At 72.7% G+C, this 46,928-nt stretch carries 31 protein-coding genes; 18 read left to right on the top strand and 13 right to left on the bottom strand.

All coding sequences use genetic code 11. The features are described from left to right. The 8 genes from ABTY20_RS21350 to ABTY20_RS21315 form a co-directional block, all read right to left on the bottom strand. The coding region (locus tag ABTY20_RS21350; protein ID WP_502991854.1) for an alpha-amylase family glycosyl hydrolase at nucleotides 1-3,916 on the bottom strand (3,916 nt) is incomplete at its 3' end. Between the two features lie 71 nt (nucleotides 3,917-3,987). Continuing rightward, on the bottom strand, nucleotides 3,988-7,128 hold the full coding sequence (locus ABTY20_RS21345) for an alpha-amylase family glycosyl hydrolase (RefSeq protein WP_502991853.1): 3,141 nt from the start codon (nucleotides 7,126-7,128) through the stop codon (nucleotides 3,988-3,990). Nucleotides 7,129-7,275: 147 nt separating this feature from the next. After that, a complete protein-coding gene (locus ABTY20_RS21340) occupies nucleotides 7,276-8,979 on the bottom strand; it encodes a carbohydrate-binding module family 20 domain-containing protein (protein WP_351998591.1) in 1,704 nt (567 codons plus the stop codon). Between the two features lie 411 nt (nucleotides 8,980-9,390). Further along, nucleotides 9,391-10,449, bottom strand: coding sequence for a LacI family DNA-binding transcriptional regulator (locus ABTY20_RS21335; RefSeq protein WP_351998590.1), 1,059 nt, complete (start codon nucleotides 10,447-10,449; stop codon nucleotides 9,391-9,393). Continuing rightward, the gene (locus tag ABTY20_RS21330; protein WP_351998589.1) at nucleotides 10,437-12,122 is read right to left on the bottom strand and encodes a glycoside hydrolase family 13 protein; all 1,686 of its coding nucleotides are present in this window, start codon (nucleotides 12,120-12,122) and stop codon (nucleotides 10,437-10,439) included. The genes ABTY20_RS21335 and ABTY20_RS21330 overlap by 13 nt, the downstream gene beginning before the upstream one ends. Before the next feature lie 27 nt (nucleotides 12,123-12,149). Continuing rightward, nucleotides 12,150-13,022, bottom strand: a complete 873-nt coding sequence (locus ABTY20_RS21325; protein WP_351998592.1) for a sugar ABC transporter permease — start codon at nucleotides 13,020-13,022, stop codon at nucleotides 12,150-12,152. An 8-nt stretch (nucleotides 13,023-13,030) separates the two neighbouring features. Continuing rightward, complete coding sequence (locus ABTY20_RS21320) at nucleotides 13,031-14,053, bottom strand: carbohydrate ABC transporter permease (RefSeq protein ID WP_351998588.1); 1,023 nt, start codon at nucleotides 14,051-14,053, stop codon at nucleotides 13,031-13,033. A 26-nt stretch (nucleotides 14,054-14,079) separates the two neighbouring features. Further along, entirely contained in the window at nucleotides 14,080-15,354 is a 1,275-nt protein-coding gene (locus tag ABTY20_RS21315) for an extracellular solute-binding protein (protein ID WP_351998587.1), read from the bottom strand. Nucleotides 15,355-15,597: 243 nt separating this feature from the next. On the opposite strand from ABTY20_RS21315, the gene ABTY20_RS21310 reads away from it, so the two are divergent. Then, nucleotides 15,598-16,635: a LacI family DNA-binding transcriptional regulator gene (locus tag ABTY20_RS21310; RefSeq protein ID WP_351998586.1), complete on the top strand. Its 1,038-nt coding sequence runs from the start codon at nucleotides 15,598-15,600 to the stop codon at nucleotides 16,633-16,635. Nucleotides 16,636-16,702: 67 nt separating this feature from the next. On the opposite strand, the gene rfbB is transcribed toward ABTY20_RS21310, so the two are convergent. Both rfbB and ABTY20_RS21300 read right to left on the bottom strand, forming a co-directional pair. Further along, on the bottom strand, nucleotides 16,703-17,680 hold the full coding sequence (rfbB, locus tag ABTY20_RS21305; protein ID WP_351998585.1) for a dTDP-glucose 4,6-dehydratase: 978 nt from the start codon (nucleotides 17,678-17,680) through the stop codon (nucleotides 16,703-16,705). Continuing rightward, a complete protein-coding gene (locus ABTY20_RS21300; protein WP_351998584.1) occupies nucleotides 17,677-18,744 on the bottom strand; it encodes a glucose-1-phosphate thymidylyltransferase in 1,068 nt (355 codons plus the stop codon). Before ABTY20_RS21300 ends, rfbB begins: the two co-directional genes overlap by 4 nt. Before the next feature lie 259 nt (nucleotides 18,745-19,003). Here ABTY20_RS21300 and ABTY20_RS21295 point away from each other — a divergent pair, with 259 nt between their 5' ends. The 15 genes from ABTY20_RS21295 (at nucleotide 19,004) to ABTY20_RS21225 (ending at nucleotide 38,005) form a co-directional block, all read left to right on the top strand. After that, nucleotides 19,004-20,296 carry an aspartate aminotransferase family protein gene (locus ABTY20_RS21295; RefSeq protein ID WP_351998583.1) on the top strand — a complete coding sequence of 431 codons (1,293 nt, stop codon included), beginning with the start codon at nucleotides 19,004-19,006 and terminating at the stop codon, nucleotides 20,294-20,296. Then, nucleotides 20,293-21,339 carry an ABC transporter ATP-binding protein gene (locus ABTY20_RS21290; protein ID WP_351998582.1) on the top strand — a complete coding sequence of 349 codons (1,047 nt, stop codon included), beginning with the start codon at nucleotides 20,293-20,295 and terminating at the stop codon, nucleotides 21,337-21,339. Before ABTY20_RS21295 ends, ABTY20_RS21290 begins: the two co-directional genes overlap by 4 nt. Beyond that, the gene (locus ABTY20_RS21285; RefSeq protein ID WP_351998581.1) at nucleotides 21,336-22,145 is read left to right on the top strand and encodes an ABC transporter permease; all 810 of its coding nucleotides are present in this window, start codon (nucleotides 21,336-21,338) and stop codon (nucleotides 22,143-22,145) included. Before ABTY20_RS21290 ends, ABTY20_RS21285 begins: the two co-directional genes overlap by 4 nt. After that, nucleotides 22,142-22,942 carry an ABC transporter permease gene (locus ABTY20_RS21280; protein ID WP_351998580.1) on the top strand — a complete coding sequence of 267 codons (801 nt, stop codon included), beginning with the start codon at nucleotides 22,142-22,144 and terminating at the stop codon, nucleotides 22,940-22,942. The genes ABTY20_RS21285 and ABTY20_RS21280 overlap by 4 nt, the downstream gene beginning before the upstream one ends. 7 nt (nucleotides 22,943-22,949) lie before the next feature. Continuing rightward, the gene (locus ABTY20_RS21275; RefSeq protein WP_351998579.1) at nucleotides 22,950-24,419 is read left to right on the top strand and encodes a phosphotransferase; all 1,470 of its coding nucleotides are present in this window, start codon (nucleotides 22,950-22,952) and stop codon (nucleotides 24,417-24,419) included. Nucleotides 24,420-24,421: 2 nt separating this feature from the next. Further along, nucleotides 24,422-26,515, top strand: coding sequence for a glycogen/starch synthase (locus ABTY20_RS21270; RefSeq protein ID WP_351998578.1), 2,094 nt, complete (start codon nucleotides 24,422-24,424; stop codon nucleotides 26,513-26,515). Next, the gene (locus ABTY20_RS21265) at nucleotides 26,508-27,641 is read left to right on the top strand and encodes a sugar phosphate nucleotidyltransferase (RefSeq protein ID WP_351998577.1); all 1,134 of its coding nucleotides are present in this window, start codon (nucleotides 26,508-26,510) and stop codon (nucleotides 27,639-27,641) included. Before ABTY20_RS21270 ends, ABTY20_RS21265 begins: the two co-directional genes overlap by 8 nt. After that, complete coding sequence (locus ABTY20_RS21260) at nucleotides 27,638-28,561, top strand: carbohydrate kinase family protein (protein ID WP_351998576.1); 924 nt, start codon at nucleotides 27,638-27,640, stop codon at nucleotides 28,559-28,561. Before ABTY20_RS21265 ends, ABTY20_RS21260 begins: the two co-directional genes overlap by 4 nt. Before the next feature lie 13 nt (nucleotides 28,562-28,574). Beyond that, nucleotides 28,575-31,847, top strand: a complete 3,273-nt coding sequence (locus ABTY20_RS21255) for an HAD-IIB family hydrolase (protein WP_351998575.1) — start codon at nucleotides 28,575-28,577, stop codon at nucleotides 31,845-31,847. Next, nucleotides 31,844-33,946 (top strand): 4-alpha-glucanotransferase, encoded by a 2,103-nt coding sequence (malQ, locus tag ABTY20_RS21250; RefSeq protein WP_351998574.1) that lies wholly within the window; start codon nucleotides 31,844-31,846, stop codon nucleotides 33,944-33,946. The genes ABTY20_RS21255 and malQ overlap by 4 nt, the downstream gene beginning before the upstream one ends. Next, nucleotides 33,918-35,084, top strand: a complete 1,167-nt coding sequence (locus tag ABTY20_RS21245; RefSeq protein WP_351998573.1) for a sedoheptulose 7-phosphate cyclase — start codon at nucleotides 33,918-33,920, stop codon at nucleotides 35,082-35,084. The genes malQ and ABTY20_RS21245 overlap by 29 nt, the downstream gene beginning before the upstream one ends. Continuing rightward, nucleotides 35,081-35,455, top strand: a complete 375-nt coding sequence (locus ABTY20_RS21240) for a cupin domain-containing protein (protein ID WP_351998572.1) — start codon at nucleotides 35,081-35,083, stop codon at nucleotides 35,453-35,455. The genes ABTY20_RS21245 and ABTY20_RS21240 overlap by 4 nt, the downstream gene beginning before the upstream one ends. Continuing rightward, a complete protein-coding gene (locus ABTY20_RS21235) occupies nucleotides 35,436-36,524 on the top strand; it encodes an ROK family protein (RefSeq protein ID WP_351998571.1) in 1,089 nt (362 codons plus the stop codon). The genes ABTY20_RS21240 and ABTY20_RS21235 overlap by 20 nt, the downstream gene beginning before the upstream one ends. Continuing rightward, nucleotides 36,521-37,444: an SDR family oxidoreductase gene (locus ABTY20_RS21230; RefSeq protein WP_351998570.1), complete on the top strand. Its 924-nt coding sequence runs from the start codon at nucleotides 36,521-36,523 to the stop codon at nucleotides 37,442-37,444. The genes ABTY20_RS21235 and ABTY20_RS21230 overlap by 4 nt, the downstream gene beginning before the upstream one ends. Before the next feature lie 117 nt (nucleotides 37,445-37,561). After that, nucleotides 37,562-38,005 (top strand): hypothetical protein, encoded by a 444-nt coding sequence (locus tag ABTY20_RS21225; protein WP_351998594.1) that lies wholly within the window; start codon nucleotides 37,562-37,564, stop codon nucleotides 38,003-38,005. A 396-nt stretch (nucleotides 38,006-38,401) separates the two neighbouring features. Here ABTY20_RS21225 and ABTY20_RS21220 read toward each other — a convergent pair whose 3' ends face one another. Both ABTY20_RS21220 and ABTY20_RS21215 read right to left on the bottom strand, forming a co-directional pair. Further along, nucleotides 38,402-39,091, bottom strand: a complete 690-nt coding sequence (locus ABTY20_RS21220; RefSeq protein ID WP_351998569.1) for a response regulator — start codon at nucleotides 39,089-39,091, stop codon at nucleotides 38,402-38,404. Next, entirely contained in the window at nucleotides 39,088-40,383 is a 1,296-nt protein-coding gene (locus ABTY20_RS21215) for a sensor histidine kinase (RefSeq protein ID WP_351998568.1), read from the bottom strand. The genes ABTY20_RS21220 and ABTY20_RS21215 overlap by 4 nt, the downstream gene beginning before the upstream one ends. Before the next feature lie 221 nt (nucleotides 40,384-40,604). On the opposite strand from ABTY20_RS21215, the gene ABTY20_RS21210 reads away from it, so the two are divergent. Continuing rightward, the gene (locus tag ABTY20_RS21210; RefSeq protein WP_351998567.1) at nucleotides 40,605-41,297 is read left to right on the top strand and encodes an ABC transporter ATP-binding protein; all 693 of its coding nucleotides are present in this window, start codon (nucleotides 40,605-40,607) and stop codon (nucleotides 41,295-41,297) included. Next, nucleotides 41,294-43,717, top strand: a complete 2,424-nt coding sequence (locus ABTY20_RS21205; protein WP_351998566.1) for an ABC transporter permease — start codon at nucleotides 41,294-41,296, stop codon at nucleotides 43,715-43,717. Before ABTY20_RS21210 ends, ABTY20_RS21205 begins: the two co-directional genes overlap by 4 nt. 172 nt (nucleotides 43,718-43,889) lie before the next feature. On the opposite strand, the gene ABTY20_RS21200 is transcribed toward ABTY20_RS21205, so the two are convergent. Further along, nucleotides 43,890-46,928, bottom strand: a 3,039-nt coding sequence (locus ABTY20_RS21200; RefSeq protein WP_351998565.1) for a non-ribosomal peptide synthetase, incomplete at its 5' end; no start/stop codon positions are given.

Raw genomic sequence — 46,928 nt, 5'->3', positions numbered from 1 at the left:
GGCCGTCCTCGTTGAGCGCCTTGACCATCTTCCGGAACTCGACCGTGCGCTCGGTGCCGTCCGGGTCGGTGGCGTAGGAGCCCTCCGGGACCGTGAAGTGGTACGGGTCGTAGCCCCAGTTGTAGGCGTCCCGGGCGGCCGTCCTCGCCACGCACTCCTGCTGCCGGGCGGAGTCGGCCGGGTGGGAGGCCAGGTCGCATCCGGGGACGGCCCGGTAGGTGGCCTTCTCCGGAACGGTCGAGAAGTCGAAGACCGGGAGCAGGTGCACGTACGAGGTGCCGGCCTCGGCCAGCGCACGGAGGTGCTTGCTGCCCGCCGAGTTCTTCTCGGTGAAGGCGGTGTACGTGCCCCGCTCGGCCGCCGGGACGGTCGTGTCCTCGACGGAGTGGTCACGTACGTGCAGTTCCTGGATCTGCGCGTCCTTCAGCGGCACGGCCCTCGGCTTGTCGTACGTCGACCACGCACGCGGCTTCAGGGACCGGTCGGCCAGGTCGACGACGAGACTGCGTGCGGAGTCGGTCGTCAGAGCCACTGAGTAGGGGTCGGTGACCTTGTTGGTGACCATCCTGCGGGCCATCGGGGCCCACACCGTGACGGCGTACCGGTACGGCTTGCCCTTCCAGGAGCGGGATCCGGTCACCGACCAGACACCCGTGTCGCCGTCCCGGTGCATCGGTACGCGCCGGCCGTCCAGATCGAGGGACACGCTCTTCGCCGTGGGCGCCCAGACGGACAGAGTGGGCCTGCCCCGGTCGAAGACGGGCCCGAGACGGGCGTTGCGCGCCGCGCCGTAGAGGTCGTCCAGCGCGCCGGGGACCTGGACGCCCGTCGCCGCGAGCAACGCGCCGTTGGCGGCCCGCTGGGTGGCGATGAGCTGGCCGCGCAGGGCCTCGCGGACGCGGTCCCGGTCGCGCGGGTCGACGGACCAGGCGGTGCCGTCCTTCAGGTGCGGGAACTTCTCCTTCTGGGCGTCGCCGAGGGTCGTCGGCACCAGACGCAGCCAGTGCCCCTCGTGGGAGAGGGCGCCGTCCTCGACGGTGATGTCACCCTCGGGGGCGTACACGAGCTGCTGGCTGGTGGCTTCGGTGGCCTTGACGTTCCACACCACCGTGTCCGCGTCGATCCACTGGGCCTTCGAGGCGCCGAGGTCGAGGTCGGGGGCGGAGCCCACGGTCGGCAGCAGGTGGTCGGCGGTGCCGCCGAGGAGCCAGACGTCCTTCCCGTGGGTGGCGAAGTCCAGGGACCGGTCGCCGGCGATGTCCTTCTCGTCGCCCTTGTGGACGATGTAGCTCAGGGACGTGGCGCCGTCGGCGAGGGGCACTTCGAAGGTCACGCCGAAGCTGTCCCTGCCGACCGGTCGCAGCGGCTTGGACCAGTCCGTCGGGTTCGCCGCTCCGGTCCAGGTGTGCAGACCCCAGCCGTCGTAGTCGCCGTCGGTGCGGTGGTAGTGCAGGACGGCCTTCTTCTGGTCCTGCGGAGGGTAGGCGCCCTCGGGAGCGGTCACCGCCTGTCCGTCCTCGCCCTGCGCGATCCAGACCTCGCCGGTCTTCGCCGTCTCGAGGGTGCGCCGCGGACCGTCCGCGGTGCCGTCCTTCTCGACGGTGTAGGTCACGTCGCCGGCACCGTCGTCCAGCTTCACCCAGGCGAAGGCTCCGTAGGCGTCGCGGCCGGTGAAGTCCGCGGTTCCGGCGGACGACTCGAGCTGCCAGCCGTCGTAGTCGCCGTCCGTCCGCCGGTAGTGGACCACGGCGTAGGGGCGGTCCACCGCGGCCGGCTTCTCGGGGGTGGGGGGTTGTCCTGCGGTGGTGGCGGCGGTGTCGCTCGCGGTGCGTCCCGCGTGGTCGACGACGACGGCCTTGTAGCGCACTGGTGTCCCGGCGCGCACCGTGTCCGGCAGGTGCTGGGTCACCTTGTACGGTGCGTGGTCGGCCGAACCCAGCGTGCGCCAGGGCCCGTCACCGACCTGGGCGGCGAACACCACCCGGTTCAGCCCGCCACCGTCCACCTCCGCGGAGACTTCCACGTCACCGACCGCACCGGCCGCCGGAGCCTGCACCGACACCGACGGCCTGGCGGCCGGGGCGGCCAGCGGCCTGGCCGCCTTCAGCACCACCGCGGACAACGCCGGCACCTCCACCCGCACCTTCCGGTCCGCGCCACTGCGCACCCGCGCCGACGACCCGTACACCCCGCGGAAGTCCATCCCCGCCGAGTACGTCGGCACCCCGACCGTCCGGGCCCTGTCCGCGTTGTTCACCGCCACGACGTACTCGACCCTCTGCCTCAGGTCGGTGCGGGAGAACGCGTACACCCCCGGACCGTCGTCCGCGTACCGCTCCTCCTGCACACCGTCGCGCAACGCCGGATGACGCTTCGTCAGTTCCGACAGCTTCGCGATCGACCGGTACAGCGGATGCGCCGGGTCGTACGCGTCCGAGGCGTGCGTACGCTCCGTGCCGATCCGGTCGTCGTCCAGGTACTCCGGAACCTTCGACGCGAACAGCGTCTGCCGGGCTCCCTTGTCCCCGCCCGGCCCGGTGAAGCCCTGCTCGTCGCCCGCGTAGATCACCGGATTGCCCCGCGACAGGAACATCAGCTCGTGCGCGAACCGGTCACGGCGCAGCAGCTCGGCATCGCCCGCGCCCGGGTTGTCCTGGCTGACGAAACTCCCGATGCGGCCCATGTCGTGGTTGCCGAGGAAGGTGACCTGCTCGTAGGCGTTGGCCTTGTCGCTGGTGTAACGGTGGTCCTGGGCCAGGACGCCGGAGAGGGTGCTCGCCGGCTTGTCCTGGGAGGCGTAGCCGCGGATGGCGTTCTGCAGCGGGAAGTCGAGCGTGGCGTCGAGCCGCCCCTCGGTCACGTAGGGAGCCGTGACGGCCGGGTCGGAGGAGAGGGTCTCGCCGAAGACGAAGAAGTCCTCGCGTCCCTTCTTCGCGGCGTAGGCGTCGATCGCGGTCGCCCACTGCGTCCAGAACGGCATGTCGACGTTGCGGACCGTGTCGACGCGGAAGCCGTCCACGTCGAAGTCCTCGACCCACCTCTGGTAGATCTTCTCCAGGCCCTTGACGACCTCGGGCCGTTCGGTCCACAGGTCGTCGAGACCGGTGTGGTCGCCGTGGAGGCCGCTCTCGCCGACGAACGTCGAGTCGCCACGGTTGTGGTACATCGTGGGGTCGTTCAGCCACGCCGGGACCTTCGCGTCGGCCTCGTCCTCGTTCACCACGGGCGTGTAGGGGAAGCTGTCCCGGTCGACCTTGCCCATGCGGGAGCTGTCGTCGAAGGGACGGCCCCGGGTGTCGAGGTAGGGGTAGGCGCCCTTGGAACGGTAGCCGTACTTCTTCTCGGCGTTCGTGACGGTGTCGGCGGTGTGGTTGGTGATGACGTCGAAGAAGACCTTCATGCCCTTGGCGTGGGCCTTGTCGATGAGTTCCGCGAGCTCGGCGTTGGTGCCGAAGTGCGGGTCGACCCGGGTGAAGTCGGTGATCCAGTAGCCGTGGTAGCCGGCGGACTCGCCACCGCCCTGCACCGGCTTGTTCTTGAAGATCGGCGCCATCCAGATCGCGGTGGTGCCCAGGCCCTTGACGTAGTCGAGCTTCTCGATCAGGCCCCTCAGGTCACCGCCCTGGTAGAAGCCCTTGTCCGTCGGGTCGAAGCCCGTCGCGGTCCGGTCGCCGCCGAGCCCTCCGCGGTCGTTGGCCCGGGAGCCGTTGGCGAACCGGTCGGGCAGCAGGAAGTACGCCTGTTCCCGGGTCAGGTCGTGGCGGGCCGGCTCGGCGGCGAGCCGGGCGTCGGACGGCGGGCCGGGAGGCCGTGGCGCCGCGGCTGCCTGCTGGGGGGTGCCCAGCGCCGTGGCGAGCAGTGCGGCCACGACGACCGAGGCGGCCACGGTCGTGGAGCCGGCCGTGTGTCCCGGCACGGTTCGGTGGTTCGTGCCGCCGGGGCGGCCCCTTCGTCTTCTTCGGCCTCTTCGGTCTGGGAGCGAGCCGATCACTTGCCGGTTCCTTCCGGTCGGGTGTCTTCGATGCGCACGCCGGTGGCGCCCAGCAGGGCGCCGCTGTCGGCGCGTTGGGTGGCGATCAGCCGGGCGCGGAGCGCCTGGCCGACGCGGTCGCGGTCCCGCGGGTCCACGCGGAACGCCGAGGCGTGGGCGTACTGGGGGTGGCGGGACCTCTGGGCGCCGGTCAGTTCGGTCGGTACGAGCCGCAGCCACTGGCCCTCGTCGGACAGTGCGCCGTTCTCGATCGTGAGGTCGCCCTCGGTGGCGTACACCAGTTGCTGACTGGCCACGCCGCTGCCCTCACCCGCCCACACGACGGTGTCGTCACCGATCCAGGTGGCCTCCGCCGTGCGCAGGTCGAGGCCGAAGGCGCCGCCGGGGGAGGGCGTCAGATAGGTGGGGTCGCCCGCCACGCGCCAGACCTCGTGCCCGTGGAGGGAGAAGTCGAGGGCCTCGTCGTCGGGGACGTCCTTCTCCTGCCCCTTGTGCAGGATGTAGCTGAGGGAGGCGGCTCCGTCGTTCAGCGGCACTTCGAAGACGAGTCCGAAGGGGTCCTCGCGCACCGGCGGGATGGGGTCGTTCCACTCGGGCGGGTCGGCGGACCCCGTCCAGGTGTGCAGGCCCCATCCCTCGTAGTCGCCGTCGGGCCGGTGGTAGTGCAGCACGGCCTTGGTCCGGTCCTGGGGCGGATAGGCGGACGTGGGCCTGGCCTTCAGGACCGTCGTGCTGTTCTGCTCGGTCCACACCTCGCCGGACGCGGCGGTGTCGAGGACGCGCTCCGGTCCGTCGGGGACCCCGTCCTTCTCGATGGTGAACCGGACGGCGCCGGTACCGGAGCCTGGGGTGATCCATGCGAAGGCCCCGTAGGCGTCGCGGCCGGCGAACCGGTCCGTCGTACCGTCGGCGGTCCGCAGCAGCAGACCGTCGTAGTCACCGTCCGCGCGCCGGTGGTGGACGACCGCGTGGTGCCGCTTCGCGGTCGGCTTCTCGGGGGTGGGGGGCTGTCCTGCGGTGGTGGCGGCGGTGTCGCTCGCGGTGCGTCCCGCGTGGTCGACGACGACGGCCTTGTAGCGCACTGGTGTCCCGGCGCGCACCGTGGCCGGCAGGTGCTGGGTCACCTTGTACGGTGCGTGGTCGGCCGAACCCAGCGTGCGCCAGGGCCCGTCACCGACCTGGGCGGCGAACACCACCCGGTTCAGCCCGCCACCGTCCACCTCCGCGGAGACCTCCACGTCACCGACCGCACCGGCCGCCGGAGCCTGCACCGACACCGACGGCCTGGCGGCCGGGGCGGCCAGCGGCCTGGCCGCCTTCAGCACCACCGCGGACAACGCCGGCACCTCCACCCGCACCTTCCGGTCCGCACCACTGCGCACCCGCGCCGACGACCCGTACACCCCGCGGAAGTCCATCCCCGCCGAGTACGTCGGCACCCCGACCGTCCGGGCCCTGTCCGCGTTGTTCACCGCCACGACGTACTCGACCCTCTGCCTCAGGTCGGTGCGGGAGAACGCGTACACCCCCGGACCGTCGTCCGCGTACCGCTCCTCCTGCACACCGTCGCGCAACGCCGGATGACGCTTCGTCAGTTCCGACAGCCTCGCGACCGACCGGTACAGCGGATGCGCCGTGTCGTACGCGTCCGAGGCGTGCGTACGCTCCGTGCCGATCCGGTCGTCGTCCAGGTACTCCGGAACCTTCGACGCGAACAGCGTCTGCCGGGCGTACACGTCGTCCGCCGATCCGGTGAAGCCCTGCTCGTCGCCCGCGTAGATCACCGGATTGCCCCGCGACAGGAACATCAGCTCGTGCGCGAACCGGTCACGGCGCAGCAGCTCGGCATCGCCCGCGCCGGGGTTGTCCTGGCTGACGAAACTCCCGATGCGGCCCATGTCGTGACTGCCGAGGAAGGTCACCTCGCCATAGGCGTTGGCCTTGTCCGTGGTGTAACGGTGGTCCTGGGCCAGGACGTGCGCGAGGTCGCGCGTGGGGCCGCCGCGGGACGCGTAGTTGCGGAGCGCGGCCTGCAGCGGGAAGTCGAGGGTGGCGTCGAGCCGCCCCTCGGTCAGGTAGGGCGCCATGACGACGGGGTCGGCCGAGAAGGCCTCCGCGAAGATGAAGAAGTCCCGCTTCCCCTGCCGGGCCGCGTAGGCGTCCAGAACCGTGGCCCACTGCGTCCAGAAGGCCATGTTGACGTTCTTCGCCGTGTCGACGCGGAAGCCGTCGATGCCGAAGTCCCGCACCCACGTCTCGTAGATCCGCCGCATGCCCTCGACGACCTCGGGCCGCTCGGTCCACAGGTCGTCGTTGCCCTTGAAGTCGCCGTACAGGGCGCTCTCGCCGGCGAAGGTGGAGTCGCCCCGGTTGTGGTACATCGTGGGGTCGTTCAGCCACGCCGGCACCTTGGTGTCGTGCTCGCCGGCGCGGGGGCGCGGCGTGTACGGGAAGCCGTCCTCGTCGACCTCGCGCATGCCGGCGCCGTCGTCGAAGGGACGGCCCTCGGTGTCCAGGTAGGGGAACGCGCCCTTGGAGCGGTAGCCGTACGCCTTCTCCGCGTAGTCGACGGTGTCGGCGGTGTGGTTGGTGATGACGTCGAAGAAGACCTTCATGCCCTTGGCGTGGGCCTTGTCGACGAGTTCCGCCAGTTCGGCGTTGGTGCCGAAGTGCGGGTCGACCCGGGTGAAGTCGGTGATGGAGTAGCCGTGGTAGCTGGCCATCTCGGTGCCGCTCATCGTCTGCACGGGCCGGTTCCTGAAGACCGGGGCCATCCAGAGGGCGGTGGTGCCCAGGCCCTTGACGTAGTCGAGCTTCTCGATCAGGCCCCTCAGGTCACCGCCCTGGTAGAAGTGCTTGTCGGTCGGGTCGTGGCCGGTCTGCGAGCGGCCGCCGGTCAGGCCGCCCTCGTCGTTGGAGGTGGTTCCGTTGGCGAAGCGGTCGGGCAGCACCAGGTAGAACTGCTCGCGCGACGGGGCGGGGCGCGCCGGTGTGCGGGCGAGCGCGTGATCGGACGGCGGTCGCGGGGTCGCGGCGTCCGCGGGCGGTGTGGTGGACGGGAGGGCCGGCAGCACGGACAGGAACAGTGCGACGGCCGACAACCGGGCGGTTCTGCGCCGGGACGGTGAACCGGTCATGGGGCCTTTCTTCTCCTCACCGGTCGAACGGGACGGTCCGCCCGGTACACGGCGGCGGGAGCCCGCGCGGACACGGCGGGCCGCCCGGTGCGCCATCGGGGCGAACCGGGCGGTCCTTCGGTCGGCGGGGCGGGGCGTTTCCCTGGTTCAGCTGCGCCAGGTGTCGCTCAGCAGTGTCCTGCCGCTGGTCGGGACGGTGGCGGTGCGGTTGGCGCCGCTCTCCCAGGTGACCTTGCCGGTGGCGTCCTTGCGGAGGTACTTGTACGCGAAGGAGGTGCCGGCCGGGAGGGCGACGTCGAGCTTCCACACGGGGTAGCTCGCCGGGTCGAGCTTGAGTGCGGCGGCGGGGTTCCAGTTGCCGAGCGCGGCGTTGTCGCCGGTGACGTAGATGCTCTCGCCCCAGGCGGTGGTGGCGTCGACGCCGAACGAGGCGCCGGCTTCGACCTCGGGGTCCGGGTCCGGGCCGGGTCCGGGGTCGCAGCTGGTCGCCCCCGTGTGCAGGGCGAGCGCCGTGTTGCCGCCGAGGGTCGCGGTGAACTGCCCGGAGCCGTTCACGGTGACGGCCTTGCCGCTCTGGACGTCGCAGTAGGTGCCGGAGGGCAGCGACGTCCGGAAGGTGCGGGTCAGCGAGCCGGACTCGTGGTTGATCGCGACGTAGGCCTTGTTGCCGCGGCCGAAGGCGATGGCGTCGTTGCCGTTGTCCCACCAGTCCGTCACCGCGGCGCTGCCGGCGGTGTTGCGGAACCCGACCATGCCCGCGATCTCGCGCCAGGCGTGCTGGCACTTCCACCCGTCGGTGTAACAGGCGTTGACCTGGCCGTTGTTGGGGCCGCCCGCGTCGTCGCTGAACTCGTAGCCGGAGTGGACGTCCGGTGAGCCGTACGGCCAGGCCAGCATGAAGACGTGGGCGAGGGTGTAGTCGGCCCCGTCCTTGTAGGTCAGCGTCGTGTGGTGGCGCTCGGTGTCGTGGTTGGTCACGAAGGTGGCGGCCTTGCCGCTGGGGACGTGGCCCCAGGCCTCCCCGAAGTTCTTCAGGTACGCCAGCTTCTCGCCGGAGAAGACGCGCTTCAGGTCCTTGGCGAAGGAGAACTCCTGGACGTCACCGGTGCCGGTGTACTGGCCGGGCTGCACGGCCTCACCGGGCGCCCCGATGGTCTCCTGCTTCCAGTAGGCGCCCGGGTCGCTGAGCCGGCCCTTGATGTCGGCGAGGTCGCCCGGCGGGATGTGCTTGGCCGCGTCGACGCGGAAGCCGTCCACCCCGAGGGACAGCAGGTCGTTCAGGTACCCGGCGATCGTCTTGCGGACGTACTCCTCACCGGTGTCCAGGTCGGGCAGGCCGGACAGTTCACAGTGGTGGACGTTCCAGCTGTCCCCGTAGTTGTCGATGTCCCTCGTGCAGTCGTCCATGTCGGACTTGGAGTACAGGCCGGGGTAGTCGTACTTGCTGTAGGAGGAGCCCGCGGTCCCCGTGCCGGCACTGTTGGCCATGTGGTTGATCACCGTGTCCACGACGACCTCGACGCCTGCGGCGTGGCACGTGTCGATCATGTTCTTGAAGGCGGTGCGGTCGCCCAGCTTCGTGCCGATCCTGTAGCTGACGGGCTGGTACGCGGTCCACCACTGCGGGCCCCGGACCCGCTCGTTCGGCGGTGACACCTGCACGTACCCGTACCCGGCCGGCCCGAGGTCGTCGGTGCAGGCCTTGGCGACGGAGTCGAAGTTCCACTCGAACATCACAGCGGTGACGTCCTTGTCGCCGGGCGGGTCCGCCTGCGCGGTTCCGGGCGCCGTGACGACCACAGCGGCTCCCGCCACGAGGGCGAGTGCAGTGGCCACGGTCTTGTGGGCCATAGTTCCTCCTGATCCACCTGATGCGGACGAGAGGCCTTCACGCAGCAACGCGCCGTGCCCGACAGGCCTGGGGAATCTTGCTGAAACACGTCAGCAAGTTGTTGCGATCGAGACCGTACGAGTCCCTTCACCCTCGGTCAACCCTTCGCGACGGGACTCTTGGTTCCTTCTCCGGAAACCTCAACGTCACTGGCACGGAGGCACATTGCTGCTCTGCAAAGTCTTTCGCAAGCGTTTCAGAGGTGTTACGTTCAATCACCGTCCGGTCCGGCGGACCGGAGGCCCCGACGGTCGTCCGGGCCCACGCGCCCGGCCCGCCGGACCGGACTCCAGCCGGGGCTCCGCAGCCTTCATGCCGCCCCGCGGCCCCGACCGGGGTCGGCTGCGGAGCCTCTCCCCGGGCCGGTGCGCTCATCCGCTGCGCCGCGCCGTGGAACCACGCACGACCAGTTCCGGCTGGAAGACGAACTCGGTCCGCTGGACGGGGGTGCCGCCGACCTCCTCCAGCAGCGCCCCCACCGCCGCGGTCGCCATCGCCTGCACCGGCTGACGCACGGTGGTGAGCGGTGGGTCGGTGAACGGGATCAGCGGTGAGTCGTCGAACCCGATCACCGAGACGTCGTGCGGAACCGACAGGCCGCGTTCGCGCACCGCGCGGATCGCGCCCAGGGCCATCAGATCGCTGCCGCAGACCAGGCCGGTGCACCCCCTGTCCAGCAGCGCCGCCGCGGCCGCGTGGCCTCCCTCCACCGTGAACAGGGTGCGCTCGATGTGTGCCTCGGCCTCCTCCGCCCGCATCCCGCAGAAGGAACGCACGGCCGCGAGGAAGCCCTCGGCCTTGCGCCGCGACGGCACGAAACGGGTGGGGCCGACGGCCAGTCCGACCCTGGTGTGCCCCAGGTCGGCCAGGTGGCGCACCGCCATCCGTACCGCGGACCGGTCGTCGGACGACACGAAGGACGCCGTGATGCGCTCGTTGTAGCCGTTCACCAGGACGAACGGCAGGCGGCGGGAGGCGAGTTCGTGGTACCGGGCCGGGTCGGCCGTCGTGTCCGCGTGCAGTCCGGACAGGAAGACGATGCCCGTGACGCCCCGGTCCTCCATCTGCTCCACCAGTTCGTCCTCGGTGGATCCGCCGGGCATCTGGGTGCACAGCACGGGCGTGTACCCGTGCCCGGCCAGCACCTGCTCGATGACCTGGGCGAAAGCCGGGAAGATCGGGTTCGTGAGCTCCGGGATCACCAGACCGACCAGGCCGGCGCTGCGCTGGCGCAGCCGTACGGGCCGCTCGTAGCCGAGGACGTCGAGTGCGGCCACCACCCGCCGCCGGGTGGCGGGTGCGACGCCGGGTTTCCCGTTGAGCACGCGGCTCGCCGTGGCTTCGCTCACCCCGGCCTGCGCGGCGATGTCGGTGAGCCGCGGGGCACCGTGCTCGGCACCCCGCGTCAGGGAGAGGGTCACACCGCCCACCAGACGGTGCTGTCCGCGGGGAGCACGGCCGCGTCGCCCCCGGTCACCGGCTCGCAGCTGCTGAGCAGCGGCCGCCCCTGCGGGGTCCACCGCACCGGCGCACCGGTCAGGTTCACGGTGCAGACCAGGTCGCCGTCCCAGGCCCGGTCGCCGGGTCCCCTCGCGGTGCGGCGGAAGGCGAGGACGCCCTCGGGGGCCTCCAGCCACTCCACGCCGTCGCCGGCGCCGAGGGCGGGGTGCCTCCGGCGCAGTGCCAGGGCACTGCGGTAGAGCTCCAGCGTCGAGCCGGGGTCACCGGACTGCGCCTCGACCGACAGGTGCCTCCAGCTCGTCGGCTGCGGCAGCCAGCTCGGCCCGCCCGCGACGGGTCCGAAGCCGTACGGCGCCTCGGTCCCCGACCACGGGATCGGTACCCGGCAGCCGTCCCGCAGTCCGTCCTGCCCGTTGTCCCGGAAGAACGAGGGGTCCTGTCGCACCTCGTCCGGCAGGTCGGTCACCTCCGGCAGGCCGAGCTCCTCGCCCTGGTAGAGGTAGGCGGAGCCGGGCAGGGCCAGCATCAGCAGCGTCGCCGCGCGGGCCCGGCGCGTCCCCTGCTCGGGACCGTCCGCGGCGAGGCGGGTGGTGTGCCGGACGACGTCGTGGTTGGACAGCACCCAGGTGCTGGGCGCGCCCACCGGGCGCATGGCGTCGAGGCAGTCGTCGATGGCCCGGCGCAGGGCGCCTGCGTCCCAGCCGGCGCCCAGGTAGTGGAAGTTGAACGCCTGGTGCAGCTCGTCCGCCCGCAGGTAGTTGGCCGTGCGTTCGGCGCTCGGTGTCCACGCCTCGGCGACGCCGATGCGCTCCCCCGGGTACTCGTCCAGGATCCTGCGCCAGGACCGGTAGATCTCGTGCACGCCGTCCTGGTCGAAGAAGGGCAGTGGCTGGGTGCCCAGCAGCTTCAGCTGTCCGGTGCGCCCCGTGTCGGGCAGCCCCGCGGCCTTGACCAGGCCGTGGGCGACGTCGACGCGGAAGCCGTCGACGCCCATGTCGAGCCAGTAGCGCAGGACGGAGCGGAACTCGTCCCGCACGGCCGGGTTGTCCCAGTTGAAGTCGGGCTGTTCGGGAGCGAAGAGGTGCAGGTACCACTCCCCCGGTGTGCCGTCCGGGTTCTTCGTGCGCGTCCAGGCGGGGCCGCCGAAGACGGACTCCCAGTCGTTGGGGGGAGCCTCACCGGCGGGCCCGCGTCCCGGCCGGAAGTGGAAGCGGTCGCGCAACGGGGAGCCGGGGCCCTCGCGCAGGGCGCGCCGGAACCAGTCGTGCTGGTCCGAGCAGTGGTTGGGGACCACGTCGACGATCACGCGCAGTCCCAGGGCGTGCGCGTCGCGGATCAGTTCGTCCGCGTCGAGCAGCGTGCCGAACACGGGATCGACGGCCCGGTAGTCGGCGACGTCGTAGCCGCCGTCGGCCTGGGGCGAGACGTAGAAGGGGCTGAGCCAGACGGCGTCGACGCCGAGGTCCCTCAGGTACGGCAGCCGGGAGCGGATGCCCTGGAGGTCGCCCACCCCGTCGCCGTCGCTGTCGGCGAAGCTGCGGGGGTAGACCTGGTAGATCACGGCCTCCCGCCACCAGCCCGGGCGTTCGCCGGGGCCGGAGGGTCGGGTACGGGTGCCGGGTTCGGCAAGGTACTGGGTCATGGTTCTCCTGCCTGCGTCGGGGGGCGGTCAGGACTTGGTGGCGCCTGCGGTCAGACCGGAGACGAGGTGCCGCTGGACGAGTCCGAAGACGACCGCGGCGGGGACCGCGATGATCACGGCGGCCGCGGTCAGCGCGCCCCAGTCGCTCGTGTACTGGTTGACGAACGTCTGGAGGCCTCCGGCGAGCGTGAGGTTCTCCTCGCCGGTCATGAAGGCGGACGCGTAGGCCACTTCGCCCCAGCCGGTGATGAAGGTGTAGAAGGCGGTGACGGCGAGCCCCGGCTTTGCCAGGGGCAGCACCAGCCGCCAGAACGTACCGAACGGGGTGAGCCCGTCGACCCGGCCGGCTTCGTCGATCTCGACCGGGATGCCGTCGAAGTAGCCCTTCATCATCCAGGCGCAGAACGGCACGGCGACGGTGAGGTAGGTGACGACCAGCCCGACCGGCTGGTTGAGCAGCCCGAGGCCGGCGAGCAGGTTGTACAGCGGCACGATGAGCACCGCGACCGGGAACATCTGGGTGAGCAGGAGCATCCACATCAGGGGACGCATGCCGGGGAAGCGGAAACGGCTCACCGCGTAGCCGGTGGTGGCGGAGACGAAGACACCGATCAGCGTGGTCAGTCCGACGACGACCAGCGAGTTCTGCAGCCAGGACAGGAAGTCGGTGTCGCGTACGACATGGCGGTAGTTGCCGAGTGTGAAGTCCTTGACGAGCGAGGTGTCGAAGGCCTCGGTCTTCGGTTTGAAGGAGGTGGCCAGCAGCCACAGCGGGGGGAGGACCGCGACGACGGAGGCGGTCAGCAGGGTCAGGTGCAGTCCGAGCGAGGCCAGCGGGCCGCGCTCGCCGCGCCTGCGGGCGGAGGCCGGCGGCTCGGTGCGTACGGGGGTGCGCGTGATCGTGTCGGTCACCAGGTGTCTCCCTGCTTGCGCAGTGCGCGGCGGTAGGCCGCGGTGACGAGTGCCAGGAGGAGCAGGATCAGCACGCCCCAGGCGGCGGACGTGGAGTAGTCCCGCGGGCTGATGACGAAGGACAGGCGGTAGGCGTACGTCACCAGGATCTCGGTGGCGTCGCCCGGGCCGCCCCGGGTCAGCAGGAAGATCACCGGGAACATGTTGAAGGTCCAGATGGTGCTGAGCAGGACGACCGTGCTCGAGACGGACCGCAGTCCGGGCAGGGTGATGTGGCGGAAACGCTGCCAAGGGCTCGCCCCGTCCATCTCCGCGGCCTCGTAGAGGTCCGGGGGGATGGACTGCAGACCGCCGAGGAGGGCGATGAACATGAACGGCACGCCCACCCAGACGTTCACCGCGATGACGGAGATCTTCGCCCAGGTGGGGTCGTTCAGCCAGGAGATCCGGTCGAACCCGGCGCCGGCGAGCAGCTCGTTGAACAGGCCGCTGCGTTCGTTGAACAGCAGGCGCCAGGTGAACACGGAGACGAACGCCGGTACCGCCCAGGGCAGGACCAGGGCCGTGCGGTACAGGGTGCGGCCCTTGAAGGTGCGGTTGAGCATGACGGCCAGGGCCAGCCCGAGGGCGAAGGAGAGCGCCACGCAGCTGACCGTCCACACCACGGTCCAGCCGAGCCGGTCCCAGAAGACGCCGTCGCCGAGGATCGCCCGGTAGTTGGCGAGTCCGACGTGCTCGTACGTCGCGGGGATGTGGTTGACGCCGATGGTGCGCTCGACGTTGGCCTCGTTGGCGTCGGTGAAGGACAGCCAGACGCCGCGTGCGAGGGGGTATCCGATGATCACGCCGATCACGGCCACCACGGGGGCGACCATGCTCCAGGCGTACCAGTGGGTGGCCAGGGCCCTGCGCAGGCGCCCCGGGGTCCTGGGGTTCTTGTGGCCGGTGCGGTGGGCCCGGCCGCGGGCACCCTGGGTGCCCGCGGCCTTCGTCACCGGCCGGCCGGTCTCGACAGCCATGGGTCGTCGGTCCGCCTTCCCGTGGCCTACTTGTAGTCCTTGAGCAGCTTGCGGTAGGCGTCGCCGGTGCTCGACGCCGCCTCGTCCGGGCTGGTCTTGCCGGCCAGCACGTTGGCCATCTGCAGCCGGATGGGCTCGAAGAGGGCGTTGCCCTGGGCGATCCACGGCCGTTCCACGGCCTTGTCGACCGCCGGCTTGAAGAACTTCACCATCTCGTTGTCCGCGACGGCCGGCACCTCGTAGACGGAGGTGCGGGTGGGGAGCAGGCTCAGCTTCTCGGTGGTCTCCTGCTGCACCTCGGCGGAGCTCATGTACTTCACGAAGGCGTAGGAGGCGTCGAGGTTCTTCGAGCCGGCGTACACCGAGAGGTTCCACCCGCCCTGGGGTGATCCCTGGCCGGCGCTGCCGGCCGGGACGGGGGCCACTCCGAGGTTGGCGGGATCCTTGAACCGGGCTCCCGCCTTGACGTCCTCGATGGCCCACGGGCCGTTGATCATCATGGCGACCTTGCCCGACTTGAAGGCGTTCTGCATGTTGTTCCAGCCGTCGGACGCGTCCGTGATGGCCGCTTCGTCGTCCACCAGGTCCTTGAGGGTCCGGTACGCCTTCACACCGGGCTCGTCGTCGATGGTGACGGTCCTGTTCCTCTCGTCGACCAGGTCGCCGCCCTCACCGTAGAGGTAGGGCAGGAACCAGTACGGGTCGTCGCCTCTCAGGTAGAGGCCGGTCGCGCCGGTCCTCTCCTTGATCCTGGCGGCGGCCGTCTTCAGCTCGGCGACGGAGGCGGGCGCCCGGACGCCGGCCTTCTTCAGCAGGTCCTTGTTGTAGAAGAGCGCCAGGGTGTCTGTCACCTGCGGGACCGCGTAGGTCTTCCCCTCGTACTTCGTGCTGGCCGCGGCCTGCGGCAGGTGGTCCGACGCGTCGTCGAGGGCGGCCGTGCCGTCGAGCGGGGCGAGGTAGCCGATGCTGGCGAAGTCCGCGACCCAGGCCACCTCCGTGCGCATCACGTCCGGGGCACCGGAGTTGCCGCCCGCCGCGTTCTTGAACTTGGCGTTCGCCTCGCCGAACGGCACGTTGACGTACTTGACGTCGACCTTCGGGTGCTTCTTCTCGAAACGCTCCGCGAGGGCCTGGTACGTCGCCTTCTCCGCCTCGTTGGAGGTGTCCCAGAAGGTGACGGTTCCCGACAGCTCCCCGCTGCCTCCGTCGGCACCGTTCCGGCCGTCGTCGTCCCCGCCGCACGCCGAAGCCGTCATGGCCAGGGCCGCGACCAGCGCAGTGGCCGCAATGCCACGTCGCATTGTGAACTCCCCTGTTTCTTCCCGGAATCGGGCGGAGGCATCGAGGCCTCACGCCAACCGCTCCTACGCGGCGCCGGGGTTGCCAGGAACGTAACAGGGACGAAAGGGCGCCGAAAGACGTTGCGGCAATTTGCTGCAAGCAGTTTCAGCCATTGTGCGGGCGACGGACAGGCGTACCGCGCAGTCCCGTCGTTCTCCCCACGCAGTGGGCACGGCGACGGCCGACCGGTAAAGTGCCCTGCCATGACCATGCGGCTCGCCGACATCGCAGCCCAGGCGGGCGTCAGTAAGGCCACGGTCAGCCGCGTGCTCAACGGCGCGCGCGGTGTGGCCACGGACACCCGCGACTCCGTGCTCGCCGCACTCGACACGCTGGGGTACGAGTACCCGTCGCGGCAGCGCCGCGCGGAGCTGGTCGGCCTGATCACACCGGAGCTGGACAATCCCGTCTTCCCCGCGCTGGCCGAAGTGATGGGCCAGGCGCTCACGCGCCGGGGGTACACGCCCGTCCTGGCCACGCAGACGCCGGGGGGCTCGACCGAGGACGAACTCACCGAGATGCTCGTGAGCCGCGGGGTGGCCGGCATCGTCTTCGTCTCCGGGCTGCACGCCGACACCACCGCCGACACCGGACGCTACGACCGGCTGCGCCGGCAGCGTGTGCCCTTCGTGCTCGTCAACGGGTTCTCCCCCCGGATCGAGGCTCCCTTCGTCTCCCCGGACGACCGGGCCGCCATGCGCCTGGCCGTGGCGCATCTGGCCGAGCTGGGACACGAACGCATCGGGCTCGCGCTCGGACCGGAGCGCTTCGTGCCGGTCCAGCGCAAGATCGAGGGCTTCCGCATCGGTCTGCACGAGCACCTGGGGCTGTCGGCGCAGGAGGCCGGGGAGCTGATCCAGCACTCGCTGTTCTCCCTGGAAGGGGGCCAGGCGGCGGCGTCCGCACTGATCGACAGGGGGTGCACGGCCGTCGTGTGCGCCAGCGACATGATGGCCCTCGGCGCCGTCCGGGCCGCGCGTCAGAGGGGCCTCACGGTTCCCGGCGACCTCTCGGTCGTCGGCTTCGACGACTCGCCGCTCATCGCCTTCACCGACCCTCCGCTGACCACGATCAGACAGCCCGTCAAGGCGATGGGGCAGATCGCCGTGGACGCGCTGCTGGAGGAGATGTCCGGAACACCGCCGCCGCGCACCGAGTTCGTCCTCATGCCGGAACTGGTGGTCCGGGGGTCCACCGCCGCCGGTCCACGGAGCGGACAGCGCTCGCCGGACCAGGACTGACCCGCCGGCCGCCGCCCGGACGCGGCGCGCCGGGGCCGAGGTCCGGCGGTCCCGGTCCGGCCCGCCGTCACGCGGACGCGAGCAGCGGACGCCACCAGTCCGCGTGGCGTTCGTACCAGTGGGCGGTCTCGGCCAGTGCGGCCGCGAAGTCGGTGCGGGGCCGGTATCCGAGTTCGGCGGTGATCTTGCCGTGGTCGACCGCGTAGCGCCGGTCGTGCCCCTTGCGGTCCTCGACGTGTTCGATCCGGTCCGGGTCCGCGCCGCACAGGGCGAGCAGTCGGTGCGTGAGCTCCAGGTTGGGCAGCGAGGTGCCGCCCCCGATGTTGTAGACCTCCCCAGGCCGGCCCGACACGCGGACCAGTTCGACGGCCCGGACGTGGTCGTCGACGTGCAGCCAGTCGCGCTCGTACCGTCCGTCGCCGTAGAGCGGGACGGTGCCGCCCGACAGGATGCGGGTCAGGAAGCGCGGGATGAGCTTCTCCGGGTGCTGGTGGGGCCCGAAGTTGTTCGAGCAGCGGGTCACCCGGACGTCCAGCCCGTGCGTGCGGTGGTGGGCCAGGGCGATCAGGTCCGAGGCCGCCTTCGACGCCGCGTACGGCGAGGTGGGCCGCAGGGGGTCGCTCTCCTTGGCGGCCCCCTGGGGGAGGGAGCCGTACACCTCGTCGGTGGAGACGTGCACGAAGGTGCGCACGCCGTGGCGGAGCGCGGCGTCGAGCAGCACCTGGGTGCCCAGCACATTGGTGCGGGTGAAGGCGCCGCTGTCGGCGATGGAACGGTCGACGTGCGACTCGGCGGCGAAGTGCACGATCTGGTCGTGGCGTCCGGCCAGCACGTCCACCAGGGACGGGTCGCACACGTCGCCCTGGACGAAGGTGAGGTCGGGGTGGTCGCGCACCGCGTGGAGGCGTGCGAGGCTGCCGGCGTAGGTGAGTTTGTCGAGGACGGTCACCGCCGTGCCCCCGGGCCCCCGGGGCGACAGGAGGTGGCGGACGTAGGCGGAGCCGATGAAACCCGCCCCGCCGGTGACGAGGATCGCTGTGGTCATGGGGTGAGGTACACCTTGCTGTGGTCGCCGATCACCAGACGGTGAGCTTGCGGAAGACGGGGGGCCGGGCCCACGACGGCGCCTCGGCCGATGAGGGACGCCTCGATGCGGGACGCCCCCTCCACCTGCGCGCCGCGCAGCAGGACGGAGTACTCGACGGCACTGTCCTCGACCCGGCAGTCCTCCCCGATGGAGGTGTACGGGCCGACGCTGGAGTTGCTGACGACGGCGCCCGCGCCGATGACCACCGGGCCGACGACGCGTGACCCGCGCACGACCGCGCCCTCGGCCACCCGGACCCGGCCGATCAGCGTGCTGTGCGCGTCGACCTTGCCCTCGATCCGGCCCTCCAGCCCGTCGAGGACGTGGCGGTTGACCTCCAGCATGTCCTCCGCGCTGCCGGTGTCGCGCCAGGGCCGGGTGGTGGTCTCGGCGCGCACGCGCAGCCCCTGGTCGACCATCCACTGCACGGCGTGGGTGATCTCCAGCTCGCCGCGCGCGGAGGGGGCGATGGCGCGCACCGCCTCGTGCACGACCGGGCTGAAGGCGTACACGCCGATGAGGGCGAGCGCGCTGCGCGGGGTGTCGGGCTTCTCCTCCAGGCGCAGCACGTTCCCTTCGGTGTCGACCTCCGCGACTCCGAACGCGGAGGGGTCCGCGACGGGGGTCAGCAGCAGCCGGGCCGCCGCGGCGTCGGCGGCGGCGAGGCGCGCGAAGTCGGTGACGCCCTGCGGGAGGTAGTTGTCGCCCAGGTACAGCAGGAAGTCGTCGTCGCCGAGGAAGTCGCGGGCGATGCGCACCGCGTGCGCGAGGCCGAGCGGGCGGGACTGTTGCAGGTAGGTGATGCGTAACCCGAACTCCGCACCGTCGCCGGTCCGTTCGCGGATCTCGCGGCCGTGCGACCCCACGACGACGCCGACTTCCCCGATGCCCGCCGCGGCGAGGGAGTCCAGCGCGTAGAACAGCACGGGTCTGTTGGCGATGGGGAGCAGCTGCTTGGCGCCGGTGTGCGTGAACGGCCTCAGTCTGCTGCCGGTTCCACCTGCCAGGACCAGGGCCTTCACCTCGGCCTCCGCAGGGGCGGACCGGTCCGGGGGTGTTTTCTCACAGGTCTCTCCTCGCATCGGAGGCGTGGCGTCGCCGTGGGCACGTCGACTCAAGCAGACTGCCGCGATCGTTCGCAACAGGTTTCTGAAACGATCCGCAAAGTCTTGCAGTCGTCTGCGTTCAAGTGTTTGACTCAAGCCGAGCCGCCAACCGTGGTGTGTCACACCGCAGTTCGCCGGCGATTGCGTGCAGCCGGTCCGACGGGCAGGGACAGCGATGACAGGTTTACGGCAGACACAGCACCTGGCACGGGAGGCCCGGCGTCTGGCGCCGGGCGCTTCCGAGGAAGCCGTCCACGGACGCCGGGTGTTCGCCGAGGGGCGCGGTCCCGTGCTGACCGACCTCGACGGCAACCAGTACCTCGACTTCGCCGCCGGCACCCTCACCCAGTCCCTGGGCCACGGACACCCGGAGGTGGTCGAGGCGCTCACCGCCCAGGCCCGCCGTCTGTGGAACGTCCACGACAGCGCCACACCGGACCGCGCCGACCTGCTGGACCTGCTCGCCAGGCTGCTGCCCGAGCGGCTCGACACCTACGCGTTCTTCTCCACCGGCGCGGAGGTGGTCGAGGCGGCCCTGCGGGTCGTCCAGGCGACCGCGCCGCCGGGACGCAACCGGATCGGCGCCCTGCGGCACGGTTTCCACGGCAAGACCATGGGCGCCCGGATGCTCGTGCACTGGGACATCGGCCACCAGGCGTTCAGCGGCAACAGCGTTCTGGGCTACAGCCCTTACTGCTACCGCTGCCCCCTGGGGCTGGAGTACCCGTCGTGCGACGTGCGCTGCGCGACGCTGGTGCGCCGGCACATCGCCGAGAAGCCCAACGTCTCCGCGCTGGTCTTCGAGCCCGTCCTCGGCGCGGCGGGTGTCATCGTGCCGCCGCCGGGTTACTGGGAACGCGTCGCGGACGCCTGCCGGGAGAGCGGCGTCCTGCTCGTCGCGGACGAGGTGCTCACCGGCGGCGGACGCACGGGGGCCTTCCTCGCCGGTGACCTCTTCGGCATCGAACCGGACCTGGCGATGCTGTCCAAGGGCACCGCGAGCGGGTTCCCGTTCGCCGTCCTCGCCGGCCGCGCGGAGCTGCTGCGCAGGCCGGAGGCGGCCACCTCGGGGGCGTACGCCTCGACGTACGCGAGCAACCCGCTGGGCATCGCCGCCGCCCGCGCCACGCTCGAGGTCGTGGAGCGCGACCGGCTGATCGACCGCGTACGCGTCCTCGGCGAGATCGTGGAGGACCGGCTGCGTGTCCTGGAGTCCCGCTTCGACCGGCTGGGGCAGGTACGCGGCCTCGGACTGCTGTGGGGCCTGGAGTTCGTCACCGACCCCGCCACCCGCACGCCCGCGCCGGAGACGGCCCGGGCCGTCTACACCACGGCCCTCGACCTGGGACTGCGCACCGCCCTCGGAGGTCACATCCTGCGCCTGGCCCCGCCGTTCACCCTCGACGAGGCCCTGCTCGAGGAAGGTCTGCGGCTGCTGGAGAAGGCCCTCGAGCGGGTGATCGCGTGATCGTGGCGGAACGCCTCGTCAAGGAGTTCCGGCTGGCCGAACGCAAACCCGGCCTGCTCGGCAGCCTCTCCACCCTCCTCACCCGCCGCCACCGCGTGGTCCGCGCGGTCGACGACGTCTCCTTCGAGATACCGGCCGGCACCAAGACGGCCTACATCGGCGCCAACGGGGCCGGCAAGTCGACCACGATCAAGATGCTGACCGGCATCATGACCCCCACCTCCGGCCGCTGCACGGTCGCCGGGCTGGAGCCGTACCGGCACCGGCAGCGCAACGCCCGCACCATCGGCGTCGTCTTCGGCCAGCGCAGCCAGCTGTGGTGGGACCTGTCGGTGCCGGACTCCTTCCGCATCCTGCGCCGCATCTACGACGTCCCCGCACCGGTCTACCGGCGCAACCTGGACCTGTTCCGGGAGTTCCTCGACATCGACGCGCTGGGTTCCACCCCCGTACGGCAGCTGAGCCTCGGCCAGCGGATGCGCGCCGAGATCGCGGCGAGCCTGCTGCACGACCCCGCCGTCCTGTTCTGGGACGAGCCCACCATCGGCCTCGACATGGTGCTCAAGGACGCGGTGCGCCACCTGGTCAACCGCGCCCACCGGGAGCTGGGCACCACCGTGGTGCTCACCAGCCACGACATCGCCGACATCGCCGCGATCTGCGACAGCGTCCTGGTCGTCGACCACGGCCGGGTCGTGCACCAGGGGACCCTGCAGGACCTGCTGCGCACCGCCGACCACCGCTCGGTCGTCTTCGACCACCGGGACGGCACCGCGGCCGGTTCCGTCCGCGCCCGCATCGAGGCCGGTCTGCCGGGCGTGCGCACCGCACCGGACGACGGCGGCCGCGTCCGTGTCGACTACCCGACCGCCCGCTACACCTCCCGGCAGGTCCTCACCTTCCTCCTGGACCGCTTCGACCTCGCCGACTGGTACGCCCCCGAACCCGGCCTGGAGGACGTGCTCCGCGAGATCTACGGCCGCGCACGCGTTCCCGGCGGCGCGCCCGGCGGAACCGACCGCGTCCCCGACGGTGCCGCGTGACCGCCCGCCTGCGCCGCTACACGCCGTTCGCCACCAGCGGCCTGCAGTCCCTGCTGCAGTACCGCTCCATGTTCGCGATGACCGCGATGACCGCGGCCGCCGGCGCGGCGGTGACCGTCTTCCTGTGGCGCGCCGTGTACGCGGGCACACCCGGCCGCGGACCCGGCGGCTTCACCGTGGAGGACATCACCACCTACCTGCTGGTGGCCCAGATCCTGCAGGTGCTGCACACCAACCGGGTGGACGACGAGGTCGCGGCCGAGGTGTACCGGGGCGACGTCGCGGTCATGCTGGTGCGCCCCGTCAGCTACCCGGTGATGCGGTTCTTCGCCTGCCTGCCCGTGGTGGGGGCCAACGCCGTCCTGGTCGGCCTGCCGGTCCTCGGCCTGTTCGCGCTGCTCGTCCCGCTCACCGCGCCCCGGCCGGCGGACCTGCTGCTGTTCGCCGTCTCCACCGTCCTGTCGGTGCTGCTGGCGTTCTGCGTGAACCTGCTGACCGGCATGACCGGCTTCCTCACCACCAACACCTGGGGCGTGCGGATGGTCAAGCAGAGCGTCGTCGCCTTCTTCGCCGGACAGCTCGTGCCCCTCGCGCTGATGCCGGGCCCGCTGGCCGCCCTCGCGAAGGCCCTGCCCTTCCGCGGCATGGTCGACGGTCCGCTGACCCTGCTGCTCGGCCGCTACGACGGCTGGACGGACGCCGCCGGGGTGCTCGTCCAGCAGGCGGCCTGGGCGGCCGGGCTGTCGCTGCTGTGCGCCGCGCTGTGGCACGCCGCCCTGGGACGGCTGGAGGTGCTCGGCGGATGACGCGCACCATGACGCGGTACCTGCGGCTGGCCTGGTTCCTGGGCGGGGTGGGCCTGCACCGGCTGGCCGCGTACCGCACGGACTTCGTGCTCGGCGCGGGCGCCTTCCTGGTGCGGGTCGGCGTCCAGACGGCGGTCGTCGGGCTCGTCTTCCGGCAGGTCCCCGCCGTGGGCGGCTGGTCGTACCACGAGGTGCTGTTCCTTCTGGGGTTCTCCCTGCTGCCGCGCGGGCTCGACCACCTCTTCACCGACCAGCTGTGGGAACTGGGCCGCAAACTGGTCCAGCGCGGGGAGTTCTACCGCTACCTCGTCCGGCCGGTCGACCCGCTGTTCTCCCTGCTGTCGGAACGCTTCTTCCACCCCGACGGGCTCGGCGAACTCGTCGTCGGCGCCGTCCTGGTGGGATACGCGGGCGGCGAGCTCGGCCTGTCGCTCAGTCCCGTGCAGTGGGTGCTGGCGCCCGTGCTGGTGCTGTGCGGGGCGCTGCTGCACACCTCGGTGAAGCTGCTCTTCGCCTCCCTGTCCTTCTGGACGGTGACGAGCATGCCCGCGATGTACGCGGCCAACCAGGTGTCGGAGTTCTCCGCCTACCCCCTGGACGTCTACCACCCCTCGCTGAAGGCCCTGCTCACCTGGGTCCTGCCCTTCGCCTTCACCGCCTACGTGCCCTGCGTCTACCTGCTGAGCGGCGGGACCGGTCTGCTCGGCTGGCTGCCCGTGGTGACCGCCGGCGCCCTGGCCCTCGCGCTGACCGTCTGGCGCCGCGGCGTCAACCGCTACGAGATGACCGGGAGTTGAGCCTGGCATGATGAGAAACGACGATCTGGGTCCCTTACTGCGCACCGCTCCGTGGATGCCCGAGGACGACCGGCGGGCCGAGCGCTTCGAGTGCGTCGACCACGCGGACCTCGGCGCCACCGCCCGCCTGCTGGTCGTGGCCGCCGTCGGCGGTCCGGCGTCGGGACGGCGCTACTTCGTCCCGGTGCGGTCCGCACCCACGGGACACGGCGTCGAGGAGGCGCACGGCGGCGTCGGGTTCGACTCCGCCGTGCTGGCCGCGGTCCGCGCCGGACGCCGGCTGCCCACCGCCCGCGGCGGCCGGGTGCTCTTCCGCGGCGCGGGGCTCACCGCGCGCTCGGTGCGCCGGCTGCCCTTCGAGCGGGGCTGGTCCTCCAACGTGCTGTCCCTGGTGGAGGACGACGGGACGGCCTACGTCCACAAGACCTACCGGCGGCTGGACGAGACCGTCCGGGAGCCGGAGCTCCTGCGGCTCATGAACGGGACCGGCCGCACCCCCGACTGGGCGGGCGACTACACCTACGTCGACCCCGCCGACGGCGCCCACCGCCCGCTGGGCGTGTTCTACCGGTACGCCCCCGGAGACGGGATCGACCTGCCGCTGAGGCACAGCGTGCGGTCCCTGTGGCCGAAGGTGACCGACGGACAGGCCCCCGGCCCCCTCGACGACGCCGTGCGGGCCCACCTGCGTCCGCTCGCGGACAACCTGCGCGACGCCGGACGCTTCCTGGCCGGCTTCCACCGCGACCTGGCCGGCCGGCTCGGCCGGGGTCCCGTGCCGCCGTACCCGGCACGGGAGATCCTGGCCCGGGCCACCGCCCGCACGGACGCACTGGCCTCGGCGGACATCGACCTGCCCGAGGCCCCGCGCGCCGCGGCCTTCACGGCCCTGCGGCAGGAGACCGCCGCGCTGCGGAGCGCCTTCGACGCCGCCCCCGCGAGGTTCCCCTCGGGGCCGTGCCACGGCGACCTGCACCTGTCCCACCTGCTGTGCCGGCCGCGCGACGACGGGGGCTGGTCGATGAACGTCATCGACGTGTCCACCCCCGCCCTCGGCCCCGGCGAGGCGGGCTGGGCCGCGCAGTCGCCGGTCCAGGACCTGGTCGCCGTCCAGCGCGCCCTGGAGTACTTCACCGCCGACGAGGCGGCCTTCGAGAGCGCACGGCGCCTCGGCGTCGACCCCATGGAGACGATGCGGGACGCGCTGGACGGCGCCGGCGACCGGCCGCCCGGGCAGCGCCCCGTGCCGCGCCCGGTCTTCCACGCCGCCGACGTCTGGCGGGCGCACGTGCTGCGGCTGCTCCTGGGACGCACGGTGGACGACCCCCTGCGCCGGCTGCTGTACCTGGACCGGCTGCTGCACGAACTCGCCTACAACATCGACCACGCCCGTCCCTACCACGCCGCGATCGACCTGCGCCACGCCCTCGCGCTCGGCGCCCGCCCCCCGGCCCCGACCCTTCCAGCAAGGACGTGAACGTGACCGAGCCCCCGATGCACATCATCGAGACCTACTTCGAATGCTGCGGCTTCGACCACACCTTCCTGCAGGGCGGCACCTCGGTGTACCTGTGGAACCTCTCCCGGGAGTTCGCCGCCCGCGGGCACCGGGTCTCCCTGGTCACCCCCGCGCACGGCAGGCTCGACGACCTGCGCGGCCGGTACCAGGTGGAGGACCTCGGCTACACGGACGAGTACGTACTGCCGCTGGTCCTCGACCCGGAGGTGTGGCACGGCTTCCCCACCGAGACCGAACTGCCCGTGCGCACCACCGCGCACCGCATCCGCCTCGACGGCGTGGACCTGTACTTCCTGTCCAACGAGCACCTCGACCGGCTCCCGGACACCTTCTACCCGCCCTACGACGCCAAGGGCCGGGACCTGGTCTTCTTCAAGCCGCTGGTCTTCCAGGTGGACAGCGTGCGCTTCCTGCGCCACTGGTTCGGCGGGGAGCGGGCGATCGTCCACGCCCACGAGCCCTTCTACCACTACCTGCTGCCGGCCGCGCTGCGCGACGACCCGACGAAGCACGTCGTCAGCACGGTGCAGAGCAACATGCCGATCACCAAGCGGGTCTACGCGCCCGAGGTCCGCCGCCTGCTCGAACTCCTGGGCGCGCCGGCCGACTTCCCGCAGGAGCACCCGCCGGCCGGACCGGACCTCGAAGCGGTGCGCCAGTACCAGCAACTGACCCATCTGCACTACGAGTACCCGCCGGACCACGTGGCCGTCTACCGACTGGTCCTGGAGAACGCCGATCTGATCGACTTCCTCTCGCCCGGCCAGCTCGACTTCTACGCCTCCTTCCGGGACACGCCCTTCGAGGCGCTCTTCACGCACCTGCCCCTGTCACGGGCCGTGAAGGAGAACGCGCACAAGATGTTCGTCGGGGGCTGCGCCATATCCGACCGGTGGCTCGCCTGGGACCCGGACGAGGTGGACCGGCGGGCCGTGCTCGAAGGGCTGGGACTGGATCCCGCGCTGCCGACGTTCTTCCACAACGCGCGCTACGCCCTGCACCACAAGGGCCAGCTGGAGCTGATGCGCGCCGTCGACCGGGTGCTGGCCGACGGCCTGGCCGCGAACTTCGTCGTGCGCTGCATCTCCGGCGCCCCGCTCGACGACCCCTACTTCCGCGAGGTCGCCGAGCGGCACCGGGGCCGGCTGCGCCTGGAGTCGGAACGGGTGGACGAGCGGCGGGTGTTCGAGTACGCGTCGGCCGCCGACTTCTGCCTGTTCCCCTCCAAGTTCGAGATGGACACCTTCCTCATCGCCCAGGGCGAGGCGATGGTGTGCGGGGCGGTGCCCATCGCGACCGCGCAGGAGGGCATGGCGCACTTCCGGCACGCCCGGCCCGAGCCGGAGACCACCGGCCTCGCCGTCAACCGCTCCTTCGCCGAGGACGACCCGCTGCTCACCGCCGCGCTCGTCGCGCGCATCCGGGAGGCGGTGGCGCTGTGGTCCGGGGAACCGGCCCGCCACCGGGAGCTGTCGCGGCGCGCGGCGGCGGTCGCCCGGCAGTTCACCTGGGAGCACTGCGCGGACCTGCACCTCGCCGCGTTCGGCCGCCTGTGGCGGGGCGAGCCGGCCGAGCTGCCCGCCGAACGCGCCCTGCGACACGGCTGGTTCGACCTGCTGAAGGACGAGGAGATCACCGAGGAGGCGGCCCTCGCCCACGGCGACCCGGCGGCGTACGCGCGCCGCGCGCCCCTCGACGCCCCGGCCGCCCGGCGGTTCTTCCACGCGGCCTGGGAGCGGGCCGACTTCGGCACGTGCGAGCGGGTCGCGGACCGCTGTCCCGCCGCGGTGACCGCCGAGGAGGTGCGCGCCCTGCGCGAGCGGTGCTCGGTCACCGGCGACGGCGGGCTGGTGTACCGGCTGCCGCACGCCGAGCGGGTGGAGCTGGTGACCCCGGCCCCGCGCGGCCCGGCGGCCCGGGCGCTGCCCGGGGTGCGGGAGCTGCGCCGCACCGCGCCCGGCGTGTTCGAGGGACCACCGCCAAGGCCGGGGGCGCGGCTGCTGCTGACGCTGTCCTCCGGCCGGGTCACCTGGGACGAGGCCCGTCATGGCTGAGCGGGGAGGGGTGCGCGCGGTGCTGCTGGCGGGCGGTGAGGGGCGGCGCATGGGGCCGCTGGGCGAGGGGCGCCTGAAGCCGCTCGTCCCGTACGGGGGCGCCTGCCGCCTGATCGACTTCAGCCTCGCCAACGCGCGCGACTCGGGGCTGGGGGAGGTACTGCTGCTGTCCCAGTACGAGGAGCGGCGGCTGATGGACGACCTGCACCGGGTGTGGAACCGCGGCCCGGACTTCCGGGTGCACTTCGGGCCGTACGACGACGCCTACCGGGCCGCGGGCGCCGGGCTCCCCCGCGAGCTGCCCGCACGCACCCGGCCGGCCGAGCGCGGTACCGCGGACGCCCTGATCCGCAAGGCCGGGCACGTCTTCGGTGGCGGTCACGAGCAGGTCCTGGTGCTGCACGCGGACCACGTCTACCGCTTCGACTACCGGCCGCTGATCGCGGAGCACCGGGCCTCCGGCGCCGCCCTGACCGTCGCCTACCAGCGGATCGAGCGGCGCTGGGTCCACCTGTTCGGGATGGTCCGTTTCGACCGGGCGGGCCGGCTCACCGAGTTCGTGGAGAAACCGGCCGAACCCACCAGCGACCTGGTGTTCGCCGCGTTCTGCGTCTTCGACGCCGCGGTGCTCCACCGCTACCTGGAGAAGCTGGACGGCACCGACTGGCAGCACGACATCAGCCGCGACGTCATCCCCGCGATGCTCGCGGGCGGCGAGGACGTCCGCGGTCACGAGGTAGCCGGCCACTGGGAGGACATCGGCACCGTCGAGCGCTACCACCGGGCGCACCTGATGCTCGCGGCCGGCGGACCGCGGGCCGGACTCCCGGTCGAGCGGATGCCCAGGACCGTCCGGCCCGGGGTGGACCGGGGCTGGGTGGCCGACTCCCCGGGCGTGGTCGCCTCGTTGGTCCCGGCGGACCTCGTCAACGACGGCCGGGTGGAGCACAGCGTGCTCTTCCCCGGCGTCACCGTCGGGGCGGGCGCCCGGGTCCGGCGCAGCGTGCTGCTGCCCGGTGCCACGGTCGGCCCCGGCCAGGACATCGACTCGGCGGTGGTCCTGGAGAACGGACAGGTGCAGCGGGTCGAGGACACCGCGGCCGTCACGGAAGGAACTTGTGCATGAGCCCGTCCCCTTACGACGTCCTGGTGGTCGGCGGAGCCGGCGTGGACACCGTCGTCCGCGTCGAGAGGCTGGAGGTCCCCCCGGGCGACTCGCTGCACGTGCCGCCGGTGCACGACTACGTGGCCCATACCGGCAACGGCGTGGCGCTCGGCTGGCACGCCCTGGGCCTCACCACCAAGTTCATCGACTTCCTCGGTGACGACCCCCAGGGACACGCCGTGCTCGCCGCGTACGCCGGGCACGGTCTGGACTTCAGCCACGTGGTGTCCCCGCACGGCACCCCGCGCGGCGTCAACCTGGTCGACGCGCAAGGCCGCCGCTTCTCCTTCTACGACTCCCGGCACCCCGCGGACCTGCGGCTGCCGCGCGCCTTCTACCTGCCCCACCTGGAGCGGGCGCGCCACGTCCACCTCTCCATCGTGGGGCACAACCGCGACCTGTACGAGGACGTCCACCGGCTCGGGGTGCCCAGCTCCACCGACCTGCACGACTGGGACGGCGTCAACCCCCACCACCGCACCTACGCCCTCGCCTCCGACTACGTCTTCATGAGCGCCGCGGCCGTCCACGACCGGCTTCCGGAGGTCCTGCACGGCATCGTCGACGAGGGCCGGGCCCGCCTCGTCGTGGCCACCGACGGAGCGGACGGCTGCCACCTGCTCGTGCGGGGCGAGACGGAGGTGCGCCACTTCCCGGCCGTGCGGCCGGAGCGGCCCGTCGTCGATTCCAACGGGGCCGGCGACGCCTTCGTCACCGCGTTCCTCCACGCCCACTTCGAGGGGCGGCCGGTGGAGGAGTGCGTCCTGGCCGGATCGGTGTCCGGGGCCTTCGCCTGCGGTGCCGCCGGCACCCACACCGAGTTCATCGACCTGCCCGGTCTGCGCGCGGCCTGCGCCCGCGCGCAGACCGCGGCGGAGTGAAGGAGCCCCGCGCGTGCACATCGTCACCTTCTCCTTCGAGTGCGGCGGCTTCGACAACCGGCTGATGCGCGGCGGGCTGTCCCCGCTCGTGTGGAACCTGTCCCGCGAGTACGCCGCGCGCGGCCACCGCGTCTCGCTGGTCACGCCCGCGCACGGTCACCTCCGGGCCCTGCGCGAGCGGTTCGACGTACGGGAACTCGACTACCGCGACGCGCACACGGTGCCGCTGGTGCTCGACCCCAAGGTGTGGCCCGGCCGGCCCGCCGAGACCGGTCTCGCCCTGGACACCCGCGCCCACCTGTTACGCCTGGACGGCGTGGACGTCTACCTGCTGTCCGACGCCTTCCTGGACCTGCTGCCGGACCGGCTCTATCCGCCTCCGGCCCTCGAGGGCCGGGACCTGGCGTACCTCAAGCCGCTGGTCTTCCAGGTCGGCGGTCTGCGCTTCGTCCAGCGCCACCTGGCGGACGGCCCGGCGGTCGTGCACGGCTTCGAGCCCTCCTACCACTACCTGCTGCCCGCCGTCCTCGCCGACGACGACCGGTACCGGACGGTGAGCACGGTCGCCGCGAACGCCCCCGTCACGCAGAAGGTGTACCGGCCGCAGGTGGAACGGCTGCTGGAGCTCTTCGGGGTCCGCGGACCGGACCTCGACGCCCTGGACGGGCCACCGCCCCCCGAGGACTCCCCCACGGCCACCATGGCCCGGGCGCTGGCCGGCACCCGCATGCACGTCGAGTACGGGCCGGACCACGTGGGTGTGTTCCCGCTGATCGCCGACCGCGCGGATCTGATCGACTTCGTGTCCCCCGGCCAGCTCGACCACTACGTCACCTGGCAGGACACGCCGTTCGAAGCCCTGTTCCAGTCGCTCCCCGTGGCCCGGCGGCTGCGGGAACGGCCGGAGCGGCTGCTGGCCGGCGGCTGCGGCATCGCGGACAGCTGGCTGGCGCGTGATCCGGAGGCCGTGGACCGGGCCGCGGTGCGCCGGTCGCTCGGCCTGACGGGCGCCGGTCCGGTCTTCTACCACGCCGCCCGCTACGCGGTGCACCACAAGGGTCAGCTGGAGCTGATGCGGGCCGTGGAGGAGGTGCTGGCCGAGGACCCGGAGGTGGGTTTCGTGATCCGCTGCTCGACCGGGGGCGGCGGCGACGCGCCGGCGACGGTCGCGAACGCCGCGTTCCAGCGGCTCGCCGACCGCTTTCCGGGACAACTCCGCCTGGAATGGCGGCTCGCCGACGAGGACACGTTGTTCGAGCAGGCGGCGAGCGCCGACTTCTGCGTGTATCCGTCCAAGTTCGAACTGGACGGCTTCCTCATCGCCCAGGCCGAGGCGATGGCCTGCGGGGCGGTGCCGATCGCCACCGCCCAGCGGGTGACCTCCCACTTCGGGCACGGACGGCCCCTCGACGACCCGGACGCGACCGGGTTCTCCGTGCCCGGTTCCTTCCGCGACGACGACCCGGCGCTGGCCCGGGCCCTCACCGAGCGCATACGCGAGGCCGTGACGGTCTTCCGCACGGCACCCGGCACCTACGCCCGGCTCTCGGGCAACGCCCGGCGCCTGGGCCGTTCGTTCACCTGGGCCCGCAGCGCGGACCTGCGCCTGGCCGCCTACGCGCGTCTGCTGCGCGGCGAGCACGCACGGCCGTCGGCCGGCGAGCTGGTCGAGCGGGGCTGGCTGGAGGCGCTGCCGTCCGCCGCCCACACCGAGCAGCGTGAGCTGATCGCGCGGGCGGCGACGGAACGCGGTGACGCCACCGCCCTCGCCCGCGCTCTCGGGTGCGGCGTCGACGGCCTCGGAGCGGACGACTGGGAGCGGTTGTTCGCCTCGGCCCACCGCCGGGGGGACTTCGCCCGCTGTGCCGAACTGGCCCGGCGGGCGGGCCGGCCGGACCTGCGGGCCCGGCAGGCGGAGCGCTTCCGGCTCACCGCCGCTCCGGACGGCACGTGGCGCGTGCGGTACGCGCACGCCGAGGCGGAACGGGTCGAGCTGGTGGTCGAGGCGTCCGCGACGACGGGCCCGGCACCCGGCCGGGCCCCGACGGCCGCCACCCCCACCGCACCCGCTGCCCCGACCCCGGTCACGGCCACCGCGTCCACGGCACCCGCGGTCACGGCTGCTGCCGGCACCGCCTGCCCGGACGTGGCCGCTGTGGACACGGCTTCCGCGAACACCGCCTCCGTGGACGCGGACGCCTCAGGCGGTGAGGCGCAGGGAGCCGCCGCGGCGGCCGCGGGACGCCCGGGGCCGGGTTCCACGGCCCCGCGTCCCCCGCTGGAGTCGGTCACCGAGGCCCTCGCCTCCGACGAGCCGGCTCCCGCCTCCGGCGGTGCCGTGCTGCGGCCGCTCGCCGCCGGCGGCGACGGCGTGTTCACGGGGACGCTGGACGGGCCGCCCGTCGGAGGTCACGCCGTCGCCATGGTGACGCTGCGCTCCGGCCGGGTGGTCTGGGACACCGTGCCGACCCGCGCGCCCGCGTTCCGGCTGGTGGCGACCGATCTCGACGGCACGCTGCTGCGCAGCGACCTGACCGTGTCGGCGCGCACCCGCCGGGCGCTGGAACGGGTCGCCGCGTCCGGCGCCCACCACCTGGTGGTCACCGGACGCCCCGCGGTGGCCTGCAGACAGCTCCTGAACGCCCTCGGCTACCGGGGGCTGGCCGTCTGCGGCCAGGGCGCGCAGCTGTACGACGCCGGTGCGGACCGCCTGCTGTCCTCGGTGTCCCTGGACCGTGATCTCGCCCGCGGCGTCGTCGAGAAGGTCGAGGCCGAACTGGGCCGGGTCGAACTCGGCGTCGTCACCTCGCCGCCGGAGAGCCGGTTCAAGGTGACCCCCGGCTTCGGGGAACGGGTCCGTCACGGCTGGGACGTGACCACCGACCCCGGCCTGCTGTGGGCGGCGCCCATCGACAAGCTGATCCTGCACCACCGGCACGTCGACGAGGACCGGCTGGCCGCCGTCGCGCGACGGCTGACGGGCGGTGAGGTGACCGTCGTGCACTCGGTCAAGGGCATGGTGGAGGTCCTTCCCGCGGGCACCGACAAGGGCACCGGTGTGGCGCGGGCCGCCGAGCTGCTGGGCTTCACCGGCGCCGACACCGTCGCCTTCGGCGACATGCCCAACGACATCCCGCTGCTGGCCTGGGCCGCTCACGGCGTGGCGGTCGCAGGCGCCCACCACGACCTGCGGGCCGTGGCCGACGAGGTCGCCCCGGGCAACGACGAGGACGGGGTCGCCACCGTCCTCGAACGCCTCTTCGCACCGGAAGGGGGCCGTCCGTGACCCGCCCCGCCGCGCCCGACGCGTCCCTGCGGGAGCTGGCCCGCGCGCACGGCGTGAGCACCGAGTACGTCACCGACCGCGGTGACCGCGTCACCGTCGCCGCGGACACCCTGGTCGCGGTCCTGGCCGCGTGCGGCGTGGACGCGAGCACCCCGGACGCCGCCCGGCGGGCCCTGGCCGCCCGGCGCGCGGCGGACGCGGACGGGCTGCTCCCGCCCTGTGCGGTCGTCCGTGCCGGATCGGCCGTACGGCTGCGGCTGCCGCCCGGCGCCCGGGCCCGCGTCGCCCTGGAGGGCGGGGGCGAGAGCGGTCCCGGGGACCCGCTGCCGCCGGGCGCGCACGTCCTGCACGCCGTCGCGGGCCGGCGGCGGGCGTCCGCGCCGCTGCTGTCGGTGCCCGAGCGCATCCCCGTGCCCGAGCGGCGCGGCTGGGGCTTCCTGGTCCAGCTGTACTCGGTGCTCTCCCGCAGGTCCTGGGGCATGGGGGACCTGGCCGACCTCGCGGAGCTGGCCTCCTGGTCCGGCCGCGCGCTGGGCGCCGGCTTCGTCCAGCTGGGGCCGCTGCACGCGGTGGAGCCGGGGCCGCTGCCCGATCCGTCGCCGTACCGGCCGAGTTCGCGGCGGTTCGCGGACCCGATGCACGTCCGGGTGGAGGAGGTGCCGGAGTACCGGTACCTGGACCGGGAGGCCCGCCGCGCGGTGGACTCCTGCGCCGCCCGGGCGCGGGCCCTCAACGAGCGCGTGCTGAGCGGCGGGACGCTGATCGACCGGGAGGCGGTGCGCGCGCTCAAGCTCGAGGCACTGCGCCATGTGCACCGGGTACCGGCCCCGCCCGGCCGCCGTGCGGCCCTGGAGGCGTTCACCGTCCGCGAGGGCGGGGACCTGACGGACTTCGCCACCTGGTCCGCGCTGGCGGAGGTGCACGGCGGCGCCTGGCGGTCCTGGCCCGGAGGGCTGCACGACCCGCGGTCGCCGCGGGTGGCCGAGGCGCGCGGGGAACTGGCGGAAGCCGTCGCCTTCCACCGCTGGCTGGCGTGGATCACCGACGAGCAGCTCGCCGCCGCGCAGCGCGCGGCGAAGGACGCGGGCATGGACATCGGCCTGGTGCACGACCTGGCGGTGGGCGTCGCCCCCGAGGGGGCCGACGCCTGGACGCTGCAGCACTGCCTGGCCGGCGGGATGAGCGTCGGGGCGCCACCGGACGACTTCAATCCGCTGGGTCAGGACTGGGGCCAGCCGCCCTGGCGGCCGGACGCGCTGGCCGCCGAGGGGTACCGGCCGCTCGCCGGGCTGCTGCGCGCCGGCATGCGGCACGCGGGGGCCCTGCGGGTCGACCACGTCATGGGGCTGTTCCGGCTGTGGTGGGTGCCCGAGGGCCGGCCCCCGTCCGAGGGGACCTATGTCCGCTACGACGCCGAGGCCATGCTCGGCGTACTGCTCCTGGAGGCCCACCGGGCCGGGGTGGCGGTGATCGGCGAGGATCTCGGCACCGTGGAGCGCGGTGTCCGCGAGGAGCTGGCCGCGCGCGGCGTGCTCGGCACGTCGGTGCAGCGCTTCGAGTACCTGGGCGGTTCCGAGGGACGGCACGGCCCGCTGCCGCCGCGGCGGTGGCGCAGGAACTGCCTGGCCACGCTGACCACCCACGACCTGCCGACGACCGCCGCGTGGCTGAGCGGCGAACACGTCGAGCTGCGGGCCCGGCTGGGGCTGCTGTCCCGCCCGGAACCGGAGGAGAAGGCGCAGGCGGCGGCCGAACGGGACGGCTGGCTGGCGGAACTGCGCCGGCAGGGCCTGCTGCCCGACGCCGACGGCGAGCTGGTCGCCCTGCACCGTTTCCTGACCCGCACCCCGTCCACCCTGCTCGGGGTCTGGCTGCCGGACGCCACCGGCGACCGCAGGCCCCAGAACCTGCCCGGTACCGCCGAGGTGCACCCCAACTGGAGGCTGCCGGTGGCGGACGGGCGCGGCCGGCCGGTGCCCCTGGAGGACCTGCCCGCCCACCCCCACGTACGGGCCGTCACCCGCGTGTTCGCCGACGGTGAACCGCACGGAACGAAGACCGAGGAGAGAGATGTCAGGCCAGGCCCTTGCTCAGTTTGAGGGAGTCCGTGAGGACTCCGGAGGCTTCGACCTGCTGGCGCCGGACGGCACGCACTACCGTGTGGACGTCACCGACGGAGTGTTCGACCCCCGCAACCCGCTCCTCGCCGGCTATGTGGCGGGACGGCGTGTGGTCGCCTTCGTCGGCCCCACGGTGGACCGTCTCTACGGCGGCCGGCTGCGCGCCTACCTCGCCGCCCGGCTGGAGCCGGGCAGCTGGAGCGTCCACACCATCGACAGCGGTGAACGGAACAAGACCCTCGCGTCGGTGGAGCGGGTGTGCGCCGTCGCCAAGGCGTCCGGCCTGGACCGGCACGGGGTGATGCTCGCCGTGGGCGGCGGGATCGTCGCGGACGTCGTGGGCTTCGCGGCCTCGATGTACGCCCGCGGCATCCGCTACATCAAGGTCAACACCACCCTGGTGGGACAGGTGGACGTGGGCGTCGGGGTGAAGACCGGTGTCAACGCCCTGGACTCCAAGAACATGTTCGGCGCCTACCACCCCGCGCACGCCTCGCTCAGCGATCCCGCCCTGCTGGCCACACTGCCGGCCCGGGAGATCCGCTGCGGCCTCGCGGAGATCGTGAAGATGGCCGTGATCCTCGACCCCGACCTCTTCCGGGCGCTGGAGGAGCACCCGGACGTCTTCCTGCGCTCCTGCGACGGCGCGCTGGAGACGTACGTGCTGCGCACCTCCATGCGGCTGATGATGGAGGAGCTCTGCCCCAACCTGCGTGAGCACGACCTCGCCCGGCTCGTCGACTTCGGGCACACCTTCAGCCCGGTGATCGAGACGGCCGGCGGCCACCGCCTGGAACACGGCGAGGCGGTCGCCGTCGACATGGCCCTGTCGGCGCACCTGGCCCGGCTGCTGGGGCTCGTCGACGCGGAGAGCTGCGCGCGCGTGGTGACGCTGCTGCGCCGCATCGGCCTCCCCGTGTTCGACCCGGCCACCTGCACGCCGGAGCTGATGACGCAGGCCCTGCACGCCTCCTGGCAGCGGCGGGGACGCGAACTGCACCTCGTCGTGCCGACCGGCATCGGCAAGGCGGACTTCGTGGAGCGGCTGGAGGACCTGCCCGCCGGCGTGCTGCGGGCCGCCCTGGACGCGCTGGCGCGCGACGGGGGCGCGGAGTGACCGCCCGCGACGTGGTGAACCTCGACACTCTCCTGCGCGGCAAGGAGCACGACCACGGCGGGCTGGGCACGATCCTCGCCCACCGCCTGTTCGCCCGCGCCGAGGGGGGCGCGGGAGCGGAGTTCGTCGACATCGCCGTGCTGCCGCCCGGCACGTCCATAGGGCGCCACCGGCACGCCCTGGACCGTGAGACGTACGTCGTGCTCAGCGGCAGCGGACTGATGTACCGGGACGGCACCGAGTTCCGCGTCGGCGCCGGGGACGTCGTCGTCAACCGTCCGTACGGCGAACACGGCCTCGTCAACGACTCGGCCGCCGATCTGTGGCTTCTGGTCTTCGAGGAGGAGCTCCGTGACCATCCCGCGGTCTGACCGTCTCGCCGCCGGTCCGGCGCACCGTGCGGACTCCTGGCGGCCCCACGACGTCTTCACCGTGCTGGACGTGGGAGGCACGACGCTGCGGACCGGGAGCTACGACCCCGCGACGGCGGCCGTCTCCCGCGTGCGCCGGGTGCCGGTCGAGGGCATGGCCCGTCATCCGGGGGACCCGGTGGCCGGTCTGCAGCGCCGCGTCGTGGACCAGATCGTCCACGAGGTCGGCCGGCACACCGCGGGGACGGCGCCGCGCGGTGTCGGCGTGGCCTTCGCCGGGCCGATCTCCGCCGGCGGCCTGGTGCTGGCCGCTCCCACGGTGTGGGGGCGGCGCGGCGACCCGCTGCCGCTGGGGCAGCTCCTGACGGAGCGGACCGGCGTACCGGTCGTGGTGGTCAACGACCTGACCGCCGCCGCCTGGCGCTACGCGGCGACCGAGACCGAGCCGTTCTGTCTGATCACCGTCAGCTCCGGCATCGGCAACAAGGTCTTCCGGGGCGGGGAGGTGCTGCTGGACGCGGACGGGCACGGGGGCGAGCTCGGGCACTGGGTGTGCGATCCGTCCCCGGGGGCGCCGCTGTGCGACTGCGGTGCGCGCGGCCATCTCGGTGCCGTCGCCTCCGGGCGGGGGGTGCTCGCCGCGGTCCGCCGTGCGGCGGACGCCGACCCTGCCGGTTTCGCCCGGTCCGGGCTGGCCGCGCGCTGCGGCGGCCGGGCGCCCGGCATCGACAACCCGGCCGTCGCGGCCGCGGTGCGGGAGGGCGACGCGTTCACCACGCAGGTGCTGCGCGGCACCCTCACGCATCTCGCGCAGGCGGTCGGGGCCGTCTTCACCTCCGTCGGGGTGTGCCGGTACATCGTGATGGGCGGCTTCGCCCTGGCGGTCGGCGAACGCTACCGGGAGCTGCTGGTGGGCGAGTTGGTGAGGCTGGGGTGCTTCGGCCTGGACGCGGACGCGGTCGACGCCATGGTGTCGCTCGGCGAACCGGACGACGACCACGGCCTGATCGGTGTCGGCAGGCTGCTGGCCGACCGGATGTCCCGGCCGTCCCCGGCGGGTGCCCGATGAGCGCCGGGGGCACCCTCGTCGTCGGCAGCGGTTTCGTCGGCACGGGCATCGCGCGACGGCTGGCGGCGGCCGGTGAGCCGGTCACCGTCACCTCGCGTCACCGCCCGGAGCACCTTCCGGACCTCCCGGGGTTCCGGTGGCACGCCCTGGACGCCACCGATTCCGCGGCGTGCGGCCGGCTCGTGGCCCGGCTGGACCCGCGGCGCATCGTCCTCGTGCACGGCCCGTCCGACGTCACGTGGTGCGAGGAGCACCCGGACCTGGCCGTCGCGGCGCACACCGCCGCGGCCGCCCACTTCGCCGCGTCGGCCGGGGACGCGAGGCTGCTGATGATCTCCACCGACAACGTCTTCGACGGATCCCGGCCCGACAACCCCGAGGACGCCCCGGTCTCCCCGGCCAACGCCTACGGCCGCGCGAAGCTGCGGGCGGAACGGACCGTGCTCGACGCGGCGGCGGACGCGGTGGTGCTGCGGGTCAGCCTGGTCTACGGGCACGAGCCCGCGGACGCCGGCAAATGGCTCAACTTCTTCGCCGCGTGCGCGCACCGGCTGCGGCGCGGCGAGCAGGTCAGGGTGCCGCGGGACCAGTGGACGACCCCGGTGCTGGTGGACGACGTCGCGGAGGTGACGGCGGCCCTGCTGGGCGCCGACGCGCCCCTTCCGCCGGTCCTCCATCTGGGCGGGCCGGACCGCGTGAGCCGTGCCGCCTGGGCCTCGGTCGTCGCCGAGGCGCTGGGGGCGCCCGCGCACCTGGTCGTGCCGGTGCCGCGGGCGGCCACGCGGTACGCCTCCCGACCGGAGAACGCGTGTCTGACCGGCCCCCTGCTCGCCCGGCTGCCGGCCACCGGGGCGATCACCGTCCGGGGCGTGCGGGAGGGCGCCCGGTACCTGGCCCCGGCGTTCACGGCGGCGCGCTGAGCCCGGTCGGCCTTCCCCGCTCGTGGTCGGGGGCGGGGCGGTGCGCGCACCCTTTACGGGTCTGTCATGTACGGGTAACCGCCGGATGGCCGCAAGATGTTGCTGCAGGTTTCCGAGATGCGGCGCATCACAGGCGCGGGCGCGGGAGACCTCGAGGCGCGTCAAGGTCTCCGGGGCGTCCGCACGGCAGCCGGCCCTCCCCCACAGCATCCTGGAGACGCGCATGAGACGCCGCCGCTCCCTCGCCCGCCCCTGGGCGGCCGGAGCTCTCGCCGCAGGCACCCCGTCCTGCCCCTGACCACTCCCACCGCAGCCGAGGCCGCCGCCGCGCCGGCCCCCGCGACCGCCGCCTCGGCCACCGTCTTCTTCTCCACGAAGACGAAGAACGGTGCCACCTACACCGGCATCCCCGACGGCACCCACCGGGACGCGGTCACCGGCGACACCCGCACCGTCTCCGACGGCAGGCTCACCGTCGGGGCACCCGGAAAGGGCAATCTCCGCGTCTACGTCCTCAACGGTCCCGGGAAGATCGGGGCGGACGGCCCCTACCTGAAGTAGGAACGTCCCGTCCACGCCGGCGGATCACCGGGCGGAGCCGCCCCACCCGCCCGACCGGAGGACGAACGCGCCGTCGCAGAGGTGCCCGCCGCGATCCGGCGGCGGGCACCTCGCCCCCTCCGCCCGGGAGCACCCGGTCGTGTCACCCGGCATCCGTCGCGGTGCCCTTCGTCCGTGCCGTTCGGGCGCGGAGGCGCGCGCTCCCCTTGGTGGCCCAGGAGGCCGAGGATCTCGACGGAGTCGCCGTCGGCGTTGCCGAACCGGTGGGGGTGCGGGTGTCGCACCCGGCTGCTTCACCGGGCCCCGGGACCAGATCGTCGTCGCCCAGGACCGGACGGAGGCGTCCGTCGAGGACGAGGGCGTCCGGCCGGCCCCGAAGGCCGGCCGGACGGAGTCCTACTGGGCGCCCCCGCCCGGGGCGATCAGACCCGTCTCGTAGGCGAAGACGACGGCCTGGACGCGATCGCGCAGATCCAGCTTGGACAGGATGCGGCCGACGTGGCTCTTGACCGTGGTCGGGCTCAGGAAGAGCCGGGAGGCCAGTTCGGCGTTGCTGAGGCCGGTGGCGAGCAGGCGGAGCACCTCCAGTTCGCGCGGGGTCAGGCCGGAGAGATCGCGGTGCGGTGCGACGGTCTGGGGTTCCTCGGGCACGGCGAAGCGCTCGATCAGCCGACGGGTGATCGTGGGCGCGAGGAGAGCGTCACCGGACTGCACCATGCGCAAGGCGGACACCAGGCGTTCAGGGGTGACGTCCTTGAGCAGGAAGCCGCTGGCGCCGGCCGTGAGCGCGGCATAGACGTACTGGTCGAGGTCGTACGTGGTGAGGATGATGACCCGGGTCTCCGAGGGCCCGTCACCGCCGAGGATGCGCCGGGTGGCCTCGATGCCGTCCATCACCGGCATCCGGATGTCCATGAGGACGACGTCGGGCCGCGTGCGGCGCACCGCTGCGACGGCCTCGGCCCCGTCGGCCGCCTCGGCCGCCACCTCGATGCCGTCCGCAGCCAGGATCATCTTGAAACCGGTGCGCACGAGGGCCTGGTCGTCCGCGATGACGGCGCGCAGCGGCGGCCGGTCCCCGGTCACGCCGCGCTCCGCGGGATGCGGGCGGCGACCCGGTAACCGCCGTTCGGCGTCGGACCGGCCGTCAGTTCCCCCCCGTACACGGCCAGCCGCTCCCGCAGCCCCATGTGGCCCCGGCCGTTGCTCTCCACCGGCGGGGCGTCCTTCACCCCTCCGGTGTCCGTGACCTCGATCTCCAGGCAGTCGTCGGTGTATCCGATGGCGACGGACGCCTCCGCGCCGCGTGCGTGCTTGATCGTGTTGGTCAGTGCCTCCTGCACGACCCGGTACGCCGCGAGGTCCACCCCCGACGGCAGCGGTTCCGACGGCAGCGACACCCCGACGCTCACGGGCGTCCCGGCGGCCCGTACCCGGGCGACCAGCGCGTCGAGCTGCGCCAGCCCCGGCTGCGGTTCCAGACCATCGGGTCTCTCGTGGTCCGGAGCCGCCAACAGGCCCATCACGTGCCTCAGTTCGGCCATGGCGGCCCTGCCGCCCGCCTCGACGGCCAACAACGCCTCCTTGGACTGCTCGGGCACCACGTCCATCACTTTGCGGGCCGCGCCCGCCTGGATCACCATCACGCTGACATTGTGGGTCACGACGTCGTGCAGTTCGGCGGCAATGCGCGCACGCTCCTCCGCGACGGCCCGGCGCATGGCCTCCTCCTGCGCCTGCTGCAGCTCGGTGACCCGGTCCCGGCTGGACGCCAGCCGCAGTTGCAGGAACCGGACGAGACTGGCCAGCATCCCTGCCACCAGCAGCACGAATCCCGGGCTCGACCAGCCCGGGAGGAGGGGATCGGCGTTGCGGAACGCGTAACCGGAGAGCGCGGCGGCCATCACCAGGACGGCGATCGCCAGTATCCGGTAACGGCTGTAGACGACGGCGCTGTAGGCGCCGACGACACAGGCCAGGACGGTGATCCAGGAGGCGGAGCCGCCGATGGCCAGCGCCGCGCCCAGCACCGTCACGAACGCGGCCAGCGGGAACCGGCGCCTCAGTCCGAGCGGCAGTGTCGACAGGATGACCATGGCCCAGGGGACGGGCGGGGCGTCCTCCTCCACGGGCGCCTGATCGGGGCCGGGCAGGGGCGGCGCCGGCACGCCGGTCCCGACGTCGATCTTGGGGGGGTTCGCATTCACCGGCCCGTTACCGGGGTACCGCACCTCCACGTACAGGGCGACGGCGGTCAGCACGACCGCCAGCACCACGTCCACGCGCAGCGCCCGCTTCGACTGCGGGACGGCCTCCGCCTCGGGGCGCAGCACGTCGATGAGCTGGTGAAGCCGGCGGAACCGGTCTTGCGTCTCCATCCGTCCATTGTGAGGCGCTCGCCGCCCGGTCCGCGTCCGCCTCTCTGATCAGGGCATTGTCTCCGAGGCCTACTCCTCAGGTAGGACTCCCCGGCCGGTTCATCCGCTGGGAGGGTCCGATGTTGGTTCCGCGGCCGACGCGCCGGGCGGGCGGCAGCCTCTAGGTTCACAGGGTCGGCAACGGCACGTGTCTCTCGCGATCGTAAGGACGGACAACCCGCATGAACCAAGTGATCGAGCTGGAAGGTGTGGCGAAGCGCTACGACACCGCCGGTGGGCCGGCGCTCGGACCGCTCACGCTCAGCGTCGCCAGGGGCGAGGCCCTTGCCGTGACGGGCCCTTCCGGCAGCGGCAAGTCCACGCTGCTGAACCTCATCGCCGGCCTGGACAAGCCGACCGAGGGCTCCGTGCTCGTCGCGGGGCGGCGGATCGACCAGTTGAGCGAGCACGCGCTCGCCAAGTTCCGCCGCGAGCACATCGGCATCGCCTTCCAGTTCTTCAACCTCCTGGACGACCTCACCGTCATCGACAACATCCAGCTCCCGGCCCAGCTGACCGGGACGAGCCGGCGCGCGGCCGCGGCCCGCGCGGGTGAGCTCATGGAGATGCTGGGCATCCAGAAGCACGCACGCGCCTACCCGGGCCGGCTGTCCGGAGGTGAGCGCCAGCGGGTCGGTGTCGCCCGGGCGCTGATCAACCGGCCCGAGCTGTTGCTGGCCGACGAGCCCACGGGCGCGCTCGACTCCGCCTCGGGCGCGGAGGTCCGCAAGCTGCTGATCGACCTGCACCGCGCCGGCCAGACCATCGTGCTGGTGACGCACGATCTGGCGCTGGCGGAGGCGTGCGCGAGCCGCACGATCCACCTGGTGGACGGTCACCTCGCCCTCGACACCTATGCGCAGGCCGTCCGATGAGCCTGTTCGGTAACGGCGCGCTGGGCCGGGTCGTGCGCTCCGGGGTCGGCCGGCGGCGGGTGCAGACCCTGGTGATCGCCGTGGCCACGATGATGGCCGTGGCCTCGGCCGTGGTGGCCGGGGCCCTGATGGTCGCCGCGGCCGCTCCCTTCGACGACGCCTTCAAGAAGCAGCAGGGCGCGCACATCACGGCGCAGTTCGACCCGGCCAAGGCGAGTGCGGCGCAGCTGGAGCGCACCAAGGAGCTGGACGGCGTCGCGGCGAGCGCGGGGCCGTACCCGTCCACGGCGTTCCGCCCGGTGGACCAGTCGGGCTTCCGGATGCCGACGCTGACCGTGGTCGGGCGGTCCGGTGCGGACGCCGACGTCGACCGCGTGGAGCTGAAGTCCGGCCGGTGGGCGCAGAAGCCCGGCGAGATCGTGATCGACGCGTCCTTCCAGGGCCCCTCCGCCGACATCGGCTCGACCCTCAGGGCGTCGGACACCCCGGACGCCCCGACCCTGTCGGTCGTCGGGTTCGCCGTGTCGGTCGGCAAGTCCGCCGACGCGTGGGCGACCTCGGCGCAGGTCGACGCCCTGGCGGCGCTGGGCAACCCCCTCACGACCCAGATGCTCTACCGCTTCGACTCCGCGAGCACGAAGCAGCAGGTCCTCGCCGACCGGGCGAAGCTCGCCTCCTCCGTGGACTCCGGGGCGCTGCTCGGTACGCAGTCCTGGCTGGACACCAAGCGCGCGGCGGATCAGGGCGCGGCGGCGACCGTCCCGTTCGTGATGGCCTTCGGCGTGCTCGGCATCGTCATGTCGGTGATCATCGTCAGCAGTGTGATCAGCGGTGCGGTCGGCACCAGTCTGCGCAGGATCGGCATCCTCAAGGCCATCGGCTTCACCCCCCGCGAAGTCGTCCGCGCCTATGTGGCCCAGGCGCTGATCCCGGCCACGGTCGGCATCGCCCTGGGCGTCGTGCTGGGCAACCTGCTGGCGGTGCCGCTGCTGGCGGACACGGAGTCGGTGTACGGCAACGTCTCGCTGTCGGTGGCCTGGTGGGTGGACGTCGCGGTGCCGGCCGCCGCTCTGCTCGTGGTGGGGCTCGCGGCGCTGATCCCCGCACGGCGCGCCGGACGGCTGAACACGGTCGAGGCCATCGCGGTCGGCCGGGCCCCGCGCCCGGGGCGCGGACAGTGGGCGCACCGGGCCATGGGACGGCTGCCGTTGCCCCGGCCGGTGACGTACGGGCTCGCCACTCCCTTCACGCATCCGGTGCGTGCCCTCGCGATGCTGCTCGCGGTGGCGTTCGGCACGGTCGCGGCGACGTTCGCGGTGGGACTGACCTCGTCCCTCAACGAGGTCGGCAAGTCGCAGGATCCCGAGAGCCGTGCCGCGGTCACGGTCACGACGGTCAAGCTGAGCAACATCGCTCCCCCGCCGCCACCGCCTCCCGTGGGGGGCGGCGAACCGGCGAGCCCGTCTCCCGCCGCCCCCAGCACGACCGGCACGTCCAAGCCCAAGGTGGCCGACCCGGCGAAGGTGCGGGCCGCCGTCACGTCCGGGGCGGGGCTGGAGTCCTACTACGGCAAGCTGCAGACGGAGGTCGCCGTGGCCGGGGTCTCCGGCGCGGTGGAGGCCAGCCTCTACGAGGGCGACTCGCGCTCCGGCAGCTACGAGATGCTCTCGGGGCACTGGATCACCGGGAAGGGCCAGGTCGTCGTGCCCACGCGCTTCCTGGAGCGGACCAGCACCAAGGTCGGGGACACGGTGCGGATGACGTTCGAGAAGGAGAGCGCCGACCTGCGGATCGTGGGTGAGTCCTTCGACACCTCGGGCAATGAGCTGGAAGTGCACGCGGACATGGCCAACTTCCCGTCGGCCCAGCCCGATACGTTCCTCGTCGACGTGAAGTCCGGTGTCTCGGCCGACGAGTTCGCCCGGAAGCTCGCGGCGGTGGTGCAGCCGATGGGCGGTGACGCCACGACCACGGCGGAATCGGAGCAGAGCGGCGTCATCCTCATCATGGACGCGATGGCGGTGCTGCTCACCCTCATGCTCATCGCCGTGGCCGGTCTCGGCGTGCTCAACTCCGTCGTCCTGGACACCCGCGAACGCGTCCACGACCTGGGCGTCTGCAAGGCGATCGGCATGTCGCCGCGGCAGACGGTGAGCCTCGTGCTCGCCTCGGTGTCCGCGATCGGCGTGGTCGGCGGGCTGCTGGGCGTGCCGGCGGGGTACCTGCTGCACGGCGTCGTCATGCCGGTGATGGGGCGCGCCGTGGGCACCGGTATGCCGTCGCCGGTCCTCGATGTGTACGGGCCGGTCGAGCTGCTCCTGCTGGGGCTGGGCGGCGTCGTGCTGGCGATGCTGGGCGCGATGGTCCCGGCCGGATGGGCGGCCAGGACCCGCACGGCCACGGCCCTGCGCACCGAGTGACGCCGGCCGGAACAGGAACCGCATGAGGACAGCCCGGCCCTTCCTGGGCCGGGCTGTCCTCATGCGCGCCGTCCAAAGCCGTGCGCGGCGCCGCTCGGACGCGCGGCCGGACGGGCCGGGCCCCTGCTCGTCGGCAGGGGCCCGGCCCGTCACCGAGCGGCCGTAGGACGGCTCACTCGCCGTCGGGCCTGCGCATGCGCCGCAGCACGGGCCTGGCCTTCGGCCGCTGGTCGCCCTGGCCGGCGAGCCAGCCCGCGAGTGCGGCCGGCGTGGGCGAGGTGAAGACCGTACGGATCGGCAGCTCCTCGCCCAGCACCGTACGCACTCGGCTGACCAGGCGCGTGGCCAGCAGCGAATGACCGCCGAGGGCGAAGAAGTCGTCGTCCGCACCGACCGTCGGCAGGCCCAGCACCCGTGCGAAGGCCTCGCAGAGGATCCGCTCCTGTTCCGTGGCCGGTTCCCGGCCGGCCCCCGCCGACGCCGCGACGTCCGGCTCCGGCAGCGCCGCACGGTCCAGTTTGCCGTTGACCGTCAGCGGAAGCGCGTCAAGGACCACGACCGCCGACGGCACCATGTACTGCGGCAGAGCCTGCGCGACATGGTCGCGCAGCGTCCGGACCAGCGCACCGTCATCGGCGTCCGCCCGGTCGCCCGCGGGCACGACGTAGGCCACCAGACGCCCCTCGCCCGCGGCATCCGCGCGTACGGTCACCGCGGCGCGTGCCAGCGCGGGGTGTCCGGTCAGTACGGACGCGATCTCCTCCGGCTCCACCCGGAAGCCGCGGACCTTCACCTGTGCGTCGGCCCGCCCGGCGAACACCAGCCGGCCGTCGGCCGTCCACCGCACCCGGTCACCCGTCCGGTACATCCGCTCACCGGCCCGTGTGTACGGGGACGCCACGAACCGCTCGGCCGTCAGGTCGGGCCGCCCCACGTACCCGCGGGCCAGGTTGGGGCCCGCCACGTACAGTTCGCCCGCCACCCCGACCGGCACGGGGGCGAGCCGGTCGTCCAGGACGAACGCCCGCACACCGCTGATCGGACCGCCGATGTCCGGGTCGTCGCCCACCTCCAGCGGACGGGACATCGTCGCGCACACCGTGGTCTCCGTCGGCCCGTACGCGTTGACGAGCCGCCGCCCCCGCGCCCAGATCCCCACCAGCTCTCCGCCCAGCGCCTCACCGGCCGAGACCAGGGTCGTCACCGGTGCCAGGTCCTCGGGCGTCATCTCGGCCAGTACCGCCGGGGGCAGGGTCACGTGCGTCACCGCGTGCCGGGACAGGACCCGCGCCAGCCCGGGCCCGGGCAGCAGTTCGTCCGCCCCGGCCACGACGAGGCAGGCACCGGACGACAGGGCCACGACCACGTCCGACACCGCCGCGTCGAAGCTCATCGACGCGAACTGCAGCAGGCGGCTCGATCCGTCCACGGCGAACCGGTCCGTCTGCGCGGCCGCCAGGTTCGCCAGTCCGGCATGTGACACCGCCACGCCCTTGGGCCGCCCCGTCGAACCGGACGTGTAGATCACGTAGGCCATCCGGTCGGGCGTCCCGGTCACCCGGGGAGCGGTCGCCGGAGCCTTCTCCAGGGCGGCCGTCACCTCGAGGTCGTCCAGGTCCAGCACCCGGGGCCCCGGCGCGGAGAAGCGCCGCGTCAGGTCGCTCCGCCCGACGACGACGTCGGCCCCGCTGTCCGAGAGCATGAACGCCAGTCGCTCCTCCGGGTACTCCGGATCGAGGGGCAGATACGCCGCCCCCGCCTTCCACACGCCGAGGATCGCGGCAACCGCCTCCACGCCCCGCGGCAGGCACAGCCCCACCACGGACTCCGGACCCACCCCGTGGCCTCTCAGGAGGTGCGCCAGACGGTTGGCCCGCGTGTCCAGTTCCGCGTACGACACCTCGGTCGTACCGGCCACGACCGCCACCGCGTCGGGAGTCCTGGCCGCCTGCGCCTCGAACAGCTCCGGCGCCGTCACCGCGGCGGCCGGCCCGTCCGTGTCGTTCCACTCCGTCAGGATCCGCCGCAGTTCGTGCGCCGGCACCGCCTCGACGGCCACGAACCGTGTGTCGGGTGCCTCTTCCAGCGCGGTCACCAGGTTGCCGACGGTGGTGTGCAGCATGGAGCACAAGGCGTCGGCGTCCACGGAGGCCACCGCGTCGACGGTGAGGGAGAAGCCCGACCCGAGGTCGTCCACCGCCACGGCGACCGGATAGTTGGTGCGTTCCCGGGTGAGCAGCAGGCTCACACCGTCCGGCATGGTGTCACCGCCCCGCTCCGTCGCGTGGGTGGCGGCCTGATGGTGCCGGTAGTTGAAGATCGAAGTGAACAGCGGGCTGCCGCCGGGAACGCCACCCGCCCGTTGTGCCAGCGCCAGCGGGGCGTGCTCGTGCACCAGCAACTCGGCCAGCTGGTCGCGCAGTCCGAACAGTACGTCGCCCACCTTCGACGATCCCACGCGCACCCGCACGGGGAGGGTGTTGATGAAGGGCCCCTGGACGCGATCGGCTCCGGCCCCGGCGTTCATCCGGCCGAAGAGCACGGTGCCGAAGACGACGTCGTCGCGGCCGCTGACCGTCGCCAGGACACGGGCCCACGCCAGGTGGAACACCGTGGCCGGACTGACCCCGAGCGACCTCGCCGTCTCGCGTACCCGACCCGCCAGTTCCTCATCGACGGACCACCGTGCGCGGTCCGCGTCGGTGCCGTCGCCGTGGACGTCGACCAGCCCGTACGGGGCGGTGGTCTCCTCGACGTCCCCGAGCAGGTCGCTGAAGTAGCGCTCGTGCTCCTCGCGCGTCACACCCAGCCGGGCCTGCGCCACGAAGTCCCGGAACGGAAGTGCCTCGGGGAGCGTGTCACCCCGGCCCGACAAGAAGGCACCCAGCTCTCTCAGCAGGGCCTCCTGACTCGTGTGGTCCCGGACGGTCTGGTGGATCCTGATGAGGCACACCCATCGGTCACTGCCCGGCTGGGCGGCGGTGTGCGCACGGATCAGCGGAGCGCTGCTCAGGTCCATCCGGCCCCCGGCATGCGCCAGCAACTGCCGTACGACGTCACCTCCTTCGGGATCGGCCACGAACTCCTCGACAGGCAGCTCCACTTGGCGCAACACCACCTGGACCGGTTCGCGCAGTTCCTGCCACAGGATCGCGGTGCGGTAGATGTCGTGCCGGTCCACCACCCGCTGCAACGCGCCGAGGAACGCGTC

The organism is Streptomyces sp. NPDC126497 (assembly GCF_040302425.1).
GTDB lineage: Bacteria > Actinomycetota > Actinomycetes > Streptomycetales > Streptomycetaceae > Streptomyces.
This window is presented reverse-complemented; position numbering and strand designations above follow the sequence as displayed.

Coding starts and splice junctions, on each gene's coding strand:
- rfbB (WP_351998585.1), bottom strand. CDS start 17,680: ATGACCACAGCGATCCTCGTCACCGGCGGGGCGGGTTTCATCGGCTCC.
- ABTY20_RS21230 (WP_351998570.1), top strand. CDS start 36,521: ATGAGCGCCGGGGGCACCCTCGTCGTCGGCAGCGGTTTCGTCGGCACG.
- ABTY20_RS21345 (WP_502991853.1), bottom strand. CDS start 7,128: ATGACCGGTTCACCGTCCCGGCGCAGAACCGCCCGGTTGTCGGCCGTC.
- ABTY20_RS21320 (WP_351998588.1), bottom strand. CDS start 14,053: ATGGCTGTCGAGACCGGCCGGCCGGTGACGAAGGCCGCGGGCACCCAG.
- ABTY20_RS21260 (WP_351998576.1), top strand. CDS start 27,638: ATGAGCCCGTCCCCTTACGACGTCCTGGTGGTCGGCGGAGCCGGCGTG.
- ABTY20_RS21265 (WP_351998577.1), top strand. CDS start 26,508: ATGGCTGAGCGGGGAGGGGTGCGCGCGGTGCTGCTGGCGGGCGGTGAG.
- ABTY20_RS21205 (WP_351998566.1), top strand. CDS start 41,294: ATGAGCCTGTTCGGTAACGGCGCGCTGGGCCGGGTCGTGCGCTCCGGG.
- ABTY20_RS21215 (WP_351998568.1), bottom strand. CDS start 40,383: ATGGAGACGCAAGACCGGTTCCGCCGGCTTCACCAGCTCATCGACGTG.
- ABTY20_RS21210 (WP_351998567.1), top strand. CDS start 40,605: ATGAACCAAGTGATCGAGCTGGAAGGTGTGGCGAAGCGCTACGACACC.
- ABTY20_RS21295 (WP_351998583.1), top strand. CDS start 19,004: ATGACAGGTTTACGGCAGACACAGCACCTGGCACGGGAGGCCCGGCGT.
- ABTY20_RS21275 (WP_351998579.1), top strand. CDS start 22,950: ATGATGAGAAACGACGATCTGGGTCCCTTACTGCGCACCGCTCCGTGG.
- ABTY20_RS21245 (WP_351998573.1), top strand. CDS start 33,918: ATGTCAGGCCAGGCCCTTGCTCAGTTTGAGGGAGTCCGTGAGGACTCC.
- ABTY20_RS21315 (WP_351998587.1), bottom strand. CDS start 15,354: ATGCGACGTGGCATTGCGGCCACTGCGCTGGTCGCGGCCCTGGCCATG.
- ABTY20_RS21340 (WP_351998591.1), bottom strand. CDS start 8,979: ATGGCCCACAAGACCGTGGCCACTGCACTCGCCCTCGTGGCGGGAGCC.
- ABTY20_RS21330 (WP_351998589.1), bottom strand. CDS start 12,122: ATGACCCAGTACCTTGCCGAACCCGGCACCCGTACCCGACCCTCCGGC.
- ABTY20_RS21280 (WP_351998580.1), top strand. CDS start 22,142: ATGACGCGCACCATGACGCGGTACCTGCGGCTGGCCTGGTTCCTGGGC.
- ABTY20_RS21310 (WP_351998586.1), top strand. CDS start 15,598: ATGACCATGCGGCTCGCCGACATCGCAGCCCAGGCGGGCGTCAGTAAG.
- ABTY20_RS21225 (WP_351998594.1), top strand. CDS start 37,562: ATGCGGCGCATCACAGGCGCGGGCGCGGGAGACCTCGAGGCGCGTCAA.